This is a genomic window from Stenotrophomonas sp. YAU14A_MKIMI4_1, assembly GCF_003086855.1.
GTDB lineage: Bacteria > Pseudomonadota > Gammaproteobacteria > Xanthomonadales > Xanthomonadaceae > Stenotrophomonas.
This window is the reverse complement of sequence record NZ_CP025998.1, coordinates 2,640,169-2,696,810: the sequence shown is the minus strand read 5'-3', so window position 1 is coordinate 2,696,810 and position 56,642 is coordinate 2,640,169. Positions and strand designations below refer to the sequence as shown.

The window sequence follows — 56,642 nt, the reverse complement described above, 5'->3', positions numbered from 1 at the left end:
ACCAGGTGCTGGATGGCCAGCGCCGCGATGCGCCGTCCGGGGTCATCCAGGCCTACGACGCGATGACCGGCAAGCTGCGCTGGGCCTGGGACATGGACCAGCCCGAGCGCAGCGGCCTGCCGCCGCGCGACCAGACCTACACCCGTGGCACCCCCAACATGTGGACCACGGCCACCGGCGATGAGCAGCTGGGCCTGGTCTACCTGCCGATGGGCAATTCGGCCGGTGACTACTGGAGCGGCTCGCGCACCGAGAACCAGAACCGCTACGCCACCTCGCTGGTGGCCCTGGACGTGACCACCGGCAAGCCCGCCTGGCATTTCCAGGCCGTGCGCAAGGATGTCTGGGATTACGACCTGGGATCGCAGGCCAGCCTGATCGATTACCCGACCGCGGCCGGCAAGGTGCCGGCCATCCTGCTGCCCACCAAGCAGGGCGACCTGTACATCCTGGACCGGCGCAACGGCCAGCTGCTGACGCCCGCCGAAGAGCGCCCGGTGCCGCAGGGCGGGGTGGAGCCCGAACAGCGCTCGCCCACCCAGCTGTTCTCGCTGTACCACACGCTGCGCCGCGACCATGACCTGACCGAGCGTGACATGTGGGGGCTGACCCCCATCGACCAGCTGGTGTGCCGCATCCAGTTCCGCAAGGCGCACTACGAAGGGTTCTACACGCCGCCCACCAGCGACCGCCACTCCATCGAGTACCCCGGCTACAACGGTGGCTCGGATTGGGGCAGCGTGGCCATCGATACGCGGCGCGGCATCATCGTGGCCAACTACAACGACATGCCCAACTACAACCGGTTGGTGCCGCGTGCCGAAGCCGACCGCAAGGGCTGGCTGCCGCGCGAACAGATCCGTGCCGACAACAAGGGTGGTGCCGAAGGTGCGGGCGACCCGCAGGTAGGCACGCCGTACGCCATCGACGTCAATGCCGGTTGGCGCCTGCCGTTCACTGGCCTGCTGTGCAAACAGCCCCCTTATGGCGGCATCCGCGCCATCGACCTGCGCAGCGGCAAGCTGCTGTGGGACCGCCCGTTCGGTAGTGCGCGCGGCAACGGCCCGTTCGGCATCCGTTCCGGCCTGCCGATCGAGATCGGCACGCCCAACAATGGTGGCGCGGTGGTGACCGCCAGCGGACTGATCTTCATCGCCGCCGCCACCGATGATCTGCTGCGCGCCATCGACCTGAAGACCGGCAAGGAACTCTGGCACGCCAAGCTGCCGGCCGGCGGTCAGGCCAATCCGATGGTGTACGCGCAGGGCGGGCGCCAGTATGTCGTGATCGTCGCGGCCGGGCACCACTTCATGGAAACCCCGAAGGGCGATTACGTGATGGCGTACGCGTTGCCGGAATGACCGGGTAGCGTCGACCGTTGGTCGACTGCTTTCCACGATCACCCGACACCCGCACTGCCCGGTAGAGTCGGCCGTTGGTCGACTGCTTTTCGCGACCACCTGACCCCCGCGCTTCGCGGTAGAGTCGACCGTTGGTCGACTGCTTTTCGCGACCACCCGACACCGCGCGCTGCGCGGTAGAGTCGACCGTTGGTCGACTGCTTTTCGCGATCACCTGACACCCGCGCTGCGCGCGATAGTCGACCAACGGTCGACTCTACCCACGCATGGCCACGGCACTCCCTGATCGATGAGACGGCACCTCTCCGATGCCGAAGATTGCAAACAACGGGCACGCTGGTTGACATGCCCAGTCCCCAACTCCTCGTCGGCCGCCGCTCCGTCATCGGCAATGTGTACGCCCTCACGATGATCTGCAGGGATCGCCGTCCCATCTTCGAAGATCCCGACCACGCCCACATCGCAATGCAGGTACTGGACGCATTGGACCATCAAGGCCTGACCACCTCGTTCGCATGGGTGATCATGCCCGACCACCTGCACTGGCTTGTGCAGCAGGAAAGTCACTCGGTTACTGCGTGCAGCGGTTCAAGGGACGCAGCAGTTTCCTGATCAACAGGCTGCTGAAGCGTGAGGGAGCCTTGTGGCACCCTGGCTACTACGACCATGCGATCCGCAGCGAGGCGTCACTGCGAAAACAGGCGCGCTACATCCTGGGCAATCCCGTGCGGGCGGGATTGGCAACCCGGCTGGGCGAATATCCGTATGGATGGTGCCGCTGGATGACAACGAGGCGGGGTAGAGTTGACCGTTGGTCGACTATCGCGCGCAGAGCGCGGGTGTCAGGTAATCTCGAAAATCCAGTCGACCAACGGTCGACTCTACCGCGCAGCGTGTGGGTCAGGTGATCGCGAGAAGCAGTCGACCGTCGTTGCGGATGGCGATCGGCTAGGATGGCCGCACGCCTCGTCTGCGAAGGAATCGCAATGTCCGTGCGCTGTCTTTCTGTCCGGCCAGTGGTGTCGGCACTGTTGATGTTCCTGTACATGGGGCCTGCGCCCGCTGCGCAGCAGGCAGAGCCTCGCAGGCTGCCCAGCGGCGCCGAGCTGCTGGCTGGAGATGCGCGCCATCTGAGTCCGGCGTATGCCCCCTGCATGGCCAGCGCCGATGCGCTTGACGCCCGCCGGCGCTGCGTCGACACCGAGTTCAAGGTGCATGACGATGCGCTCAACGCGGCCTACCTTGCCGCGCGATCGGCGATGTCCAGCAAAGACCAAGGCGTGCTGCGCGCTCTGCAGCGGCAGTGGCTGGCCCAACGTGACAGCCGGTGCCCGGACACAGGCGTTGCCGCCACCCAGCTGGATGCGCAGCAATGCCGCACACACATGACGCTGCTGCGCGCGCGTCAGTTGCAGGGCAGCGGGGCGGTGGCACTGGTTGCCGAGGCTAAGGCAAGCCTGCTCACGCAAGCGCAGGACGCTCCCTTTACCGCCGATGCCGCGCCCGATGAGCACGGCAGGATCACCCTGCAGCCCGGCCAGGGCGTGATGTCACCCGCGTTGCAGGTCGCGTTCAGGGTGGCCGATTGCAGTGGTACGGACAGCGTGACCACCTGCCAGGTACAGGCCATGGACGTGACCCGCGACGGTCGCGCAGTGGCCGTGACCGGCGTGCAGCCGCGGCTGACCCGTGCCGCTGTCGATGCGCGTGCCGCGTCGGCCATACTGTTGACCGTCGCGGATCTCAATGGAGACGGCACGCCGGATCTGCAGGTCTGGCAGGACAACAATGGTGTCTACAACGTCCCCGTCTACGCGTTCTACCTGTTCGATACCCATGGCAATCGCTATGTGCGTGCCAGAGCACTGGAAGCGGCCATTGCTGGGCGGGACATCGACCAGATCGACAATGGCAGGTTTGTTCTGCGCGCCCAGGTCAGCCCATGCGTGCTCGAGGACGAGGTAATCCAGTTGCGCGGAAGCCAGACGCGCACGTTGCTGGAACGCCGCTACGACACCTGCAAGGGCGAGGCGCCCACAGAACGAGATCTGTTGAACCCGGAACTGCCCTGACAAATCAGCACCCGCGCGCTGGCTGCAGAGCAGTCACAGCGCTGGGGTTGCAGCAGCGACGGACCGGCGGGGTCCGTCGCCGGCGCGGGTTACAGCGTCACCACCACCTTGCCGATCTGCTCATTTGATTCAAGGTAACGGTGTGCGTCCTGGATCTGTTCGAACGGGAACACTCTGGCGATCTTTGGCACCAGCGTGCCCTTGTCCAGACCCTCTACGATGAACGCCTTGGCGCGTTCCAGCGCAGCGTCGTCCGCAACGATTTCCGAGTAGAGATAGCCCTTCAGCGTCAGCGACTTGCCCAGCACGTTGAACAACGGGAATGGGGTGGGATCGCTGCTGAGTGCACCGTACTCCAGCAGGATGCCGCCGCGGGCCATCGCCTCGGTCAGCGGCACGAACTGTGGACCGCCGATGGGGTCGAACACCACGCGCGCGCCCGCGCCGTCGGTAATACGCGCCACTTCTGCTGCCAGGTCCTGCGCCTCGGTGGCGATGACATGGGCGGTGCCGGCGTCCAGCAGGGCCTGGCGCTTGCCCGCCCCGCGGGTGACGGCGATCGGCGTTGCGCCCACCGCATTGGCGATCTGGATCGCGGCCAGGCCGACGCTGCTGCTGGCGGCGGTGATGATGACGAAATCGCCGGCGGCCAGGTGCGCCTGCTCCAGCAATGCGCCCCAGGCGGTGACGTACTGCATCCAGACCGCGGAAGCCGCTTCGAAGCCCAGCGCAGGCGGATGCTTGACGACCAGCCGTGCCGGCACGTTGGCCAGCTCGCCGTACGTGCCCCAGCGAGCGATATCCAGCGGCGGCACCACGCTGACCGCATCGCCGGCGCTGAACCCGCTTACCGCGCTCCCCGCCGCTTCGACAACGCCAGCTGCTTCGTAGCCCAGTCGACTGGGAAACTGCGCTTCCTGCAGATAGGCCCCGTTGCGGAACATCACCTCGGCGCGGTTCAGGCCGATGGCCTTCACTCGGATCTGGATCTCGTCGGCGGCGGGGGCGGGAACTTCGATATCGTCGATGCGCAGCACCTCGGCGGTGCCATAGTTGTGAATGCGGACAATCCTGCTCATTGGGGGCTCCAGAAATGGGGGAGGGCGCGCGAGCGCCTGGGAAGGCTGCCCACTGTGCGCGTGGTCGCGACGGCAGAGAAGGGGTAATCTGGGGTTTCATTGAAAAACAATTGTTTGCAATGGACCTTATTGCGCCTCTTCGAACCTTTGCCAAGGTGGCCGAGGCCGGCTCATTCGCCGCAGCGGCCGAAGCGTTGGACCTTTCACCCCAGCTGGTAGGCAAGCACATCCAGGCGCTGGAACAGCATCTGGGCGTTCGCCTGCTCAATCGCACCACACGCAAGCAGAGCCTGACCGACTTTGGCCAGGCCTATCTGACGCGTGCCCGGGTCATCCTGGAGGAGGTGGAGGGCGCCGAGCAGTTGGCCGAGGTGGCGCGCGGACGGCCGATGGGACGCCTGCGCATCAGTGCGCCGGTCACCTTTGGCGTGCACGCGCTCGGTCCAGCAGTGGTGGCCTACATGCAGCAGTACCCGGACGTGCAGGTGGACCTGAACCTGTCCAACAGCCTGGTGGACATCGTCGACGAGGGCTATGACCTGGTGTTCCGTACCGGTGACCTGGTCGACAGCGGGTTGGTGGCGCGCAGACTGGGGCCGTATCCGCTGGTGCTGTGTGCAGCACCCGGTTACCTTGCCTCGCGCCCCGCCATTGTCCATCCGAGCGATCTGAGCCGGCATGAGTGTCTGGGCTTTGCCCATTCGGTCATACGCACGCGCTGGAGCTTCCGTGGCGCTGACGACAACGTGCTGACCGTAGCAGTGTCCAGCCGCCTGCTGGTCAATCAGGCAGAGCCGCTGTTGACCGCCGCGCTGGGCGGTCTGGGGCTGGTCCTGCAGCCCTATGAAATGCTGGCCCCGGCGTTGGCGCGCGGTGCACTGGTGGAGGTGCTGCCCGATTACGTACCGGTGTCGCCGTGGGTGAGCCTGGTGTACCCGCGTGATCGACAGTTGACCCCCAAGCTGCGCAGTTTCCTGGATTTCTGTCTGGCGCGCTTCAGTCCGCAGAGCATGGCACGACCGGGCGGCGCGATAGGCTAGGATGCGCTGACGCTCCGTTCGCGAAGGAATCGCCATGTCTGCGTGCCGTCGTTCCGCCCGCCTGCTGCAGCGGGTGCTGTGGGCTCCACTGCTTCTGGCGCTGGTCGCCGCCAACGCGACCCCACCTGCGCCTGATGCCCGCACAGCCGCCGATGACTGGCTGGCCGCGTTCAATGCCGGCAGCCTGCAGCAGCTGCAGGCCTTTGCCGAGCGCTATGCCAAGACCGAAGGCGGCACCCCGCAGGACTATCTGGAATTCCGCGACTCCACCGGGCCGCTGAAGCTGCTGGAGGTACGGCAGAGCACGCCAATGCAGACCACCCTGCTGGTGCTGGGCGAGCGCAGCGAGCGCGCGCTGCTGGTGCACGCGCAGATGGATCCGGCCCATCCGGCGCAGCTGAAACAGTTCCACCTGGAAGGTACGCCGACGCCGAAGCAATACCAGCCGGCCCGCGTTCCGCTGCCGCAGTTGATGTCCGATGCGCGCACGAAGCTGGATGCGTTGGCGGCCCGCGATGCCCTGTCCGGCAGCGTACTGGTCGCGCAGAACGGGCGCGTGCTGCTGGAATGGACGGGCGGGCTGGCCGACCGTGTCGCGAAGACGCCGGTGGCGGCGCATACCCGCTTCCGGCTGGCTTCATCCAACAAGATGTTCACCGCGGTTGCCATCCTCCAACTGGTGCAGGCCGGCAAGCTTGGTCTGGACGATACGATCGGCAAACACCTGCCGGACTACCCGAACACGACCGTCGCCGAAGCGGTGACCGTGCGGCAGCTGCTGAACCACACCAGCGGCCTGGGCGACTTCTTCGCGGATGATTTCGAACAGTACTCCGCATCATTGAAGACGCTGGACGACTACGTGCAGCGCTTCGCCAAGGATGCGCCGCAGTTCACGCCCGGCAGCCAGGACAGCTACTCGAACTACGGCTTCATCGTGCTCGGGCGCCTGATCGAGGCGGTGTCCGGCCAGTCGTACTACGATTATGTGGATGCGCGCATCCTGCGACCGGCAGGCATGACCGGCACCGGCTTCGAGCCGGAAGCGGTGGACGTTCCACAGCGTGCGGTCGCCTACACTCGGGTGGATGGGCAATGGGCGCGCGAAACGAAGACGCTGCCCTGGCGTGGCATGTCCGCCGGCGGCGGCTACAGCACCGCCGGCGACATGCTGAAGTTCTGCGAAGCGCTGCGCAGCGGCGCACTGGTCGCGCCAGAGCTGCTGCAGCAGGCCACGCGCGCACAGAACCACAAAGGGTGGTATGGCTACGGCTTCGTGGTACAGGGGCAGGGCCGCCAGCGCCAGTACGGGCACGAGGGCGGCGCACCCGGGTCGAACAGTGCCATCGTGGTGCTGCCCGAGCAGGGTTACGTGGTGATCGGGCTGGCCAACGTCGATCCGGACGCGGTGGGCAATGTGGTCAACTACATCGCCCGGCGCCTGCCGCTTTGATCAACGCTTGCCGGGAACCGGCGCATCGGCGGCAATCAGTTTTTCCTGCTTCAGCTCGGCCCAGAAATCGGCGGGAATGGCGATGGCCATCGAGGCCACGTTCGCCTGCACCTGCTCGGCGCTGCGCGCACCGGGAATGATCGAGGAAACCACCTCGGGCGCATCGGCAAACTGCAGGGCGGCAGTGCGCAGGTCGATGCCGTGGCGTTCGCAGATGGCGGCGATGCGTGCACGTTTGGCCGGTGCCCACTCGGGAATCGGACTGCCGTACAGGTAGCGCTCGCGGCCGGTCAGATAGCCGGCCAGCAGGGGTGAGCCGACCATCACCGACACGCCTTTCTCGGCCAGCTTCGGGAAGGTGTCGTGCAGGGTGGCTTCGTGGTCCAGCAGCGAGTACTGGCAGGCCAGCAGCATGATGTCCGGATCGGCTTCTGCCACCGCGCGCAACGCGGGCTGGGGGCGATTCACGCCGAAGCCCCAGGCCTTGATCAGCCCTTCCTCGCGCATGCGCGTCAGCTCCGGCATGGCGCCCTTCAGGGCCTCGGCGAAGCGTTGTTCCCAGGGCATGCCCAGGTCGGTGTTCTCAGGCGAAAGATCATGGATCAGTACGATATCCAGCTGCGCCACGCCCAGCCGGTTCAGGCTGTCTTCCACCGAGCGCCGGGTGCCGGCCGCGGAGTAATCATAGGCGTAGCGGAACGGGGCCGGGTCGTGCCAGTTGGTCTTCTTCAACGGTCCGGCGGTGCCGGTCAGCAGGCGCCCGGTCTTGCTGGACAGCGTGTACTGGTCCAGCGCGTGGGTGTGCAGTTCGCGGCCCATGCGCCGTTCGCTCAGGCCCAGCCCGTACCACGGCGATGTATCAAACGTGCGGATGCCGGCCGCCCACGCGGCGGCCATGGTGGCTTGTGCGGCCGCATCGGTGGTGGGCGCCAGGCTGCCGCCCAGCGGCGCCCCGCCCAGTCCCAGGCGGGTCTGCGGGCGATAGCGACCACCTGCCTGCGGCGGGTTGCGGGCCAATGTGGCCCCAGGGCGCGGGGTGCCGCGGGTCGGCAGTACGCTGCCCGGCGCAGGCGATTGCGCGAACAGCGGTGCGGTGGCCGAAAGAGCGGCCGCAGCGGCGGCCAGGGAAAGGAAGCGGCGTCGTGAGGTCACGTCAGTCTCCTGTGCGGAAGGCGGGCGGGTGTCTCGCAGAGCCGTTTCACTGTACCGCGCAGGTGTGTCGGGCGCGTTCACGCGCGGCGCCCGCTCGCACGCTCAGCGCAGCGGCACCCGCACCATCCTGTTCATCAGGTGTTCCACCACGCCGGCCGGATCGGCGCTGCGGCCCACGTGCGTGCTGGACATCTGCACGATGGAGCTGCGCTTGGCGGTGAGGAAATGGAAACGCGCGCGCGCGGGCAACTGCGCGATCGGGCCCGCGTTGGCGTCGCCGCGGCAGATCGCCACGATTGCATCCAGCCAGGGCTGCAGCGCGTCCTGGTCGAGTGCGGGCGCGAACGCGTGCATGCGCGCCGGGTCGATCTCAATGGCCGCTTCCAGATGGCGAGCGCCAGGGCAGGAGACGATCACCCCGACGTTGATGAATTCTTCGCGTTCCACCCGCGGTACCACGCGGATGACCGCATAGTCATACGTGTGCAGCGTGGGCACGGATGGCCTCCTGCACGAACACGGCACGTACCTTCAGGCGGTGCTTGAGATAGTTGATATAGCCCTGGCGGTAGGCCTGCGGGCTGTCGAAGGCCGGCTCGTTGACCAGCCAGCTGTCCGGTACCAGGCCGACGATGCGCTCGATTTCCGCATCGGGAAGGCGCGCGGCCAGTTCGGCATCCACCTCGGCGATGCGGCTGGCGAAGGACAGCAGCACGTGGTCGCGGATCAGCGTGAAGGGCTTCTCGCAGGCATCGGCGGCGTTGTCCCAGTCGTGATGGAAGTACATCGCCGCACCGTGGTCGATCAGGTACAGCTTGCGATGCCAGACCATCAGGTTGGGGTTGCGCGTGGTGCGGTCCACGTTGCTGGTGAAGGCATCGAACCAGACGATGCGCGAGGCCAGGTCGGCGTCGACCGGCATGGCGGCCGGGTCGTAGTTGATCGCGCCGGGCAGGTAGTCCAGGCCCAGGTTCAGGCCTTCGCTGGCGCGGATCAGGTCCTGGATCTCCGGGTCCGGTTCGGTGCGGGCGAACTCGCTGTCCAGCTCAACGAACAGGAGTTCCGGAATCGGCAGGCCCACGCTGCGGGCCATTTCGCCGGCGATCAGCTCAGCAATCAGGGCCTTGGGCCCCTGGCCGGCGCCGCGGAACTTGAGCACGGCCATGCCGTCGTCGTCGGTCTCGACCACGGCGGGCAGGGAACCCCCTTCGCGGAGAGGGGTGATGTAACGGAGGGCATGGACGGTGCGCATGCGCGCATTCTAGCGTGGCGTGCGCAGGGAGCGCCGGAGGATCTTCCGCTGTGCCGGTGCCCGGCAGCCTCGGAGGGGCTGCCGACCGCCTTCTATTGCACGCTCACCAGGCGAACGCAGTCGTGCACTGCCTGGCCATTGGCTGCAGCGTGTTCCGGGACCGTGTCCACCTTGATGCTCAGCTGCGCGCGCTCAAAGCGGTGGTAGATGGTCCGGCCGTGCTCGCCGCGCACCGTTTCCCGGGCAAATCCCGCCGCATGAAGCGCCGTTGCGAACCGGTTGAAATCCACCTGGCAGATGGCGGTGGCCTGCGCCTTCTGCTGTGGACCGGTGTCGATGAAGTTCAGATCCAGTCGCGCGTCCGGCGTGCCAGCCTGTTTCACTTCCAGGCCGTAGCTCCACTCAGAAGTGAGGGCGCCACCATAACCGAAGTGACCGGGTGCGAAGGTGCGGGCGGGCTCGCGCAATGCGGCGGATACGCGCTCGAGGGTCAGGTCGCTTCCGGAGGTTGTGGTCTGGATCAGTTCGAGCAGACGCAACAGTAGCTGTCCGGCGCCCAGTGGTGTGGTGGGCAGGTTATCCGAGGCCGCTGCGACCGCGGCGCCAGGACGTTGCGCTGTCGGCGCGGTGCTCGCCTTGATGGTCATCCCGCGAATGCAACGCTTGCCTTTGCTTTCCTGGGTGCCTGATGCTCCTATCGTATCAACGGATATATCTATTCCAGGCTTTGCAAATGCTTCAGACACCGGCCTCCCGTGCTCGCCATGGACGGTGGCGTTCGAGAATCCCGACTGGACAAGTTCCGAGGAGGCCTGCTCAAAATCCATTGCGCAGATTGCGTCAGTGCTGGCAGACCTTGAGGGCGTCGAATCAAAGAAATCGAGGTCCAGGCGCTTGCCCGTCCTTACATTTCCGGAAAGCTCCAGTGCGAACGTCCAGTCTGATCCGACTCTGTCGCTGTAGCCAACGCGGCCATCGCCGAGATCTTCCGCGGGCGAGCCGAGCATGGATGCAAGCGTTTCTCTGTCTATTTCATTCGGGGATGAAACGCTGGCAGCAAGTTCTACAACCCTTCTCAACAGCTGATCAGCAGCCAGTGGAGAATGCGCTGTAGGCGCTGTGGCGCTGGCCATCCTTGCTGGGCTCTTGCTTTCGTGCGCCTCTGAATAGCGGCTGCAAAAGCTTGAGAGCATGATCAGAATCACCGCGCAGAGGCGTGCGGGTTGCCGTCTAAAAGTCATGATTCCGGTCTCTCTGAGGGAGCTTTTCTGAGCATCGCGCGTTGCCGTTGAAGAGGCAATGAGCAATCGTTTGCTTCTCTGCATGACGATGGTTGATCGATGCGGTGTGCGCAGTTTACGTTTAAGCCCCCCGTCGCGACGTGCGTACGCGGTTGGCAACGGAATGGAGCAATGCGATGGCGTGGGGTGTTGACGAAATCTATCTGGCTGCGACAGCGCGGGCGATGGCTTGGGCTGCGTCATCGTCGTTCGCGCACCTGGCATACGTGGTGAAGGACCCGGTTGCATCGTGCTGGACGCAGAGCTTGCATCGCCACGAAGTTGGCAAGTCGGGCCTGCTGGTGCTCCGCGGTGTGGGCAGTCCGGAGGGGAGTCAGTCCGGGCGCACGCCGGGTGCGGTGCACTGGACCGGGCTGCTGCCGGACGCAGGCGCGGCGCCGGCCGATGCAACTGTCGGCGCGCAGCTCCAGGCCTATATCACGCAGGTGGACATGCGCGGCCTGGATGCGCCGGATACCTTCCGTATGTGGTTGCGCGATCTGTCGCACCGCCTGCAGCAGCCGGTGATGTTCTACACCGCATCAACGTTCGGTGGGTCATACGACTACGACTATGCGCTGACCTACACGCCGCAGGAGCGTCTGCATGCAACGCGTTTCGACGGCCTGCGTCCCTGCAGCCCAACGGCGCTGCAGTCAGGCCTCGCGTGCCTGTCGATCACGCTGCCAACTACCTTTTTCGCGCTGCACGAGCGGGCTTTCGACTGGCCGTCGCGGGCGTTGCTGCGCTGAGCCAGCAGAGTCGGCTGCTGCTGTCGGAGTGACCACGGCCGTATGAATGCGTGGGGCTTCAGCTGTGCTTCCTGCAGTGGGTGAACTTACCGGAGGTCGCGCAGCATCGGCACCGAACGTAACGGCCGCTGTCTGCCAGTACCCGTGTCCCTGCATTGGACCCGATCTTCACTTCCCCCTGCCGCAGCCGATGGCAGCATCGAGCCGTGGGGAGACTGAACCGGCCAGGATGGCCGTGGTGTACGCAAGCTGCCATCCTTCAAGCGTTTCCACGATGTACTTGCAGGCTTTGGAGGTGCACCGATGAGCGACGAATCCATTCCCATGCTGCCGCCACTGGACAACGCCAAGGCGCGGCAGATGATCGGCAAGGTGGTTCTGGTTGGCATCACCCGTTATGGCGGGGATGGCCAGATGCGCGATCAGCAGCAGTATTCAGGCACCGTGCTGCGCATCAGCGCCGAAGAGGGCGTGGTGCTGGCCGACGAGGACGATGGCCACGAGCATTATCTGCCGCCGATGCTGGACCAGTACCGGCCGGCCGAGCCGGGTGAGTATCAGCTGCGCACCGGGGGCGCCATCGTGGTGGACCCCGATTACCTGACCACCTGGGATCTGCACGCCCAGCAGTAGAACACCGACCCCGTTTCGCCGGGCATGGCCCGGCGCTACCGGAGGTTGCCAACGCCCGTGGTAGCGCCGGGCCATGCCGGGCGTGCATTGCTTCCGGCCCATGGACGGGCGGGGCCGGGGTGCTAGATTCGGTGCATGCCCATAGCACGGGCACCGGATCGAACCCAGGGGTTGAGGATGCTCATTCGTCGTACGTCACTGGCAGCGGCCATCGCCGTTGCTTCCTTCGGCCTGCTGGCCGCCGGCCCGGCACTTGCCGATTACGCAAAGCCGCCAGAACAACTGCTCAAGGTGCTGAAGGCACCGCCGCCGCCGGTTCCCAGCGTGGACCCCAGCGGCCAGCGCCTGTTGCTGACCACCGCACAGACCTATCCGTCCATCGCCCGCGTGGCCCAGCCGTACCTGAAGCTGGCCGGCGTGCGCCTGGAGCCGAAGAACCGCAGCCGCCATGACACTCCCGGTGGTTACGGCATTCCGGCCTGCGTGGCCGACTTCAGCGTGGTGGAAATCGCCAGTGGCAAGACCACCCCGGTGACGCTGCCGCAGGGCTGCGCCGGTGGCGCTCAGTGGTCGGCCGACGGCCGCCATTTCGCGTTCCAGAATGCGGTGGCCGACAGCGTGCAGCTGTGGGTGGGCGACGCCGCCACCGGCCAGGTCAAGCAGGTGCCGGGCGTGCAGCTGAACCCGATCTTCGGCAGCACCGTGCAGTGGCTGGGCGGCAGCAGCAACCTGCTGGTGAAGCTGGTGCCTGCCAATCAGGGCGCCGCGCCGTCCAACGGCGGCGTGCCGACCGGCCCGGATGCACAGGAATCGCTGGGCAGCAGTGGCGAGAGCAGCACCTACGAAGCGCGCGATACGCTCACCAGCGTGCACGATGAAAAGCTGTTCGCGTACTACGGCGCTTCGCAGCTGGCCGTGGTCGACACCGCCAGCGGCCATGTGCGCCCGGTGGGCAGCGCCGCGATCTTCAACGACGTGAGCGCGGCGCCCGATGGCGTGCACGTGCTGACCGAATCGATCAAGCCGCCGTTCTCGCATGCGGTCACCTACCAGCGCTTCGCCAACGATGTGGCGGTGCTGGACATCAGCAGTGGCAAGAGCACCGCCATCGCCAGCCTGCCGCTGGCCGACCGCGTGCCGGTGCACGGCGTGCCCGAAGGCCCGCGCGGTTTTGACTGGCGCTCCACCGATCCGGCCACCCTGGTCTATGCCGAAGCGCTGGACAAGGGCGACTGGAAGGTGACCGTACCGCACCGCGACCGCGTGCTGATGCTGAAGGCGCCGTTCAACGGCAAGCCGGTGGAGATCGCCCGCACCGCGCAGCGGTTCGAAGGCCTGGCCTGGTCGGCCGACCCGGCGGTGTCGTTCCTGTTCGAGAATGATGAGAACCGGCACTGGGTGCAGACCCGCATCGTCGATGTCGACCAGCCGAAGAAGGCAGGTCGCCTGCTGTGGGACATGTCCAGCGATGAGCTGTACGGCGATCCGGGCAACCTGGTGTTCAAGCGCCTGCCCAACGGCGCGGCCGTGGTGCGCCAGGAAGGCAATTTCGTGTTCCTGCGCGGGCAGGGGGCTTCGCCGCAGGGTGACCGCCCGTTCCTGGACCGCCTGGACCTGGGTTCGCTGAAGAGCGAGCGCCTGTTCCGCAGCGATGCCGATGCCTACGAGCAGTTCCTTGGTTTCAGCAACACGCCCGGCCGCTACCTGACCTGGCACCAGTCGGTGATGGACCCGCCGAACGCCTTTGTGCGCCAGCAAGGCGAAGCGGTGGCCGCTGCGAAGGAAGGCGAGGCGCAGTTCGCCTCCACTGCTACCGCACTGACCACGCTGACCGACCCGACCCCGGAAGTGCGGCAGATCAAGAAGCAGCTGGTGACCTACAAGCGCGCCGATGGCGTGGATCTGTCCTTCACCCTGTACACCCCGCCGGGCTACAAGGAAGGCCAGCGCGTGCCGGCCATCCTGTATGCCTATCCGGCGGACTTCGCCAATGCCGCGCAGGCCGGGCAGGTGTCCGGTTCGCAGCAGACCTTCACCCGCCTGCAGCCCTACCGGCTGATGCTGCTGGCCGGTTACGCGATCATCGACAACGCCTCGTTCCCGATCGTCGGCGATCCCAAGACTGCCTATGACACCTACCTGGAGCAGCTGGAAGCCGACGCCAAGGCGGCGGTGGACAAGGCCGTGGACATGGGCGTGGTCGACCGCAACCGCATCGGTGTGACCGGCCACAGCCACGGTGGTCTGATGACGGCCAACCTGATCGCCCACACCAACCTGTTCAAGGCGGGCGTGGCGACCAGCGGCTCGTACAACAAGACCTTCACCCCGTTCGGCTTCCAGAACGAGCGGCGCTCGGTGTGGCAGGCGCAGGACGTGTACCTGAAGGCCTCGCCGTTCTTCTACGCCGACAAGATCAAGCTGCCGCTGCTGCTGGTACACGGCGAGGACGATGCCAACCCGGGCACCGAACCGTTCCAGTCGCGCAAGCTGTACCAGGCGATCCGTGGCAATGGTGGTACCACCCGCCTGGTCATGCTGCCCAACGAGCCGCACTGGTACACCGCGCTGGAATCGAACGAACAGCTGGTATCGGAAATGCTGAACTGGTTCGACACCTACGTGAAGAACGCCCGGTAACGTCGAGCTCGCTCGACTGCCTTTGTAGAGTCGAGCTCGCTCGACTGCTGTAAACAGGGCCGCCCCAGGGCGGCCCTTCTTGCCACGGATACTCATGACAAAGGCTGTGCAGAAAATCTCAGCATGGGGATGGCTGCTGATCGGCCTGTTGTCCAGCGGCACAGCCGCCGTGGGTTGCACCGCGCTGGGCCGGTTTGCGATCCCGCAGTTCGTTGAGCGGTTTGCCGAAGCGGGCCAGCCGCTGCCGCTGATCACCCAGCTGTTTGCCAACAATTACGGGCTGGCCTGGCTGGGTCCAGCGCTGGTGGTTGCCGCCTGGCTGGCAGGACGTGCGCGGCTGTCGGCGTTGATCGGCAGCGTGGCGGTGATGCTGGCAACTCCGCTCGCCCTGTTTGCCGCCTACCTGCCGTTGTTCAAGCTGGGCACGTTGTACTGATCGGCGCGCGGCCCGATGGCCGCGATCGTGACCGGGTACCGCCAACCATGACCTCCGGCCCGTCGCAGGGCGCTCAGCGCGTACTACTCTCAGTGATTCAAGGCGCGTGCGTGCCACCTTCCACTGGAGTTGTCGATGTCCCGTTCGTTGCTGGTCGTCGTTTCCGCAGTGTTGACGCTGTCCCCGCTGCCGCTGCTGGCCGCCAGGGCGCCCGCACAGGACCTGGCCGCCGAGGTCAATCCTTTCATCGGCACCACCAACGCCGGCAACGTCTACCCGGGGCCCACGGTGCCCTTCGGCATGGTGGCCTTCAGCCCGGAAATGACCGCGCTGCCGGGCAAGCGTTTTCCCATTGCCGCCCCCGGTGGCTACGAGTGGCGCAGCAACGGCGTGCGCGGTTTCAGCCTGACCCACGTCAATGGAACCGGCTGTACCGGTGCCAGCGGCGATATTCCGCTCATGCCGGTCACGCTGCCGGTAGAGCTGTCGCCGTCTTCAGCCGATGCCGGCATGCGTTACACCAGCCTGCTGGACCACCGTAAGGAATCGGCCAGCCCCGGCGCCTACACACTCACCCTGGACAACGGGGTGGCGGTCAGCCTGGCGGCCACGGCGCGCACCGCGGTCGGCCAGTTCCAGTTCCCGGCCGACAAGCCGGCAAACCTGCTGTTCCGCACCTCCGACAGCGAAGTGGGCAGCAGCGATTCGACCCTCATCATCGACCCGTCCACGCGCACCGTGCGCGGTTCGGTCACCAGCGGCAACTTCTGCGGCTATCTGGCTGAAGATCGCCGCGAGAGCTACTACACCCTGCATTTCGTGGCCGAGTTCGACCAGCCCTTCGAGGTGGGGGGCACCTGGCGCGATGACACAGTGCAGGCCGGCGCACGCGAGGGCGGCGGCGGCACCACCTATGGCAGCAAGGGCCACCCACCGGCCGGCAAGGGCGCGGGTGGCTGGATCAGTTTCGATGCCACGCGCACGCCGGTGGTGACCGCACGCATCGGCATTTCCTACGTGGATGAAGCCGGCGCGCGGGCCAACCTGCGCCGCGAGAGTCCGCAGGGCACCACGGTGGCCGCCACCCAGGCCGCCACGCGTGCGAAGTGGAATGACCTGCTGGGCCAGGTGCGGGTGCAGGGTGGCACGCCCGATGAGCGGACCGTGTTCTACACCGCGCTGTACCACGCCATGCTGGCGCCCAACCTGCACAGCGATGCCGATGGGCGTTACCGCGGCATGGACGGCAGGGTGCATGCGCTGGCCAAGCGGCAGCAGGCGCAGTACGCCAATTACTCGGGCTGGGATGTCTACCGTTCGCAGCTGCAGCTGCTGACCCTGCTGCAGCCGCAGGTGGGCTCGGACGTGGCGCAGTCGCTGCTCAACCAGGCCGACCAGAACGGCGGGGTGTGGGATCGCTGGACCCACATCACCGGCGCCACCGGCGTGATGAACGGTGATCCATCGCCGCCGTCGGTGGCGGCCATCCATGCGTTCGGCGGGCGCAGTTTCGATCTGCAGCGTGCCTACGCCTCGCTTAAGAAGGCCGCGACCGTTCCGACCGCGCGCGATCTCGACACGCGTGGTTGCCCGGTGTTGTGCGTGGGCCAGCGCCCGGGCCTGGACCAGTGGCTGGCGCTGAACTACATGCCCGAAGGAGCACCGGGGTGGGGGAGCGCGGCCGATACGCTGGAAATGGTCAGCGCCGATTTCGGCCTGTCCGAACTGGCGCTGGCGGCCGGCGATGTGCAGGGGGCGCGCCAGTTCCGTGAGCGCTCCGGTTGGTGGCGCAATCTGTACAACCCGAAGGCCACCGCGCAGCAGGGCTACATCCAGCCGCGCAACGCAGATGGCAGCTGGCCGGCGTTCGACCCGGCCGCCGACGAAGGTTTTGTCGAAGGCAGCGGTGCGCAGTACCTGTGGATGGTGCCGTTCGATCCCGCCGGGCTGTTCGCAGCATTGGGTGGGCGCGAGGCCAGCATCGCGCGGCTCGATGCGTTCTTCCGCAAGCCCGACGGTACATGGGCGGTGACCAAGTCCGGCCCGCTGCACGCCGAACTGGACAACGAACCATCCATCGCCGCGCCGTGGCTGTACAACTTCCTCGGCCAGCCGTGGAAGACCCAGGAAACCGTGCGGCAGGCGATGAGCCAGATCTGGACCAACACGCCCGAGGGCATGCCCGGCAACGATGACCTTGGCCAGATGTCGTCGTGGTACGTGTGGTCGGCGCTGGGCCTGTACCCGGTGTACCCGGGTCGCGCGGACCTGGTGATCGGCAGCCCATTGTTCACCGAAGCGGTGATCACCCGCCCGGGTGCGAAGATCGTGGTGCGTGCACGCGGCGCAGCGATGGATGCGCCGTACGTGCAGTCGCTGCGGGTGGACGGCAGGGCCAGCAACGCAAGCTGGCTGCCGGCCAGTTTCGTACAGCGCGGCGGCACCCTGGACTTCGAGCTGGGTAGCACCAAGAACGAGCAGTGGGGCGCGCAGGATGTTCCGCCCTCCCACGGCCCCCGCTGATCCAGAGTCTTCAGGAACAACAATGATCCACTTTCTACTCACCCGATGCTGCGCCACCGCAGTGGCCCTCGCAATGAGCGCCACCTGCGCACAGGCGCAGCCGCCCGTGGCGATCAATCCTTTGCTGGTGAAGCCCGTGGACCAGCTCCGCCCGGATGAGGTGCGCTACATGCAGCAGCGCCTTTCCGACTGGGCCGATCTGGGCCGCTACCGTGAAGCCAATGCGCGCGTGCCCGCCAAGCAGGCCGGCGTGCCGCGCGTGCTGTTCTTCGGCGATTCCATTACCCAGGGGTGGGGCGAAAAGGATCCTGCGGCGTTCTTCCCCGGCAAGGGCTATCTCAACCGCGGTATCAGCGGGCAGACCACGCCGCAGATGCTGCTGCGCTTCGGCCAGGATGTCATCGCGCTGCAGCCGGACGTGGTGGTCATCCTTGCCGGTACCAACGATATCGCCGGCAACACCGGTGCCAGCACGCAGGCGATGATCGAAGACAACCTGCACGCGATGGTCGAGCTGGCGCGCGTGCACGGCATACGCGTGGTGATGGCGTCGGTACTGCCGGTGAGCGAGTACCCGTGGATGCCGGGCATCGAACCTGCGCCGAAGGTGCGCGCCCTGAATGCCGCGCTCAAGCAGTACGCCCACGCACAGGGGCTGGTGTATCTGGACTATTACGCGCTCATGGCCAACGCCGCCGGTGGCCTCGATCCCGCGTTGGCCGCCGATGGCGTGCACCCCACCGCGAAGGGTTATGCGCTGATGGCGCCGTTGGCCGAGGCCGCTATTGCGCGCGCATTGGCACAGAAGCCGCGCCGCTAGAGCGCGCGCTGCTCAGGCAGCGTGGCCATCGCGGTCGGCCAGCGCAGCGCACAGCCACTGGCAGAAACCTTGTACCAGAGGGTCTTCCGCGCTGTCGTCGTGGACCAGCCAACTCCACTGCGGGCCACGTACCCGCGCTGTGGCGAGCGGATGCAGCAGGCCGCGTTCGCGGGCGGTGGCCGACAGCAGCTCGCTGACCAGGGCAATGCCCAGGCCCTGGCAGGCGGCATCCAGCAACTGCCCGGGCTCGGAAAAATTCATGCCTTCGCTGCGCTGGCCAACGTCGGCGCCACCCTGTACCTGCCATTGGCTCCAGTCCATTTCGCGCTCGCCGTGCAGGGTCAAGCGCTGTGCGCTGGGGCGTGACAGCAGATCCGGATGGCAGGCGGGATACAGCTGGTCCTGCAGCAGCACGCGGAACTGGCACTCGGCCTGTGCCTGCAGATCGTCGCGCACCGCGATGTCCACGGTCTGGGTGGTCATGTCCGGCGGGTCTTCGCTGGTCAGCAGCCACAGGTCGGCTTCGGGAAAGCGATCGGCGAAGGCCGACAGCCTGGGGACCAGCCAATGGCGGGCAAAGGCGGGCGTGGTGTTCACGATCAACTGGTTGGGCTTGCGGTACTGATCGAGCCGCCGGATGCCACTGGCCAATTGACGCAGCAGGGCCTGGGTGGTTTCCAGCAGATCAACGCCGGCATCGGTGAGCGTCACGCTGCGCCCCTGGCGGAAGAACAGCGGTTGCTGCAGGGACTCTTCCAGGCCCCGGATCTGCTGGCTGATGGCCGATTGGCTCAGGTGCAGCGCTTCAGCAGCACGATGGAAACTGCCCAGCCGGGCAGCCGCCTCGAAGCCACGCAGGGCCGTGAGTGAGGGCCAGTGCTTGAGCATTTCAGATAAGCAGAAGTGATCAGTAGTTGGGCAAATTTATCGTTTGTGCTTAACAGTGGGCAAGCGCAGCATGCAATTCATCCCTTGCGCCCCTGTCGGAGCCCGCCATGAACACCCGTCGCCACTTCCTGAACCAACTGGCCGCTGCTGCCGGTCTGGGCGCCGTCGCGGCGCTGGGCCTGGGCGGCACGGTCACGCGTGTGCAGGCATCGACTGCGCCTGGCTGGCGCATGCCCGACGAGCACGGCCCGCAGGAACGGGTGTTCCTGGCCTTCGCGGCGCAGCCGCGGGTCTGGGGGGCGCAGGCCGGTGCCGTGAACGAGGCCATTGCCCGCCTGGCACGCACCATCGCGCGGTACCAGCCGGTCAGCGTGCTGTGCCGGCCGGCCGATCTGCCGTTGGCGCAGGCGCGTTGCGGCCGCGACAACATCGAATTCCTGGACGTTGCGCTGGATGACATCTGGGTGCGCGACTACGGCGGCTGCTTCGTTACCGACCACCGCGGTGGGCTGGGCCTGGTCGACTTCAACTTCAATGGCTGGGGTGGCAAGCAATTCGCGCGCAACGATGGCGCCGTGGCGCGCTGGTTGGCACAGGCCACCGGTGCCACCCTGCTGGAAAGCGATCTGGTGGGCGAGGGCGGTGGCATCGAGGTCGATGGGCATGGCACGGCCATCCTCACCGAAAGCTGTTGGGTGAACCGCAACCGCAATCCGGGCTGGTCGCGTGCCGATATCGAAGCCGAACTGAAACACCATCTCGGCCTGCGCAAGGTCATCTGGCTGCCGGGCATTGCCGGTGAAGACATCACCGATGCACACGTGGATTTCTACGCGCGCTTCGTGCGCCCAGGCGTGGTGATCGCCAACCTGGACAACGATCCGGAATCCTACGATTACGACCTGACCCGCGAGCATCTGGGTATCCTGCGCGCAGCGACCGATGCCGACGGTCGCAGGCTGCAGGTGCATACGCTGCCGCCGCCGCTGGGTGGGCGCGACAACGTGCATACCCGTGACAATGATGATCTGGCCCGGGGCTACATCAATTACCTGCCGATCAATGGTGCGGTGATCGCACCGCAGTTTGGCGATGCGAAGGCCGATGGCTACTGCCGTGAACTGCTGCAGGACCTGTATCCCGGTCGCACCATCGAGCAGGTGGATATCGATGCGATTGCTGGCGGTGGCGGCGGCATCCACTGCGTCACCAAGAACATGCCGCAGGTCTGAGCGGCGCTGCTCAGCCGTCGTCGCGCTTCAACGCCGCATCTGCCGCCAGCAGCGCTTCGGCCGCTGCACTCAGTGGCGGCGAGGGCGGCGTAGTGCTGCCAATGGCCTCCATCATCCGTTCCATGCCGACGAAGGCACGCGCGCGCCGGTCGTAGATGCCGGTGACCAGCAACGCCCGCGTGGCGATTTTCTGTTCCGGCCCGATCAGTACGCGTTGTTCCATGATCACCCGCGTGCCCACCCAGCCGGCAAGTCGGGTTTCCAGGGTGTAGCGCTGGAACGGGCGCAGTTCGCGGCGGAACTGGATGGTGCCGGCGCCGACGATGGGCGCCCATTTCTCGCGCAGCGCCACCTTGCCCAAGCCCATGCGCAGGATCAGGTCCAGCCGGCCCAGATCGAAGATGTTCCAGTAGCGGCCGTTGGTCATGTGCAGGTTGCTGTCCAGGTCGTTGGGCAGCACGCGGAACTGCAGGCGTGACACCCCGAACGGGGCATCCAGGCGCGGGCGGAAGAGGCTGCACAGCAGCAGGTGGAGCAGGCGGAACCAGAGATTCATGGCTATGACGACTGTTATAGAACGGGCGTTACGCTAATCTATGACGACTGTCCTAGCAAGGAGCCCAGCATGAGCCCACGCGCGAGCGATGCCCCCCAGCGTGTCATCGATGCGGCGGCCCAGATGCTGGCGCGGGTGGGCCTCAATGCCACCAGCATCCGCGAGGTCACCAAGCTGGCCGAAGCCCCGCTGGGGTCGACCTACCACCACTTCCCCGGCGGCAAGCAGGAACTGCTGGCCAAGGCCACGACGCTGGCCGGCGACAAGGTGGAAGCCCTGCTACTGGAACTGCTGCGCGATGGCGCCGTGCCTGGTCTGGAACGATTCCTGGCGATGTGGCGCGAGCGCCTGCTGCGCTCGCAGTTCCGGGCCGGCTGCCCGGTACTTGCCGCGGCCGTGGAAGAGCCCGTGGAGGCGGATGCCAGCCAGCCGCGCGCGGCGGCGGCCGAGGTGTTCGCGCGCTGGCAGGGGCACCTGGCCCAGGCCTTCATCAGCGATGGTCATGCGCCGGAACAGGCCGCGGCTCTGGCCAGCCTGGTCATTGCCAGCGTGGAAGGCGCGGTGGCGATGAGCCGCGCGCTGCAGGACATCGCCCCGTTCGACCAGGTAGCCGCGCAACTGCTGAAGGCGGCGCGCGTGGGTTGAGCGGTCGGCGGGTTGAGCAGCGTGCTATTTGAACAGCATGTAGAGCCAGCCGAGCAACACCGGAACCACCACCGAAACGATCGATGCCGCCAGCCAGCACAGGTAACCGACCTGCGCCGGCAAGCCCTGCCGCTTCAACGCCCAGGCATGCAGTGGCAGCACCAGCAGGGCCTGTACGACCAGGGCAGCCAATGCAGCCATCCAGAGCAGGATGACCCCCAGGCAGCCGTCGCTGAAGCAGTAGGTGGCGGCCCACGATCCCCAGCCGGCCAGGCCGATCATCGGCACGAAAAGAAGGAGCGCAAGGGGGCGGGTGAACTGGCGGGCCTGCATGGCGTGCAACGTCCTGTGTCAGGCCAGCCACGATAGCGGCCCCGCTGCAGCAGCGCCATGCCGCAGTCACGTTCATTCGCGGTTAGAATCGGCCATCACCACCACCGCGTGCCCGGCAAGGATGTCCGCATGCTGCACCACCTCTCCCTGGGTGTCCGTGATCTGGATACCGCCGCGCGTTTCTACGATGCCGCCCTGGCAGCGCTCGGTTTCCGCCGCGTGTTTGAGGACGACGAGGCGATCGGCTACGGCCTGATCGACGATGAAGACATCCTGTGCCTGAAACAGCGTGACGATGCGCTGGCGCCCGGGCCGGGCTTCCATCTTGCGTTTGCCGCACGGTCGCGCGAGGCGGTGGATGCATTCCATGCCGCGGCGCTGGCCACGGGCGGGCGTGACAACGGTGCCCCCGGGCTGCGCACCGATTACGGCGACCATTACTACGCCACCTTTGTTGTCGACCCGGATGGTCATCGCATCGAGGCTGTCTACAAGGGAGCAACGCCTTGACCGCACTGGGTTGGCTGGCGCAGACGCTGGCGCCCGATGTGGTCACGCCGATCCAAGTGGCGCGCGCGCCGTAGCGTGGCGCCAAGGTTGCAGGACGAAGCAGGGAGGATCATGCACGTACGCATCACCTGGAGGCGCATCTTGTGGTTGGTCGCGGCCTTTGTGGCGCTGGCGCTGCTGGTGGAGCGCGCGTGGCAGGCGCCACCGGTCCGCATCGGTCCAAGGCCCGTGGTGCTGGGCACTGCGCAGATGCAGGCCGAGGTGATGGCGCTGGCGATCCGGCAGGTGCGGCCGCCTTGGCCGCCGATGCCGCCGCCGCTGGTGGTCAGGGCGTTCCCGGTGGAACAGGCCGCAGCCCTGCCGCCTCCGTCCTCGCCGCACACAGGTACAGCGGTTCCGGCTGCAAGGGCGGACATGACCACGCCCGCCGACACCGCGCCTGCGGTGAAGAATGTCGGGCGCTGGCGACCACCGCGACAGCCCACGCTGGATACCCCGGCGCCTTCGTGGGCCAGGGTGATGGAGTGGACGTTGCCTTTCTGCAGGCAGCGGCCCGCCATGACCGATTGCCAGAATGATGCTCCGCTGGCCCGTTTCCCCGATGACGAAGGTGAGGCGCTGTTCCGGCTGCGGCAGGAACTGGAGGCTGCACAGCGCGCCGCCAATGCGCGGCGTTCGCGTGTGCCCGAGCAGGCGCTGGCGGGTGCGCAGCGCATGACCCTTCAACAGTTGCAGAGGACGAAGGCGGAGGGCGGGCCGGGCTGCGACGGGAACGTGACCCAACGGCAGCTGCAGATCGTTTCGCTGTCACGCCCGGTGTTCAGTGTCGACGGGCAGTGGGCGATGATTTCGGTGGTCAGTGGCAGCTGCTTCAGCGGCCATGGTCAGCAGGAAAAGTTCCTGCTGCACCGAGAGGATGGCCGTTGGGTATTTGAGCGGGAGGACTGGGCGGCGGAGTACGCAGCCGCCGTGGGGCGTGCCCCGATACGGGGCGAACAGATCAACTGACAGGAAGGAGACGCGAAATGGATATCGCAATGCGCAGCAACAGCATCTGGTTTCGATGGGCGTTGGGGGTGGTTCTGGCGCTGCTGCTGCCGCTCACCGGCCTGGCACAGTCGTCGCCTCCCGCCGCGGTGCCGGCTACCGAAGCGGCGACCGCCAGCGAAGAGGCGAAATGCCGTGCCTGCCGCTACGAACGCGTCGGGCGCGAGGTGGATATCGCCCTGGTGGTGTTGATCGCCGTGTCGCTGGTCAGCGTGCTGGTCGCGCTGTCGCGCGAATGGGGTACGACCTCGCAGCGCTGGACGTGCCGCAGCCTGGCGTTGTTCATGCTGGCCGTGGGGGCGGTGCTGCTGTGGCGCGCGGGCACTGTGCTGTACCTGGGCTACAACCCCTGGCAGGAAGATGCGGCAGCCGTTGATGCGGGGTGGGCCACTGCACTGCTCAGCACATCGCCGAAGTGGCTGATGGCGGTGCTGCTGATCGGCGCTGCACCGACGCTGTGGAAGCGCAGCGAGCGACTGCCGCGCTGGCGTATTTCCTGATCCTCATCGTCCGGGCTTGAATCACTTCTGCGCTGGCGGGCGCCGGGATGTTCCCGGCGCCAATCGCCGTGCTCAGTCGAAGCGCCAGCGCATCCCTGCATAGACGCCACGGCCTTCGCCCGGTGTCGAACGGGCCACGTCCTTGCCGGCGTCGTCATAGCCGGGCGTGACCGTTGCCGCGTAATGGCGGTCGCCGATGTTGCGCACTTCGGCCCAGGCCTGCCAGCGGCCACCCGGTGCGTCGTAACCGATGCGGCTGCCGAAGATCACGTGGCTGTCGGCCCAGTAGCTGTTGGCGTAATCCACGGCAATGCGCGAGGCATATTCGGTGTTCAGCGCCGCGTACAGGCCCGAGACGTGATCGAAACGCAGTTCGGCCTGGTAGCTGTGCTGCGGCAGGCCGGGCAGGCGGTTGCTGCCGAAGCGCGCATCGTGGCGATAGCGGAAATCGCTGAAGGTGTACGCCTGGCGCAGTGACAGGCGGCCCGGCACGCCCTGCCACAGGGTGCTGTCCAGGCCGGCTTCAATGCCACGGTGCACGGTAGGGCTGGCGTTGTTTTCGGCGATGAACAGGTTCGGCACCGGTTGCAGTTCCACCGTCAGCAGCTCGTGGTTCACGTGCGCGTAGTAGCCGGTCAGCTCCCAGCGGCCGAGCGCCGCGTCACCGCGCGCACCCAGTTCCAGCGTGGTGGCGGTCTGGTTCTGCATCGGCACCGGGCTGCGCTGGCGGCCGGTGGACGGCCCGTTGCCCGCAGCGAAGTATTGGTTCGAACCCCAGATCATCGACCACGGATGCGGCGCTTCCACCGAACGGCTCAGGTTGCCGAACCACTGCGTCTGCGCGCTGTGCTGCCAGGTGAAGCCCAGGCGCGGCGCATAGTCCCAGTCGTGCTCGCGCAGGCGGCCACTACTGCTGGGCCAGGTCACCTGCACGTCGCGCTGGGTGTTGATCAGGGCCAAGCCGGTCTGCACGCGCAGGCGCTCGTTCAAGGCCAGGCTGTTGCTGATGTGCAGGGTGCTGTCGGTGCCGTGGTGGCGGAAATCACGCGTGCGGGTACCGGCGGCGTAGCCATTGCTGGCAAAGCGCAGCGACTCGCGCACGTTCGCCTGCAGGTCGTGGGTTACGCGCAGGCCGACGGTGGTTTCGCTGTCCCGCCCGAACAGCAGATGGCGACGGTGGTAGTCCAGCGTGGCATTCAGATTGGCGTAATCCAGCTGCTGGCGGTACAGGCTCTCGTTCAAGTCCATCGGGTACTTGTGATAGACCAGCCCGGCCTGCAGCGAGGAATCCTCGTCGATCTGCAGCGTGGTCATGTTGCCGATCCAGGTGCTGCCCGGCTGCGGGCGGCGCGCGTCGATGGCCAGGTTGGCGGCGTTGGCCGCGCGTGGGTCGTTGCGGATCTGCGCGCGGGTCAGGCGTCCGGGCGTTTCGTGATTGGTCTCGCGGTAGCGCACGAAGAAGCGGGTCTGCAGGTCCGGGGTGATCTGCCAGCCGATGTTGGCCATCGCGCCCTTGCCATCGCCACGCGCGTGGTCCTGGTAGCCGTCAAACTCGGTATCGGTATAGGCGAGGAAGTAGTCGACATCGCCGCTGACGCCGCCCCAGCTGATGCCGCGCTTCTGGTAGCCACGGCTGCCGGCTTGGTAATGCAACTGCACACCGGCCGAATCACGGCCGCTGCGGCTGACGTAGTCGATCGCGCCGCCAAGTGCCAGCGCACCGCGCTCGAAGCCGTTGGCGCCGCGCAGCACCTCCACCCGCGACAGCCACAGCGGTTCCAGCAGTTCGTAGGGCGTGCCGCCCGCGCCGGTCAACGGCAGGCCATCGAGGGAAACGGCGATGCCCGAGGCATGCGCGCCGGGTCCACGGTTGATGCCTGAGCCGCGGATCGACACCTTGGTGCCCTCGTTGCCCGGCGACTGCGCACTGATGCCCGGCTGGTAGGCCAGCACATCGGCGCTGCTGGACAACCGGCTGTCGGCCTTGGCCACATCGATGACATTGCTGGCGCCCGGCACGCGCTTCAGCGCCTCACGTGCCTGCGCGCTGGCATCGGCAGCGGTCACCTGCACGGCATCGAGGGTGGTGGCCTGCGGGGCGGCGTTGGCCGGGGCAGCAAGGCTGAAGGACACGGCCAGGAACAGCAGCGACGGGGTGGGGCGGTACGACGGAAGCGACATGCGGACAGGCTGTAAACCACGAAAGTGGCGCGCAAGTTAACAGGTCGCGCGCGCCACGTCACCCACCGGCAGCGTATGGGCCGCCCGCGCTCTTGTAGAGTCGAGCTGGCTCGACTGGCCTTTCCCGGGACGGCGAGAAGAGCAGTCGAGCAAGCTCGACTCTACAGGAGCATCCCGGTTGCGCCGGGCCATGCCCGGCGACTCTCGATCAGCGCAGAATCCCCGGCAGATCCAATCCCTTCTCCTTCGCGCATTCCACCGCGATCTCATATCCGGCATCGGCATGGCGCATCACGCCGGTGGCCGGGTCGTTCCACAGCACGCGGCCAATCCGCTTGGCGGCCGCTTCGGTGCCGTCGCAGACGATCACCATGCCGGCATGCTGCGAGAAGCCCATGCCCACGCCGCCGCCATGGTGCAGCGACACCCAGGTGGCGCCGCTGGCGGTGTTCAACAGGGCATTGAGCAGCGGCCAGTCGGACACTGCATCGGAGCCGTCGGCCATCGCTTCGGTTTCGCGGTTCGGCGAGGCCACGCTGCCGCTGTCCAGATGGTCGCGGCCGATCACTACCGGCGCCTTCAGTTCACCGTTGGCCACCATCTCGTTGAACGCCAGGCCCAGGCGATCACGGTCGCCCAGACCGACCCAGCAGATGCGTGCCGGCAGGCCCTGGAACTTGATCTTCTCGGCGGCCATGTCCAGCCAGCGGTGCAGGTGCGGGTTGTCCGGAATCAGTTCCTTCACCTTGGCATCGGTCTTGGCGATGTCTTCCGGATCGCCGCTCAGTGCGGCCCAGCGGAACGGGCCGATGCCGCGGCAGAACAGCGGGCGGATATAGGCCGGCACGAAACCGGGGAAATCGAAGGCATCTTCCACGCCTTCTTCCAGCGCCATCTGCCGCAGGTTGTTGCCGTAATCCACGGTGGGCACGCCCAGCGCATGGAAGCCGAGCATGGCGCGGATGTGGTTGGCCATCGATTCGCGCGCGGCCTTTTCCACGACCTTCGGCGCGGAAACGCGCTTCTGGTCCCATTCCTCCACCGTCCAGCCCTGCGGCAGGTAGCCGTTCACCGGGTCGTGCGCCGAGGTCTGGTCGGTCAGCAGGTCCGGCTTCACGCCGCGGATCAGCAGTTCGTCCAGCACGTCGGCCACATTGCCCAGCAGGCCCACCGACAGCGGCTTCTTGGCCGTGCACGATTCCTCGATCAGGCGCAGCGCCTCGTCCAGGTTGTCGGTCCAGGTGTCCAGGTAACCGGTGCGCAGGCGCATGTCGATGCTGCTCTTGCGGCATTCCACGGCCAGGCACGATGCACCGGCCATCACCGCGGCCAGCGGCTGTGCGCCGCCCATGCCGCCCAGGCCACCGGTGAACAGCCACTTGCCGGCCAGGTTGCCGTTGTAGTGCTGGCGGCCCATTTCCACGAAGGTTTCGTAGGTGCCCTGCACGATGCCCTGCGCGCCGATGTAGATCCAGCTGCCGGCGGTCATCTGGCCGTACATGGCCAGGCCCTTCTTATCCAGCTCGTTGAAGTGGTCCCAGTTGGCCCAGCGCGGCACCAGGTTGGAATTGGCGATCAGCACGCGCGGCGCATCGGCATGGGTGCGGAACACGCCCACCGGCTTGCCTGACTGCACCAGCAGGGTCTGGTCATCGTCCAGCCGCTTCAGCGTTTCCACGATGGCATCGAAGCTTTCCCAGTCGCGCGCGGCGCGGCCGATGCCGCCGTACACCACCAGTTCCTGCGGGCGCTCGGCCACGTCCGGGTGCAGGTTGTTCATCAGCATGCGCAGCGGCGCCTCGGTCAGCCAGCTTTTGGCATTCAGCGTGGTACCGGTCGGCGCGGTGATGGTGCGGCTGGGGTCGTTGCGGGTCATGCGGCGCTCCGGTTGGTAGCGAATTCAAGGCAGGCGTTGAGCACCTGCGCCAGCGTGTGGCGCAGCGGTGCGGCGTGATCGGGGTCCAGCGGGGTGGGCCAGCTGTGCTCGTCCACCTGGTCGGGCAGCGGCTCGTGCATGTAGCCGCGGCAGGCCAGTTCCATCTGCAGCGAATGCACGCCGCCGGGGATGTCGCTGTAGTGCCGGGTGATCCAGCCGCCCTTGAAGCGGCCGTTGCGCACCTGGCTCATGCCGCTGATCTTCAGCAGGTTTTCCACCACATCGCTGAGCGCGTTGTCGCAGGACGTATCCGGTGCGCCAGACGGACCGGCGGTGCCCAGGTTGAACTGCGGCAGTTCGCCATCGAACAGATGCGGAATGTGCGAACGGATCGAATGCGCGTCGTACACCACCACCGTACCGTGCTGCGCGCGCAGACGCGCGATCTGTGCGGCCAGTTCATCGTGGTAGGGCGCGAAATACGTGTCGCGGCGGCGCGCGATTTCCGTTTCGTCCGGTTCGCGACCTGCGTGGTGCAGCGGCTGGTTGTCGAAGGTGGTCAGCGGGCACAGGCCGGTGGTGTTCTGGCCCGGATACAGCGAAACACCACTCGGGTCGCGGTTGAGGTCGATCACCGAACGCGAGATGGCCGAACGCACGGTGGTCGCGCCCATGCCGCGCGCGAAGTCGTACAGCTCGTGCACCCACCAGTCGGCATCGCGCCGCGCCAGCCACGGCGAGTGGTAGTCGCCCATCAGTTCGTGCGGCAGTTCGCTGCCGGTATGCGGGAAGCTGACGATCAGCGGGGCATCGCCCTCGTGCACGGTCAGCCAGTCGGGGCGGGCATTCATGCCTGCGGCTCCACGGTGGGCAGCAGGTCACCCAGGCCCTGTGCCAGCGCACCGCTGCGCACCAGATCGGTGGCGGCCACCATGTCCGGGTGGAAGTAGCGGTCTTCTTCCAGCGTCGGCACCTGCGCGCGCAGGGTGGCGCGCACGGTTTCCAGTGCGGCGCTGGAGCGCAGGGGCGCGTGGAAATCGCAGCCCTGGGCCGCGGCCAGCAGCTCGATGCCGATCACGTTGGCCGCGTTCTCGGCCATCTGCATCAGGCGGCGCGCGCCGTGTGCAGCCATCGATACGTGGTCTTCCTGGTTGGCCGAGGTCGGGATCGAATCGACACTGGCCGGGTAGGCGCGCTGCTTGTTTTCCGAAACCAGCGCTGCAGCGGTCACCTGCGGAATCATGAAGCCGGAATTCAAACCGGGGCGCGGGGTCAGGAACGCCGGCAGGCCGGACAGCGCCGGGTCCACCAGCATGGCCAGGCGGCGCTCGCTGATCGACCCGATCTCGCACACCGCCATCGCCAGCATGTCGGCGGCGAAGGCCACCGGCTCGGCGTGGAAGTTGCCACCGGACAACGCTTCGCCGGTATCGGTGAACACCAGCGGATTATCGGACACGCCGTTGGCTTCGATTTCCAGCGTGGTCGCCGCCTGGCGCAGGATGTCCAGTGCCGCGCCCATCACCTGCGGCTGGCAGCGCAGGCAGTACGGGTCCTGCACGCGTACGTCGTTGTCGCGGTGCGATTCGCGGATGTCCGAGCCCTGCATCAGCGAACGCAGGGTGGCGGCGGTGGCGATCTGCCCGCGTTGGCCACGGATGGCATGGATGCGCGGATCAAACGGCGTGTCCGAGCCCTTGGCCGCTTCCACGGAAAGTGCGCCGGTCACCAGCGCGGCCTGGAACACGGTCTCGATCTCGAACAGCCCGGCCAGCGCGTACGCGGTGGAGAACTGGGTGCCGTTGAGCAGGGCCAGGCCTTCCTTCGCGCCCAGTTCCACCGGCTGCAGGCCCGCGCGTGCCAAGGCTTCCACGGCCGGCAGGCGCTCCTGGCCAACGAAGGCCTCGCCCACGCCCAGCATCACGCTGGCCAGGTGCGAGAGCGGTGCCAGATCGCCGGACGCACCGACCGAGCCCTGTGCCGGCACTACCGGCAGCACGCCCTTCACCAGCATCGCTTCCAGCAGCAGCAGGGTCTCTTCGCGCACGCCTGAAGCACCCTGGGCCAGGCTGACCAGCTTCAGCGCCATCATCAGCCGCACCACGCTGGCCGGCATCGGTTCGCCCACGCCAGCGGCATGCGACAGCACGATGTTCCGCTGCAGGGTGGCCAGGTCTTCGCGCTCGATGCGCACGCTGGCCAGCTTGCCGAAGCCGGTGTTGATGCCATACACCGGCGCGCCCTTGGCGACGATGGCGGCCACGGCGGCGGCACTGGCGCGCACCACCGGCAGCGCGGCCGGGTCCAGTGCAAGCGGCGCGCCGCGGTAGACCTGCCGCCACTGGGCAAGGGTGACATGGCCGGGGCGAAGAACCAGGGTGTTGCTCATGTGTTGCTCCAGGAAGCAGGCAGGTCGGGCTGCCCGCGCACCACGCGCGCGTGCAGCGGGTTGAATCCCATGCGATAGACCAGGTCGGCCGGCGCGTCGATGTCCCAGATCGCCAGGTCGCAGTCCATGCCCACGGCCAGGCGGCCGATGCGTTCGCCGCGGCCCAGCGCGCGCGCCGCTTCACGGGTGAAGCCGGCAATGCATTCGTCCACGGTCAGGCGGAACAGGGTGGCGCCCATGTTCATGGCCAGCAGCGGGCTGGTCAGCGGCGAGGTGCCGGGGTTGCTGTCGGTGGCCAGGGCCAGCGGCACGCCGGCCGCACGCAGCGCGGCAATCGGGGGCAGGGTGGTATCGCGGGTGAAATAGAAGGCGCCGGGCAGCAGTACGGCCACGGTGCCGGCGGCGGCCATGGCGGCGATGCCGGCCGCATCCAGATGTTCGATATGGTCGGCCGACAGCGCACCGAAGCCGGCGGCCAGTTCGGCGCCATGCTGGTTGCTCATCTGTTCGGCGTGGATCTTCACCGCCAGGCCGCTCGCACGGGCCGCCTCGAACACCTGCCGCGCCTGTGCGGGCGAGAACGCGATGTTCTCGCAGAACACGTCCACCGCTTCGGCCAGGCCTTCGGCGGCGATGGCCGGAATCATCACTTTGCACACCTCGTCGGTGTACTCCTGCGCCTGTCGGCCCGGCGGCACCGCGTGCGCGCCCAGGAAGGTGGTGGCCACGTTCACCTGGCATTGCTCGCCCAGCGCGCGCGCGACCTGCAACTGCTTGCGTTCGTCGGCCAGGGTCAGGCCATAGCCGGATTTGATCTCGACCGTGGTCACGCCTTCGGCACGCATCGCCAGCAGGCGTGGGCGGCTTTCTGCGGCCAACTGCTCCGCACTGGCGGCACGGGTGGCGCGTACGGTGGAGACGATGCCGCCGCCGGCGCGGGCGATATCGGCATAGCTGACGCCCTGCAGGCGCTGCTCGAATTCGTTGGCGCGGTTGCCGGCGTAGACCAGGTGCGTGTGGCAGTCGACCAGCCCGGGCGAGATCCAGCGGCCCTCGCCATCGAAACGCGTGGTCGGGCGCAGGTGGGTATCGCTGCCGGCCGGGCCGACGTGCACGATGCGGCCGTCGGCGCAGGCCAGCACGCCGTCGCGGATGATTCCCAGGCCCTCGCCATCAAGGGTCATCAGGTGGACATTGGACCAGAGGGTGTCGACGTGCATGGCATCCACTACGCGGCTGTGCTTATATGTCTATACAATATAAGCGTCCCTTTCGGGTTGTCCAGCCATGTCTGATTCGCGTTCCCCTGCCGCTTTCCACGCCGCCCATGCCTTGCTGGCCGACGGCTGGGCCCGTGACGTGCGCCTGCAGGTGCAGCACGGTCGCATCACCGCGATCAGCACGGGGCAGGCTGCCGAAGCAGGGGATACCCGCTTCGGCATCGCGGTGCCGGGCCTGCCGAATCTGCACAGCCACGCCTTCCAGCGCGGCATGGCGGGGCTGACCGAGATCGGCGGCGGCGACGGCGACAGCTTCTGGAGCTGGCGCGAGCTGATGTACCGCTTCCTGGCGCACCTGCGTCCCGATGCCGTGCAGGCCATTGCCGCGCAGGCGTACATGGAAATGCTGGAAAGCGGCTTCACCCGGGTGGGCGAATTCCACTACCTGCACCACGACGCCGATGGCCAGCGGTACGCGAACCGCGCCGAGATGAGCGCGCGCATTGCCGCCGCTGCGGCGCAGACCGGCATCGGCCTGACTCTGCTGCCGGTGTTCTATGCGCACGCCGATTTCGGCGGCGCGCCGCCCAATCCCGCGCAGCGCCGCTTGATCCACGACGTGGAAGGTTTCGCGCAGCTGCTGGATGCGGCCAAGCCGGCCCTGGCCGCCCTGCCCGATGCGGTGCTGGGCATCGCGCCGCACAGCCTGCGGGCAGTGACCGGTGAAGAACTGAGCGCGCTGCTGCCGTTGACCGAAGGCCCCGTGCACATTCATATCGCCGAGCAGGTGCGCGAAGTCGACGCCTGCCTGGCCTGGAGCGGCCAGCGCCCGGTGCAGTGGCTGTACAACCATGCGCCGGTGGATGCGCGCTGGTGCCTGGTGCATGCCACCCACATCACCGACGACGAGCGCGCCGCGATCGTGGCCAGCCAGGCGGTGGCCGGGATGTGCCCGATCACCGAGGCCAACCTGGGCGACGGCCTGTTCCCGATGCAGGCGTTCGCGCGCGAAGGCGGGCGCTTCGGCGTCGGCTCCGATTCGAACGTGCTGATCGACGCGGCCGAAGAGCTGCGCCTGCTGGAATATGGCCAGCGTCTGAGCCTGCGCGGCCGCAACGTGCTGGCCCCGGACGCCCGCCGCAGCAGTGGCCGCTTCCTGTTCGAAGGCGCCCTGCACGGCGGTGCGCAGGCGCTGGGCGTGGCCGCCGGCCTGCAGGTTGGCGCCAGTGCCGATCTGCTGGAACTGGACGCCGCGCACCCGGCGCTGCAGGCGCGACAGAATGACGCATGGCTTGACAGCTGGGTCTTCGCTGCACGTAATGGCGCGCTGCGTTCGGTCTGGCGCCATGGCCGCCAGGTCGTGGCCGACGGCCGCCATCTGCAGCGCGAGGCCATCACCACCGCCTTTGCCGCTGCCCTGCGTGGCGTGCTGGGCTGATCGCCTCCCTGTTTGTCGAGATCCTCATCGAGACCCCCACCCCCGTGAAGGCCCGCAAGTCCGCCACGCTCAACCAGCGTATCCGCAGCGATCTGGAAAGCCGCATCCTAAGTGGAGAGTGGGCGCCGGGTTTCCGCATTCCGTACGAACACGAGCTGATGGAACAGTACGGCTGTTCGCGGATGACGGTTAACAAGGTGCTGACCGCGCTGGCCGAGAGCGGCATGATCGAGCGTCGGCGCCGGGCCGGTTCGTTCGTGGCCCGGCAGCCGCCGCACCTGGAACAGGTGGCGCTGGAAATTCCCGATATCGCGATGGAAGTCGGCTCGCGTGGCCATCAGTACAGCTACCGCCTGCTGCAGCGCGAGCTGCGCGGGGCCAGCGCGGGTAATGCCGGCGAAGAAGAGCTGGCCGGTGCGGGCTCGCTGTTGGCGATGCGCTGCCTGCATCTGGCCGATGACCGGCCGCTGGCGCTGGAACATCGCCTGATCAGCCCGGTGGGCGTGCCCGAAGTGCTGGCGGTGGATTTCAGCACCACCGCGCCCGGCAGCTGGCTGCTGCAGAACGTGTCCTGGACCCGCGCCCAGCACCGCATCAGTGCCTGGGGCGCCGACGCCGCCGCGGCCAAGCTGCTGCAGGTGGCGCCGGGCACCGCCTGCCTGGTGATCGAGCGCCTGACCTGGCGCGGCGATCAGCCGATCACCCGGGTGCGGCAGGTGTTCCTGGGCGATGCCTGGGACCTGGTGGCGCGCTTCGCGCCGGGCGGGCGCTGAGGCTGCCGATCCACGCATGGCGTGGATCTACCGGCATGGCGCGGATCAACCGCGCGTGGTTGCTACCTGTAGATCCACGCCATGCGTGGATGGCGTTCCTTCAACGGGTAGATCTGTCGCCTTGAACTCTGTCGGGGCGTGTGTACGATGTGTATCGTCTCCGACATGAAGAGCGGGGACCTTATCCGGGAGCTGCGCGAGGCGGGTTGGACCTGTTGTCGAATCCGTGGCTCCCATCATGTATTTGTGCATCCGCATTGCCCGCACATCGTTACCGTGCCCCATCCCAACAAGGATCTGGGAACTGGCCTGGTCAAGGCAATCCGGAAGCTCGCTGGACTGAAGTAGAGGCTCCCATGCGATATCCAGTCTTGATCGAAGCCGGTGATGAACACACTGCTTGGGGCGTGGTGGTGCCGGATCTACCGGGCTGCTTCTCTGCCGCGGACACGCTCGATGACGCCCTGCGTTCGGCGGAAGAGGCTGCGCTTGCCTGGATTGACGCCGCACTGGATGCCGGGCACTCGATTCCAACACCGTCTGCACCACAGAAACTGGTCGCCGACGCGGCAGGTGGAACGCAATGGATTCTTGCCTATATCAGCATTGATCCAGCACTGCTGGATGACACCATCGAGCGGGTGAACATCAGCCTGCCGCGACGGATCCTGTCCAGGTTGGATGCGCAGGCCAAGGCGGCCGGGGAAACACGTTCCAGCTACATCGCCCACCTTGCCGCGTTGGCTTGACGGCGGCGGGCGGCGCAACCATCCACGCCATGCGTGGATGGCGCACCACTCAATACGTGGCGCACTGCCGCCAGCGCACCGGCTCGTCCACGCCCGGGCGGGCGTTGAGCTGCACGCGCACGGTGCGCAGGGCAGGGTAGCGCAGCACTTCCTGGCAGACGCGCGGCCAGACCTGCTCCAGTTCGCCGGTGCGGTTGATGGCCAGGGTCTGCCGGGTCAGCCAGACGCCGCTGGCAATGCCGCTCTGGCCGGCCAGGGCGCGGGCCAGTTCGGCCTGGTAGCGCTCCAGCGTGGCCGCATCGGGGTTGGGGTTGCTGCGGCTGTCGTCGCCGGCCTTGGCGGCCGGCACCACGGGCGCGCTGGCCGGGGCCGCATCCGCCGCAGGTGACGGCGCTGCCACGGGGGCGGCTGGTGCAAGCGCTGCGCTGGAAGCGGCCACGGGCGTAGGCTCTGGGGCGGCAACCGGTGCATCGGCGTGCAGCCCCTGCAGGCTGACCCCGACCAGCAGGCCCACGGTCACCGCACCCAATGCGGAAATGGCGATGCGGCGCACGGCCTCGTGGCGGGCGCTGGCACGCACGCGGCTTTCGATGTCGCCGGGCAGGTAAGGCTGCAGCAGCGGCCACAGGCGCGGGCCGTCCAGCACTTCCACCGCCTGCTTCTCGGCGGCAGCCAGGCCATCACGCTCCACCCGCCCTTCGGTGATCAACAGGCCACCCTTGGCGCCGCCCAGGCGCGTGGCCGCGCCCAGCTCGTTCACCGCTGCCGTACCAATGCGGTAGGCCAGGCCGTGCTTGCACCAGACCATCCAGGTGTTGGGGCCGTCGGTCAGCACGAAATCGCTGCGCGGCTCGCGCGCATCCTCTTCCGCGTCATGCGCCTCGCGCAGCCCGCGCTGCTCGCTCAGCATGCGCTTGATCAGCGTGGAAAACTCACGCCAATGCATACCGGCCAGGGCCTGCAGGCCCAGTCGCATTTCCGTTTGCCGCCGCTTCACCCACCACAGGTAGACAACAGCCAGGGTGCAGATGAGCAGGGCCGACAGCAGGGCCAGAATCCAAGGGAGCATGCAGGTGCGAACGGAAGGAAAAATTCAGAAGCCGACAGTGTAAAGGCCACACTGGGCGATTGCGTCAGGGTGTTCCCGACAAGAAGCGTGATGCAGCGCGCAGATCAGCGCTGTGCAGACACGAAAAAACCCGCCAATCCTGAAGCCGTGAGGGGAGGGAACAAACGGCAGGCGAAGCGATTGGCGGGTTCTCGCGATTGTCAGACAAATTTTATTGCATTGCAACAATCTGCCGGTCAGGCGGCGCCCGGCCCCTGGTGGCTGCCGGGGGCGGGGGCATCAGTGCCCGATGCGGCACGGTTTTCCAGCTTGGCCAGGCGCGCATGCAGCGCATCCAAGCGAGCTTCCAGTGCGGCCACATCCTGCGCGGTGGGCACATGCATGCGTTTCAGCACGCCCTGCACCTGTTCGTCGAAGGCCTTCTCCACCTTCGTCCAGGTGCCCGATGCCTTTTCGCGGGCCTCATCCAGCGACTGTTCCACATTGTCGCGCCAGCCTGGGCCCTGTTCGCCGCTGCGCTCGCGGCGGCGCGCTTCCCACGCTTCGCCTTCCTTCACCAGGCCATCGAAAAAGCGGTTGCCTTCGGCCTGTGCCCGGCCCAGTGCGCCCAGCCCGGCCAGCCAGACCTGTTGTGCCGAATCGCTCAACTTGCGCGAAAAGCGCCCCGCCTGCTCGCCGAAGCTGGCGTCATCATCGCGGCGGTCGTCGTTGTCGTAAGTGTTCATCGCACTCCCGGGGAGGTTGGGCCTGCCCCGAGAGTAGCGCGGCGTTGCGTTGCTGGGCCGTGATGGCCCGGCGCCGGGGTTCAGCCCAGCTTTTCCTTCAGCACGCGCTGGATCTCGCTTTCCACCATGCCCTTCATGGCCGACAGCAGGAAACCGAGCTTGGCGGTCACGCGCACCGCGCCCGGCTGCAGTTCGATGGCACCGTCCACGCCGCTGCCGCTGAAGTTCAGTACGTCGGCGGCCCAGCTCGACTTCAGGCCGAAGCGCTCGGACAGCTTGGCGGCCACCTGTTCGATGGCCTCGCGCGCCTGCGCGTCGGGCAGGGAGTGGGCGTGGCGGACGTCGATGCTGGACATGCAGGCTCCTGGCGCAGGGCCGGGTTGTAGTAAGAGGGCGGTCATTGTGCGCATCGGCGGGCGCGGCGCCAAGCACTCACGCGGGGTTCTTCTGCGTTGGCGGTCAACCTGCTAGTCTGCGCCGCGTGCAGAACCTGCTTGTTCACTTCAGTCAACACCAACAGCCCGACCAGCCGCTGCGGCCCGGGGTGCAGCGCATCGTGCGCCAGGCCAATGGCAGCGTGCGGCTGGGCGATGCCGGCAACGGCGCCCTGCTGCTGGCCCAGTTCTGCCTGGATGATCGCGGTCTGTGGCTGCAGGTCGGCAACGGTATCCGTGGCATCCACGTGAATGGTCGCCCGGTGCGGCGCATGGCCCTGCTGCGTGCGGGTGATGCGGTGTACGTGGACGGCGTGGAAATGGTCCTGCAGGGCGAGGTGGAAACCCTGCTGCAGGCACCGGCGCCGACGGCGCAGGCTGATCCGGGCATCGACGAACAGCGCGTGTTGCGCGGCGTGGGCGGCCTGCACCATGGCCGCGGTTTCACCCTGGCACGGCCGCGGGTGATCGGTCGCGGTGACGATGCCGACATCGCTATTGATGAGCCGGCCTTCGCCGACCAGCACGCTCGGGTCGAACTGCATGGCGAGCGGGTACTGCTGCGTGACCTGGGCAGTGCCGAAGGCAGCCGGGTGAACGGCGTGGCCGTGCGCCACTGCTGGCTGCAGGCCGGTGACCAGCTGGTGTTCGACGGCCAGCATCGCTTCGTGCTGGAAGTGCCGCACGACCCGCGCCGGCGCCCGGCGCCCAGCCCGGACGACGAGGCGGCAGACAGCGAGCAGGCGCCGGTGGCCCCGGCGGCGCCGCGTCACGTGCGCCGCTGGCCGTGGCTGCTGGTCAGCGCCCTCCTGCTGGCTGGCGTGCTCAGCCTGCTGCTCTGGTTCGGCGCGCGCTGAACCCGTCCCGCCGGGCATGGCCCGGCGCTACCGCCCGGCTTACCCCGCTTCGGTAGGTGCCAACCTTGGTTGGCACGATGTCCCGGCCGCATGACCCCTGACGGCGTACGCCGACCAAGGTCGGCGGCTACCAAAGCAGGGCACGCCCCCGCTTCGGTAGGTGCCAACCTTGGTTGGCACATTGCCCCCGGGCGGAAATTGGATACGAATGCAACCAAATTTCCCTTGCGCGACAAGGCCGCAAGGCTGGTGCGCTGCGGCATACTAGGGGTCTTGCCCCACAGGTGTGACATGACGCGCGCGTTCAACTTCAGTGCCGGCCCTGCAACCTTGCCGGAATCGGTCCTGCGCCAGGCGCAGGCGGAAATGCTGGACTGGCACGGTGCCGGCGCCTCGATCGTGGAAATGAGCCATCGCGGCCCGGAATTCATGTCCGTGGCTGCCGAGGCCGAGGCCGACCTGCGCCGCCTGCTCGATATCCCCGACGACTACGCGGTGCTGTTCCTGCCCGGGGGGGCCACCACCCAGCAGGCGCTCATCCCGCTCAACTTCGCCAAGCCCGGCCAGCGCGCCGACTATGTCGTAAGTGGCCATTGGGGAAAGACGGCGGTCAAGCAGGCCGGCCCCTATGTGGATGTGAACATTGCCGCCAGCAGCGAAGCCAACGGCTATCGCGAACTGCCCGCGCGCGAGGGCTGGCAGCTCTCGGCCGATGCCGCCTACGTGCACATCACCGCCAACGAGACCATCCACGGCGTCGAATTCCGTGATGTGCCCGATACCGGCACTGTGCCGCTGGTGGCCGATTTCAGCTCGTCCATCGCCAGCGAACCGCTGGATGTGCGCCGCTACGGCATCATCTATGCCGGCGCGCAGAAGAACCTGGGCCCGGTCGGCATTGCGGTGATGATCATCCGCCGCGACCTGCTGGAGCGCGCCGGCCAGCCGCGCGCGGACATCTTCGATTACCGCTCGCACGTCGCGCGCGATTCCATGCTCAACACCCCGCCCACCTGGAACTGGTACCTGGCCGGCCTGGTGTTCAAGTGGATGCTGGCCGAAGGTGGCGTGGTCGAATTCGCCAAGCGCAATGCCGCCAAGGCCGCGCTGGTGTACGGCGCCATCGATGCTTCCGGCGGCTTCTATCGCAATGAAGTGGCGCCCTCGGCGCGTTCGCGGATGAACATCCCGTTCTTCCTGCCCAGCACCGACCTGGATGCGCGCTTCGTGGCCGAGGCCAAGGCCGCCGGTCTGCTGGCGCTGAAGGGCCACAAGGTGGTGGGCGGCATCCGCGCTTCGCTGTACAACGCCATGCCGCTGGCCGGGGCCGAGGCGCTGGTCGCCTTCATGGCCGATTTCCAGCAGCGTCACGGTTGAGCACTGAACGGCGCGCACCGTCAGGTGCGTGCCCTGCAACAAGGAATTCCAATGGCAAGCAAACCCGCCAAGAAGGCGCCCGCCAAGGCTGAAACGGCCAAGGGCAGCGCGGCCCCCAAGGGCAAGAAGACCGCCACCGCGGCCCCCACGCTGGCACCGCTGGCGCTGGCCGACGTGCGCGCCAAGATCGACCAGATCGACCGTGACATCCAGGGCCTGATCGCCGAACGCGCTCAGTTCGCGCACCAGGTGGGCAAGGCCAAGGGCAAGCTGGCCGCCGCCGTCGATTACTACCGCCCCGAGCGCGAAGCCCAGGTGCTGCGCATGGTGGTGGACCGCAACGAAGGCCCGCTCAGCGACGAACTGCTGGTGCACGTGTTCCGCGAAATCATGTCGGCCTGTCTGGCCCAGCAGGAACCGCTGAAGATCGGTTACCTCGGCCCGGAAGGCACCTTCAGCCAGCAGGCTGTGCTCAAGCACTTCGGCCGCTCGGCACTGGGCCTGCCGATGGCCAGCATCGAAGAAGTGTTCCAGGAAGTGGAAGCGGGCAACGCCGATTTCGGCGTGGTGCCGGTGGAAAATTCGGGGCAGGGCACCATCCAGATCACTCTGGACATGTTCCTGACCTCCAACCTGAAGATCTGCGGCGAAGTGGAACTGCGTGTGCATCAGTACCTGATGTCACGCAGCGGGCGCATCGAAGATATCGAGCGCATCTACGGCCACCCGCAGTCCTTCATGCAGACCTCGGCCTGGATGCGTGCCAACCTGCCGAAGGCTGAGAAGATCCCCGTGTCCAGCAACGCCGAAGGCGCGCGCCGTGCGCGTAACGCCGACGATGCCGCGGCCATCGGTGGTGAAAGCGCCGGCCACGTGTACGGCCTGAAGAAGGTCGTGACCAAGCCGATCCAGAACGATGCCGACAACACCACCCGTTTCCTGGTGGTGGGCCGCAACATCTTCCCGACCTCCGGCCACGACCGCACCTCGGTGCTGGTGTTCATCCATGACAAGCCCGGCGCGCTGTTCGATGTGCTCAGCCCGTTCGCCCGCCACGGCATCAGCATGAACCGCATCGAATCGCGCCCGTCGCACCACGGCAAGTGGGAATACGGCTTCTTCATCGATCTGGCCGGCCATATCGACGATGCCCCCATGCAGGCCGCGCTGGCCGAACTGGAAGCGCACTCGGCGCAGATCAAGGTGCTGGGTTCCTACCCGGTGGCCGTGCCCTGATTGCTGTGGCGGCCATGTGCCGCGCCCCTTGAAGCACCGCCGGCCCGCCGGCGTTTACGGAACGATCGAACGATGAGCAACGCGCAACACTGGATTGCCCGCAAGGGCCAGCCCCTGCAGGGCAGCCTGACCATTCCCGGCGACAAGTCGGTGTCGCACCGCTCGGTGATGTTCGCCGCGCTGGCCGACGGCACCTCGCAGATCGACGGCTTCCTGGAAGGCGAAGACACCCGCGCCACCGCGCGCATCTTCAGCCAGCTGGGCGTGCGCATCGAAACCCCCAGCGCCTCGCAGCGCATCGTGCATGGCGTTGGCATCGACGGTCTGCAGGCGCCCAGCGCGCCGCTGGACTGCGGCAACGCCGGCACCGGCATGCGCCTGCTGGCCGGTCTGCTGGCCGGCCAGGCGTTCGACTGCACGCTGGTGGGTGATGAATCGCTGTCGGGCCGACCGATGCGCCGGGTGACCGGTCCGCTGTCGCAGATGGGCGCGAAGATCGACACGCAGGACGATGGCACCCCGCCGCTACACGTGCACGGTGGCCAGGCGCTGCACGGCATCGACTTCGCCTCGCCGGTGGCCAGCGCGCAGGTCAAGTCGGCGGTCCTGCTGGCCGGCCTGTATGCGCAGGGCGAAACCAGCGTGGTCGAACCGCACCCGACCCGCGACTACACCGAACGCATGCTGTCGGCGTTCGGCGTGGACATTGAATTTTCGCCGGGCAAGGCCCGCCTGCGCGGCGGCCAGCGCCTGCGCGCCACCGACATCGTGGTGCCGGCTGATTTCTCCTCTGCCGCGTTCTTCCTGGTCGCCGCCAGCATCATTCCCGGTTCGCACATCCGTTTGAAGCAGGTGGGCTTGAACCCGCGCCGCACCGGTCTGCTGCACGCGCTGCGCCTGATGGGCGCGGACATCACCGAAGAAAATCCGGCCGAGCAGGGCGGGGAAGCGGTGGCCGACCTGGTCGTGCGCCATGCCCCGCTGAAGGGCGCGCGCATTCCCGAGGAACTGGTGCCGGACATGATTGATGAGTTCCCGGCGCTGTTCGTTGCCGCCGCGGCGGCCGAAGGCCAGACCGTGGTGACCGGCGCGGCCGAACTGCGGGTGAAGGAGTCGGACCGTCTGGCGGCCATGGCCACCGGCCTGCGCGCGCTGGGCATGCAGGTGGACGAAACCGAAGACGGCGCAACCCTGCACGGCGGCGTGACCCTGGGCAGCGGCACCATCGAAAGCCACGGCGACCATCGCATTGCCATGGCGTTTGCCATTGCCGGGCAGATCAGCAGCGGCGAGGTGCGCATCAACGACATCGCCAACGTCGCCACGTCGTTCCCCGATTTCGACGGCCTGGCCCGCAGCGCAGGCTTCAACCTGGCCTGACCTCGGCGCGATACCGCTGCGCTCGCCGGGCATGGCCCGGCGCTACCACCGACCGCATCCGGTAGCGCCGGGCCATGCCCGGCGGAACGCATCACCGACCGCACCCCGGTAGCGCCGGGCCATGCCCGGCGAACAGGCAATCCCGGACAAAAAAAGGCGGAGGCCGAAGCCTCCGCCACATCACGAACCCCTCGTCCGCGATCAACGCTGTTCGGTACGGAAATCCACCGGCACGCGCACCACACTGGCTACGGCACGCCCCTCATGCACGGCTGGCTGGAACTTCCAGCCCTGCACGGCATTGATCACGGCGCGGTCCAGGTCGCGGCTGCGCTCGCCGCTGCGCGACACGATGCTGGCCTGGGTGACGTTGCCGCGCGTATCCACGTTCAGACTGGCCACCACGCTGCCCTGCACGCCACTGCGCAGCGCGGCAGCGGGGTAGGTGGGCTTGGCATTGCTGGCCAGCGGGCGCGCCTCACGGTTGCTCACGGCCGGAGCGCTGCGTCGGGTGCTGTTGGCCGGTGCCGCGTTGCGGACCGCCGGCGCCGTGGTGGCAACCGGGGTCTCGGTGGCGGGCAGCATGCGCTCGCCCACCGGAGCCGGCGCCACGTCTTCCTGGTTGGCGAAGCGCAGCCAGACGAAAGCGGCCGCAAACATCGCCACAATCAGCGCCATCCACAGCCACGGCGATGTCGGCCGGTGCGGCACGTCCTGCTGCAGCTGGGGCGAATGAAGGTTTTCGTGGGTAGTAGCCGTCATTGCTTGCTCCTCGCGTCTGTAACGACGCCCCGAGTCTGGACCGGGCAGCAGTGGCAATGTGTCAGCGTTGCGTCAACGCAACCGGCAGGGTTCAGGTTGCCTGCCGGGCAGCGTTCAGTTACTGCGGCTTGAAGTCGAACGGCACTTCAATGCTGCCCGGCACGGCCTGGCCGTTGCTCTGCGCGGGGGTGAAACGCCAGCGGCGCACGGCGTCGGTGGCCGCACGGTCCAAGTCACGCGAACCGCTGCGCTGGATCACCGTTACGTTGTTCGGGTAGCCGGTGGCATCCACGTCCACGCGTACCACCACGCTGCCGGCCTCGCCACGGCGCAGGGCGGCGGGCGGGTAGCTGGGCGCGGGCGACTGCTCGGCAATCGGCATCGGCTGCGAGGTGGCTGCAGCCGGTGCCGCCGTACCCGGGGCCGGGGCGGCCGGGTCCACCGTGGCCGGCGGTGGCGGGGCGGTTTCCACCAGCTTCGGTGCCTCGTCCTCGGGCAGCGGCGCCGGTTTGGCATCGGGCATATCGCTGGAGCCCGCCGCGGCCGGCAACGGCTCGGGCAGCGGCTCGATCTGCGCCGTTTCCTGCGGGGTGGCCGTGGCCGGGTCGGCGCGGAAGAATTCCTTGTCGCGGCCGGTCAGCCAGACCACCACGAACAGCGCGATGCCCACGCCGAAGGCGATGCCGGCGATCTTCAGGGCGTTGCGCGGAATGTGCACAGTGAACGACTTGGCAGAGGACGAGCGGGGTGCAGACATGGACCAGACCAGCGTGAAGTACCCCGATTCTGCCACGCCCGGAATGAACCGGGCGGCAGAAATCCGTATAACAGGCGATAATCCCGTCCCTGTTACCCACCACGACACCTGCCATGCTTGATCCAGCCCTGCTCCGCCACCAGCCCGCCGACCTCGCCGAACGCCTGCGCACCAGCCGCGGCTTCGAGCTCGACGTGTCTGCCCTGGAGTCCCTGGAGGCTGATCGCAAGCGTATCCAGGTGCGTACCCAGGAACTGCAGAGCCTGCGCAACAGCCGTTCCAAGGCCATCGGCCAGGCCAAGGCCAAGGGCGAAGACGTGTCGGCCATCATGGCTGAAGTGGCCGCGTTCGCCGACGAGCTGAAGGCCTCGGAAGTGGCCCTGGACGAGCTGCGCGAGAAGATCGACACCATCGCCGCCGGCATTCCGAACCTGCCGGCCGACGATGTGCCGGCCGGTGCCGACGAGAACGACAACGTCGAGCAGGCGCGCTGGGGCACCCCGCGCAGCTTCGATTTCCCGGTGCTGGACCACGTTGAACTGGGCGCGCGCAATGCCGGCCTGGACGCGGAAACCGCGGCCAAGCTGTCCGGCTCGCGTTTCACCGTGCTGCGCGGCCAGGTGGCCCGCCTGCACCGTGCCCTGGCCCAGTTCATGCTGGACCTGCACGCCGGTGAGCACGGCTACGAAGAAACCAACGTGCCGCTGCTGGTCAACGCCGATTCGCTGCGCGGCACCGGCCAGCTGCCGAAGTTCGAGGACGACCTGTTCAAGACCGCCGTGGGTGATTCCACGCGCTACCTGATCCCGACCTCGGAAGTGCCGCTGACCAACCTGGTGCGCGACGAGATTGTCGACGCCGAGCGCCTGCCGCTGCGCGTGACCGCCCATTCCATGTGCTTCCGCGCCGAAGCCGGCAGCGGTGGCCGCGACGTGCGCGGCATGATCCGCCAGCACCAGTTCGAGAAGGTGGAACTGGTCTCGATCTGCCGCCCGGAAGACAGCGACGCCGAGCACCAGCGCATGACCCGTTGCGCCGAAGTGGTGCTGGAAAAGCTGGGCCTGCCGTACCGCAAGGTGCTGCTGTGCACCGGCGACATGGGCTTCTCGGCCATCAAGACCTACGATCTGGAAGTCTGGCTGCCGTCGCAGAACACCTACCGCGAAATCAGCTCGTGCTCGAACACGGGCGATTTCCAGGCGCGCCGCATGCAGGCCCGCTGGCGCAACCCGGCCACCGGCAAGCCGGAGCTGGTGCACACCCTGAACGGCTCGGGCGTGGCCGTGGGCCGCGCCATGATCGCGGTGATGGAGAACTACCAGAACGCCGACGGCACCATCACCGTGCCTGACGTGCTGCGCCCGTACATGGGCGGTATCGAAACCATCGGCTGAGCCCGGTAGCGCCGGGCCATGCCCGGCGCTTTTGGGTGGGGCATCCACGCATGGCGTGGATCTACCGCGTCCACGCTATGCGTGGATGAACCCCCGCGATCACCCCACCACCCGCACCTTCTCCAACGGCACCCAACCGGGCTCGCCGTGCTCTGGCACACACCACGCCCATCCATTCAGCGTGCGCAGCCCGCGCAATCGTTGGCCCGGGTCCACATCCAGCTCCCGCGCGCAGTAATCCTGCGTGGCAAATGCGCCACCGTGCGCATCGCGCCCGATCACCGGCGCCGGCACGAAGCCCGGTTCCTGCCCCTCGGCCTGGCATAGAAACCAGTCTTCCCAGCCCTCAGGGCCTTCATAACGTTCACCCACCATCAGCGCCTGCCCGCGGCGCAGGGTGATCGGCTGCGGAAATTCGCTGCGGTGCGCAGTGGTCACGATGTAATCCATGCCCCCAGCCTACCGGCCGCACGCAACAAAAAACGGCCCCGCAATGCGGAGCCGTCAGGGTGGGCCGGGATGGGGGAGGGACTCCCGGCCCGCAATCAGCGCCCCCGACGAGGAGGGGGGAGGGCGCCGATCGCTGGAACGCGGTACTTACGCAGCCACTTCTTCGGCAGCGTGCGACGGCAGGGCCGACAGCGCGCCGGCAATGGCGTCTTCGCGGTGCTTGGGCGAATAGGCAATGCCCTCGGCGCGCACGAATTCCACGTTGTCGATGCCCATGAAGGCGAACACCTGGCGCAGGAAGGGCTCCTGGAAGTCGGCCGGCGAATCGGTGTAGATGCCGCCGCGGGCGCTCACCACGATCACGCGCTTGCCACCGGCCAGGCCCACCGGGCCGTTCTCGGTGTACTTGAAGGTGCGGCCGGCCACGGCCACGCGGTCAATCCAGGCCTTCAGCGTGGACGGAATGCTGAAGTTGTACATCGGCGCGCCGATGACAAGGATGTCGGCGGCCAGGAACTGCTGCATCACCTGTTCAGCATCGGCCGCCTCGGCGGCATCGGCGCCGGCCAGCGAACCGCTGCGCAGATGGGGTACCGGGTTGGCGTCCAGATCGCGATAATCGACCTGCAGGCCGTCGATCTGGTCCTTGAACTGGGCGACCACCGCCGCAGTCAGCTGACGCGAGACGGAGTTGTCGCCAAGCACGCTGGCGTCGAGATGCAGAAGCTTCATGGCAGTCACCTATGTTCGGGAAGGAGGGGGCGGGTTCGCCGCCGACGGAGAGAACGATAGGTTGTTGCATGGGCGGGATAAAGGTGGTTCAATGCCACGAATTGTTCTAGATATGGAACTCGGGTATGCATGACCTGAATGACCTGTACTACTTCGCCATGGTCGTGGACCACGGCGGTTTCGCCGCCGCCGAGCGCGCCCTGGGTATCCCCAAATCGCGCCTGAGCCGCCGTATCAGCCAGCTGGAAACCGACCTGGGCGTGCGCCTGCTGCAGCGTTCCACGCGCCGCTTCGCCGTCACCGACGTCGGTACCAGCGTGCACCGCCACGCGCAGACCATGCTGGCCGAGGCCCAGGCCGCGCGCGAAGTGGTCGACCGCCTGAGCGCCGAGCCGCGCGGCGTCGTGCGCGCCAGCGTGCCGGTGTCGCTGGCGCAGATGCAGCTGCCCAAGCTGCTGCCCAAGTTCCTGGAGCAGTACCCGAAGGTGCGCCTGCAGCTGAACATCAGCAACCGCCGCGTGGACATCATCAATGAAGGCTACGACGTGGCCCTGCGCGTGCGTTCGCGCCTGGACGACGACGGCAGCCTGGTCATGCGCAGCTTCGGCCAGGTGCAGGAACTGCTGGTGGCCAGCCCGAAGTACCTGGACCGCGCCGGCCGCCCGAAGGACCCCGAGGAGCTGACCCAGCACGTCACCCTCAGCATCAGCGAAGACGAGGCGCGCCAGCGCTGGGAACTGCATGGCCCGGAAGGCGAAGTGCGCCGGGTGGACCTGCAGCCGCGCGTGGCCGGCTTCGATTTCCCGCTGCTGCAGAGCATGGTGAAGGACGGCTTCGGCATCACCATGCTGCCGGAAACTGTGTGCGCCGAAGCCGTGCGCAACGGTGAGCTGGAAGTGGTGCTGCCGGACTGGTCGCTGCCGCAGGGCGTGTGCCATGCCGTGTTCGCCTCGCGCCGTGGCCTGCTGCCGGCGGTGCGCGTGTTCATCGACTTCCTGGCCGAACACCTGCCGCCGCAGCTGGAGGCTTCGCGCCTGGACTGCGGCGGCGCGTGCGAGAAGGCCAAGGAGAAGATCAAGGCCAGCGCCCTGGGAGCCTTGGCCGTGGATGCGGGCTGAAGCCTGCCGATAGCGCCGGGTCACGCCCGGCGTTACGCCGGTCTTGGGCAAATCGCCCGGCCGTGCGAGAATGCGTGCCCGGCCAGCAGGCTGGGCCGATACGGAGAGATGGCCGAGCGGTTTAAGGCACCGGTCTTGAAAACCGGCGAAGGGTTAAACCTTCCGTGGGTTCGAATCCCACTCTCTCCGCCACCGTTTCGTGCAAGTCATTGATTTTGAAAGATAAAAGCAATCGACTCTGAATTTGGTATGCCAGCTGGTATGCCACCGCCTCTTGGGTACACCTGGACAGGTCTGGACGCTCCCTCTGGCTGACAGAGGCTGCGTTCGTTCGACGCTTCGGGGGAATTCCAAGAGTTGCATCGCTCAGTCAGGGGCGACTTCGTGACGTCTGCGATGGCCCCTCGCGGTCGGCAATCAGGGAGTCCTGATTTCTGCCTATGGCGCGGGGGAGGCTCAGCGGCGAGGGAAGTTGTGGGCGCAGCTGCCGACTTCCTGGCTATGCTTACTCAAGATCGTCGGAGGCGTTGGTGAGGCGGACGCAGCTTCATCATTGCGTGTCGCGAAGTATGCAAAGCCGTCAGCTGACGGCGCTTCTTAGGCAAAGTGGCCCCATAGTACTTCCGGCTATCTCCCGGCGAAACTTGGGCGGGTGATCGCACGAGCCTGGAGCAGACAAAGCATTGCATCTGGATCATCTGCTGTCGCAAATAGCTTGCTTAGCCCAGAAGTCTCCTGAGCGGGACTTTGATTGTTTGGGCTTTAGGTCGCAACGTTCTTCGCCGCGTTCGATCATGCCGATGAACGTCCTGTGGGCCCAAGACGCTTCCGCGAAACCTTCGTACGAGAGTCCAAGGGCCCTTCCGAATTCCCTTACTTTGAACAAGTAGCTGTCACCGCGGGCGAAAGCCTCGCGCCGGGATTGTAGTGGCTCCATCGAGAGGGCCAAAGAGCGGATCACGGCCAGCGCGCTGTGCACATGAGCCGTGGATGCGGGCTTCCGTGGGCGACGTGCGTCGATATCTTCTAGAGGATGGTCTCAAGCTCACCTGCTTTGAGCCGATAGCGCTCTGTGGTAATACATTTCTGGATTGCCTCTATCTGCCACGCCGCGTCGTATGTCATTTGGAATGGAGCTCTTGGGAATGGATAAGCTCAACTTTGGCGTCAACTCTCGTATTGCCGCCTTGCTTAGCAATGAGTACTCATCAACGGAGAGGGCGTTGATTGAGCTGATCGATAACGCCTGGGACGCTGATGCCACGAGGGTACTTGTGGATATCCCAGAGCCTCTCTCCGGTAATCCCATTGTTGTATCGGACAATGGGAACGGAATGACCGTTGACCAGATCCGTTCCCATTATTTGCAGATCGCAGCGGACAGAAGGCGGCGCTCCGGCGACAGATCCATTCGGTTCAAGCGCAAGGTCAAGGGCAGCAAGGGCATCGGCAAGTTTTCTGGTCTGATGGCCGCCGCCGAGATGCACGTTGATACCGCAGTGGACGGGCGGCGGGTGAGGCTGAGCTTCACCCTTGAGCAGCTTAAGGATGTTGATGGCATCGATGAACTGGAGATTCCCTACACGGTGTCTGTAGAGGATGAGCATGTACAGGGCACAACCATCACGCTCTCTCAGCTCAGGCAAGGGGGAGCTTATCCAGACGCCGTTGAACTGAGGCACTTGCTAGTCCAGTCCTACGGGCGGCGTCAAGACATGGCTATCGAGATCAACGGCAAACCATTGGACGTCGACGATGTTCAGGGCCATTTTGAGGAGAAGGCAATCAGTGTTCCAGGCGCCGCGGACCTGACCGTTCGATTCGCCCTGAGCGAGCGAAAGACCGCCATGAAGAGTCCGGGAATTCAGATCCGTGTGGGCTCGCGCATTGTGGGGCGGCCCTCACTCTTTGGGCTGGACCAGCGTGGAGATATCTCGCCGAAGTTGCTGAAGAAGCTCTATGGCGAAATTGACCTAGAAGGTGTGGTGGACGCCAATGTTGCTAGCTGGGAGACTCTTGTTGCCGGTGACCCGACATGGGCTCTCGTGCAGGATCGTGTCAGGGATGCTCTCTATGAGAGCTATCAGGCTCGCTTCAAGAGGGACATGAGTTTGGCCCGGGCTCGGCTCCAGCAGCAGTTCAACAAGCGGATGGCCGAGCTCCCCGAGTACAAGCGTGAGTTTGCTGATAAGGCGATCATGAAGGTGCTCAATCGATACTCCGACGAGCCTCATGAGAGGGTTGCTCCCATGGTCGCGGTTCTGCTTGATGCTCTGGAGAGCAGCGACTACCGGCTTCTGCTCGAGCACATTGCAGGGGCTTCAAGCGCCGATGTCTCAAAGGTCGCAGACTCACTCAACGACTTTGGGCTGGCTGATATGGCCCATCTGGTTGATCAAGCTCGAGCTCGGACGGCTGTTCTTGATGCGCTTGAAGACTTGTCCCGGGACAAGAGTACGCTAGAAGCCACGATGCATAGGGCGCTGGAGAGCAATCTTTGGGTGTTTGGTCCGGAGTTCGCCCTGTTTTCGTCCAACAAGACGCTGCGTCGAATGGTGGAGGAATACCTAGACCAGAAGTACACCGGCACCAACGCTACCGATCGGCCAGATTTGATGCTGAAGCAGAACTTTGCGGGAGAGTACCTGCTCATTGAATTCAAGCGCCCCGCGCATGCGTTGACTGTCTCTGACTACCAGCAAGCAATTGGTTACAGGCATCACTTTGGTCCCTTCACACCCAGGCGTATCCGTGTCTTCGTGGTTGGAGGAGATCGGGGCGCCTTTCCAACGAGTAACTTGGAACCGGACGTCGTAGGCACTTCATTTTTTGACGTCATCTCAATGGCGCGAACTCAGCTTGACTGGCAGCTCAAGTAGATCTTCAAAGTCCCTGATACGTGATGGCGAACAGTAGGCCAATCCATGAGGAGCAGTGCCCTGTCTGCAAGGTCGGCGTTTTCGTAGACCGAGTGGGGCGCAATGGGCGCTTCAGGAGCTTTTTGAGCTATCGGGACTGCAAGAAAAAACGGAGAAAGCGGCGCTGAAGGCGTGGGTTCACTTGCAGTCCTTTCGTCGTCGTTTGACGCAGCTGTCCGAGAGGACAGCTGCGTCTGTGGGCGAGTCCCGCTTACTGGCTCTTAAAGTTCGCTCAACTAGGGGGCTTGTGCGTCGCGCCAGCCGGTCAGAGTCGGCTTTTCTGGCCAGACAGCCTGTGTATCTCTAACACGTCGGTGCTTCTCAAATGCTTGCAATCTGCCAACCTCGAGTCGAGACAACAGCTCCTGGGGACAGTCGCGGCGGGAGAGGGCATATTTCAGGTCTGACCATGTTCGATGTAGCCGCGGTTTGCATTCTTCTATCGCCGCTACGAACGGTTCAAATATGCTCTGGCGTAGCATGTCCGCCGCCCCGATCTGCTCAGCAGCCAATTCTTCTCTCTTGGCCTCAATGGCGCTGAGCGCCACGTCCAAAGTATCAATCAACTTAATCGACTTGTAATCGTTCTCAACCAACTTCCGTATTGACCCGGCAAGTGGACAGTCTTTGAGCCATAGACGAATCTGAAAGACGCGCTCTATGACGCCTTCGATAACCGGATCAGCTGCCGCCGCGAGCTCACCAAGACCTTTGTCCTTAAGGAGACGGTCGATCATGATCTCCCAGGCATCGGGCAACCAGTTTGCATTCGTGCCAGCCTGGAACCGGAGCAGAGTTAGATATGTGTCAAACAGCGACTCTTGAGGGAGGGTGCTCAGTAGTTCAGAAACTGCGCCCTCCTGATGGCTTAGCACTTCAATCAATGCGAGAGGATGAAGTTCATGATCCGGCCTGGCGGCAATGTCAAACACGAGATCCGCCCACTTGTCGCTTCGATGGTGTGTGCCGTACCACCACAGCGGTTGGGGCCAGCCACAATGGACATAGATGCATGCAGTGAATAGTTCTCTTCCAAGCAACTGTTCTACTTCGGTCGCATTAAGAGGAAGAATGGAGCTTTGGTCAGTGCACCACCTGACCACTGAAGCTGGAATGCTACGAGTGGTCAATGCGACAGCCTTGAGCCACAGTGCGTCCTGCTCATTCGAGCGCAATGAGGACAGCACGAGGACGGCCTCACGGATGGGCAGCTCAGTCCAGCTTTCTATCAGTCTGGAGATGGTGACAAGGCGCAGCCCCGTATCTCCAACAGCCAATAGGGCAGATATTAATCGGTATCGGCGTTCATCGGCCGCCAGTTTAAGCAGCGGCTCCGTAACGCTGAGCTCGTATTCGTCGAGCGTGAAGGCATCAACCCTTCGAATGATTCTGTTGATCCAAGCCTCCAGCGCATCGCCCATTGCAGATGTTGGAAGCTGCTTCATTGCGTCGTCTACCGCCGCGTTGAGGCGGCCGTCACGAAGCGCGATGGTATGGGGCATGCAATCTAGTGCTCTTGGAAGCAGTCTGGCGAAGATCTCCCATGGTGGTGACTTGCCGAATTCTTCCACTCGATTGAAGAGAACAAGGCGGGTGTAGAGGACGCTGGCGCAGCTCGGAACCCTGATCTGATCTTCAATGATTGAACAAATTCTCTCGCGGCGAGAATGATCAAGTGAGGCCCATGATTGAGCAAGGGCCTTCAGTAGGCGGACACTCATTGCTGGAGTGCGGTCGCGGGCGATCAGTTCCAGAATTCCTTCATCGTCTTGGCGGTTTGTCGATATCCAGCAATTGGCAGTGAATGCTCGAATAGTCGATTCGTCCGCTCGAAGCAGTCGTTCAGCTGCTTTCGACGTCAATCGCTGAGGCTCTTTTGCCAGTGCCTGAAGGATCCTTTTGGATAACGCTAGGTCGAGAGCAATGGGGCGACCATCCTCGATCGCATCGAGGTAGGGCTGGACGGATTCCAGAGTGGGTGACGTTTCAAAGAAATTGTAATTACTCGAAATGAATCCGACGCCGGAATCTACATTGATCTGCTCCAGGCTGATGATCATGTCCTCTGCGATCCAGGGCAGATCGTCTCGCAGCTCTTGGGGAAGCTCATCCACGAACTGAACAAGGAACGCAAAGCAGCTGTCTCGTGTTGCCGGAAACTTTGACCTTGTACCGAGCTTCGCCAGCTCAAAGAGGCCCTTGCCATGGTGACCTTGGAAGGCCGACCGCATCCAGCGGAGGTTCTGCGCTGCTGCAAGTGATGTGATTGGGGAGGCGCAAGCCAGTCCTCTCTGAAGTTGCTCAAGGAGGGGAGCTCGGTCCTGTGGAATATCCGGTACAGCTAGTGCCTGGGCCCCAGCACGGAGATAGGGATGCGTAAAATTGAAATCACTCTCCTCGGCCCGGAGAACGCGGCGCCTTTGGAGTGCGGTAAGTGCTGCCCGCGCCTCTTGTGTTAGTTCGCAGGGGGCTTCGTAGGCGGGAGGAGGGGAGGAGGTCCAATCTGCCCCTAAAGTAATCGACGCAAACTCTTCCACGAAGCCAGGGCGCTCCTCGCTTGAGCTGATCATGTACGCAAGATCTGGCTCGCCGATCGGTCGATGGATCTCAGTTCCCATGGCGGCTGCGATCAGTACGCTTCTCGCACCGATAAGCTTTTCAGATAGAGATCGCGCAAAGTCAATTGCATCTCGGCGTGACTGTGCCAGTATCTCGGCATCGGTTGGCGCGTTTGGAAGCTCGCTCCAAGTCTGTGCCAGGTATGCAAGCGCGCCCGGTTCGCAAAGCTGGTCGTTCCGCTCGATGATCTTGTCCACAGCGGCAATCGTTGCTTCTGAAAGTCCTTGTGCTTCAGCAGAGGATCTCCAAACTTCTGTTGCCACCGACGCGGGTAGGCGCGCAAGTGAGGTCCAAGATTGCGAGCCTATGCGGCAACTTGCCAGCTCGTTTGTGCCGCGTACTTGGAGAAGAACATTCTCTGTCTGTGCGACGATCAGATAGCGTCCAGCTCGGAGGCGAGCAGACAATCGTGCTAGATTTGCCATCACGGCACTTGGGTTCTCGATAGGTTCTCGAGAGCCGAGGGGGTCGTCAAGGATGTATCCTCGATGCCCATCCACGGGGTCTGTGAGGTAGCGCTCGGCCTCATCAACGTGGCTTCCGGTTCTGACCGCGACACCATCGGCTTGGAGCGCTGATCCGATTGTGAGCGACGTCCAGGTCTTCCCTGCGCGGGGAGGGCCTGCCAGCAGCAAGCATTGCTGATCCCTCAGAGCTTGCAGTAGCGCATCCTCGGTCCCGCGAACAATATAGTTTGCAGGCTGGAGCTGGGCTGGGGCATGTACTCTCAGCAGCTCTAGGAAGTCGGGCACTACGTCCTTCTGGCTTCTTTTCGCCTGAGCGATGGTGTCTGTGAGCCTGGCGATGAACCCACGGATAGAGGGCGCGTCGAATCGTTCTTCCTGCAGGACTCTGTGCAATCTGATCTCTACAGACTCTGCGGTCTCCCGCTCGACCAGAATTATCTTCCCTAGCGCTTGACGGAAGCAGTCCTCGCTCCGGAGCGCAGCATCGGCTTGTTCGTTGGCTCGCTTGATATCCAGCGCAGATACCTTTTCCTTCGGATCTGTAGCTTTCTGCAGAGTTGAAGTGGACTGATCGACAACCGCTTGACGAACGACCTTAGCTAGTCGTTGGCTTGGGTACCTGGCCTGTGGCCTGTCCAATCGATTCTGACGCGTCAGAAGCTCCTCCAGGTCGTCACAGACTCTGGAGCTCAGTACGAACGCGGCGTATGTCTCGCTCTCATCCATCAGCCGCCGTAACAGGGATGGGGTGTCTTTTCTAGCAGGGTAGTGAGCCAAGTGCTCTACAAGCTTGGACACTGAGAGCGCCTCAGAGCCTCCCTTCACCTGCACCTCAAGGGTGCAGGGCGTGGCGTCTTGCCAAACAATACGGGCGTCCTCGCCGGCCTCGGGCTCAGGCACCAGTGAGCAACTTCCGCTCCGGCCCAGGGCCAACGCTGCTTCAACGCAGATCATGTCCTGAAGCATGAATTTCTCAGGGCCGGTGATCGCAATGTTCATTCGCTACCTCTAGATGACGCTTTCTGGATCATTCCTTGATGCTTCCCGTTGTTTGGGCCCACGCGAGCGAGCCTGCATGTCGCTTAAGGCCAGCGGGATGTTAAGCCTCGGCAGCGCACAGCAACAAGCCGCGCGTCCAAGTGCTTGAGATTTGGGGGGAGGGCGCTCGCTTCCGCCTTGGGCAGTTGATGCATTCACGTGAATGTCGGTAGGTTTCTAGATCCATCTAATTTCAATCGAGGTGCGCATGGCCGACGATCAGATCATGCCCGTTCTGGGATTCGACCTGGGAGGCGTTACTAGTAAGGGGCGGCTGGTCGCAGTGGCCATCAAGTTCGGCGTTGCAGGCGGAAATGAGCTGATGACTGTATGGGATCAGCCACAGCTAGAGTCATTGCTGAGTGTCGCATTCGAACAAGCTCGGCAATACTTTGATGATCGAGTTTCCGAGATCCATGAGATTGCTAGGCGCGTTGAGCGATCAGTTGTTTTGTCGCGCCCGGACCTACTTCGGAGCGAATTGACTGATCCGTCAGGTAGTGCGCGAGTCTGCACGATCGATGTGAAGTTTGGACCAGAGCTGTTGTTGATGGGCCTCACGTTCCCTTGTGGTATGAAGCGTTCTGTAACGATGAGTGGGGCACATTGCTTACTCCTGTATGTGTACGCCACCAAGGTCGTCACCGAGCATGCCTTGGGGATTCCGACTCATGTGTTAGTCACTCACTGAAGGGAGCGTACTTTCGCGTGCAGTTATTCGCCGTTGTCCCCTAAGGAAGGGCGGTGCTCGGCCTTGCCAAAGCTGTCCGTGCGTTGCCCCCCCCCGGCGATCAAAGCAGGCGGCTGAAGCTCGAGTTCCTTGAGCACTGGGAGTACCTGGCAAGGTATTGCCGTGTTCAAGCTCCCAAAGTTGGCGACGTGGGGCGAGACGCCTATCCCGTAAGGTAAGTCCGGAGCGCCGCGACGGATCTGATGTGATGTGTGGCAGATTCAGGGCGGGCGCTATTGGTGCCATTCGCTTTGGCTGATTCCTACCAGAGCGCTTGCCAGTGCCCGCCCTGGCATCTGTTGGTCAGCCTATAGACCAGCTCCGAAGCATGATTGCCATCCGCTTCGCGGCGCCGGCGGGCTGATTGTCGCAATTGGCTTTATCGTGCCGGCAGATATACGCTTGAGCCCCTTTCCCTGGAGTAGGCCTGTGGCTCTGACCACCCTGAAATCACTCGATGCTGAGATCAAGCAGCTCGAAGCACAGAAGAAGCTCGTGGAGAAGCGTGACGGAGAGGTGCCACAGGCGCTGGCCGTTCTCCAGAAGTACGCCAAGGTCTTGTCCCCTGCTCAGCGTCGTCAGATCGCCAAGATTGTCGGAGGCGTGGCGGACCCTGACTTGGCTGCACCGGTTGGCGTTGTGAAGCGAGCAAAGTCATCAGCCAAGGGGCGTACTCTAGGCAAGGTCGCCCCTAAGTACCGGCTGCCTACTGGTGAGACATGGACTGGTCGGGGTCTGGCGCCGAAAGTGTTCGTGGCTTGGCACAAGTCCGCTGAAGGAAAGGCATGGCGTGCCGCGAACCAGGGTGAGAAGTACCCGCCTGCAGATTCGACCAAGTCATCCGCTAAGGTCGGGAAGGTAGCGATTAAGAAGCCGCACAAGGTCAGCACCAAGACTAAGGCTGTGAAGAGGCCTGCTAAGAAGGCTGTCAAAAAGATTGCCCGCAAGCCTGTGCGTGGCGCAAAGCAAGGCTGAGGAATTAGCCGTCACGTGCAAGCATCTGGTCCTTATCTTCTGGTGCGGCTAGGCTGATCTATGTGGTTCTCAGTGCTGCGTTGGGGTTGAGCAGCTGCGAGCCTCGGATCCGGCACCACAGCATGTCTTATTATGCCAATGAGTGGCCCTTGGATATTACAAGGGCCACTTCTGTTATCACGGGTAGGCTGATTGATGCAGCTAACTAATTGCTGAGAAGTGGTTCGTCGGTGCCGTGTTGAGTTCTGATGCTCGGAGTCCTTGTCCCTGGTTGGGGCGGGCGCTGTTGGTCCATGGAGATGGCTGGTATGCCCAATGCAACGGAGTAGACCGAACCTCTTCAGCAGGAGATGACTTCATTGACCGTTTCAGGGACTCAAAAGTTGCTTCATCAGCAGCATCACGATGCCGCCATCAAGTTCAGCTATTTCCTTCTCACCGCTACAGGCGCATCGATCGGCTTCGCGGTACAGAAGCTGGATGGACAGAGCTTCACTTTTGCTGGGATCACGCTGCTAGCTGGAACAGGTGCTTGGCTTCTTTCATTCCTCTGCGGGCTGCTTGCTTTGGAGGCCAATAACGTGACCAAAGGCTTCAATTTGCAGCGACAAATGTTTGAGGGCGGGAATCACACGCTGTCCAAACGATTCAAAAGCGAGACAGAAGAGCTACGGGACGTGGTGATGGAGTGGGTCGCCAACTACCGGAGGCGAGCCCGACTACTGACCATCGTACAGTCGGTTTTTTTGGGAATAAGAGCTACTTGCGTCGTGG

The 56,642-nt window shown here is 65.4% G+C and carries 50 protein-coding genes and 1 tRNA gene (2 of these 51 only partly in view); 30 read left to right on the top strand and 21 right to left on the bottom strand.

The features are described from left to right. Together C1931_RS12385 and C1931_RS12375 are read left to right on the top strand one after the other, a co-directional pair. Positions 1-1,361, top strand: partial view of a membrane-bound PQQ-dependent dehydrogenase, glucose/quinate/shikimate family gene (locus tag C1931_RS12385; RefSeq protein WP_108756577.1) — the 3' portion only. The gene continues 1,168 nt to the left of window position 1, outside the view; the window shows 1,361 of its 2,529 coding nt (coding positions 1,169-2,529); its start codon lies off the left edge, out of view; it ends in the stop codon at positions 1,359-1,361. A 953-nt stretch (positions 1,362-2,314) separates the two neighbouring features. Continuing rightward, complete coding sequence (locus C1931_RS12375; protein ID WP_234412816.1) at positions 2,315-3,433, top strand: lysozyme inhibitor LprI family protein; 1,119 nt, start codon at positions 2,315-2,317, stop codon at positions 3,431-3,433. Between the two features lie 89 nt (positions 3,434-3,522). Here the strand turns inward: C1931_RS12375 and C1931_RS12370 are convergent, their stop codons facing one another. Further along, complete coding sequence (locus C1931_RS12370; RefSeq protein ID WP_108756575.1) at positions 3,523-4,512, bottom strand: zinc-dependent alcohol dehydrogenase family protein; 990 nt, start codon at positions 4,510-4,512, stop codon at positions 3,523-3,525. Positions 4,513-4,631: 119 nt separating this feature from the next. Here C1931_RS12370 and C1931_RS12365 point away from each other — a divergent pair, with 119 nt between their 5' ends. Both C1931_RS12365 and C1931_RS12360 read left to right on the top strand, forming a co-directional pair. Then, complete coding sequence (locus tag C1931_RS12365; protein ID WP_108756574.1) at positions 4,632-5,552, top strand: LysR substrate-binding domain-containing protein; 921 nt, start codon at positions 4,632-4,634, stop codon at positions 5,550-5,552. 34 nt (positions 5,553-5,586) lie between these two features. Then, positions 5,587-7,005, top strand: a complete 1,419-nt coding sequence (locus C1931_RS12360; RefSeq protein WP_108756573.1) for a serine hydrolase domain-containing protein — start codon at positions 5,587-5,589, stop codon at positions 7,003-7,005. On the opposite strand, the gene C1931_RS12355 is transcribed toward C1931_RS12360, so the two are convergent. The 4 genes from C1931_RS12355 to C1931_RS20540 form a co-directional block, all read right to left on the bottom strand. Next, a complete protein-coding gene (locus C1931_RS12355) occupies positions 7,006-8,157 on the bottom strand; it encodes an aldo/keto reductase (protein WP_108756572.1) in 1,152 nt (383 codons plus the stop codon). A 102-nt stretch (positions 8,158-8,259) separates the two neighbouring features. Next, positions 8,260-8,655, bottom strand: a complete 396-nt coding sequence (locus C1931_RS12350; RefSeq protein WP_108756571.1) for a DUF3037 domain-containing protein — start codon at positions 8,653-8,655, stop codon at positions 8,260-8,262. Further along, positions 8,633-9,409: a HipA family kinase gene (locus C1931_RS12345; protein ID WP_108756570.1), complete on the bottom strand. Its 777-nt coding sequence runs from the start codon at positions 9,407-9,409 to the stop codon at positions 8,633-8,635. The genes C1931_RS12350 and C1931_RS12345 overlap by 23 nt, the downstream gene beginning before the upstream one ends. A 92-nt stretch (positions 9,410-9,501) precedes the next feature. Continuing rightward, complete coding sequence (locus C1931_RS20540) at positions 9,502-10,542, bottom strand: hypothetical protein (protein ID WP_234412657.1); 1,041 nt, start codon at positions 10,540-10,542, stop codon at positions 9,502-9,504. A gap of 284 nt (positions 10,543-10,826) precedes the next feature. On the opposite strand from C1931_RS20540, the gene C1931_RS12335 reads away from it, so the two are divergent. The 6 genes from C1931_RS12335 to C1931_RS12310 all read left to right on the top strand — a co-directional run bounded on the left by C1931_RS12335 (position 10,827) and on the right by C1931_RS12310 (position 18,493). Next, positions 10,827-11,441, top strand: a complete 615-nt coding sequence (locus tag C1931_RS12335; protein ID WP_108771871.1) for a hypothetical protein — start codon at positions 10,827-10,829, stop codon at positions 11,439-11,441. Positions 11,442-11,744: 303 nt separating this feature from the next. Beyond that, entirely contained in the window at positions 11,745-12,074 is a 330-nt protein-coding gene (locus C1931_RS12330) for a hypothetical protein (RefSeq protein WP_108753511.1), read from the top strand. A gap of 177 nt (positions 12,075-12,251) precedes the next feature. Then, positions 12,252-14,714: a prolyl oligopeptidase family serine peptidase gene (locus tag C1931_RS12325; RefSeq protein WP_108756567.1), complete on the top strand. Its 2,463-nt coding sequence runs from the start codon at positions 12,252-12,254 to the stop codon at positions 14,712-14,714. A 106-nt stretch (positions 14,715-14,820) separates the two neighbouring features. After that, positions 14,821-15,150, top strand: a complete 330-nt coding sequence (locus C1931_RS12320; RefSeq protein WP_159095496.1) for a hypothetical protein — start codon at positions 14,821-14,823, stop codon at positions 15,148-15,150. Between the two features lie 135 nt (positions 15,151-15,285). After that, positions 15,286-17,673, top strand: coding sequence for a GH92 family glycosyl hydrolase (locus C1931_RS12315; protein WP_108756565.1), 2,388 nt, complete (start codon positions 15,286-15,288; stop codon positions 17,671-17,673). Positions 17,674-17,746: 73 nt separating this feature from the next. Continuing rightward, positions 17,747-18,493, top strand: coding sequence for an SGNH/GDSL hydrolase family protein (locus C1931_RS12310; RefSeq protein WP_234412815.1), 747 nt, complete (start codon positions 17,747-17,749; stop codon positions 18,491-18,493). 12 nt (positions 18,494-18,505) lie between these two features. On the opposite strand, the gene C1931_RS12305 is transcribed toward C1931_RS12310, so the two are convergent. Then, complete coding sequence (locus C1931_RS12305; protein WP_108756563.1) at positions 18,506-19,381, bottom strand: LysR family transcriptional regulator; 876 nt, start codon at positions 19,379-19,381, stop codon at positions 18,506-18,508. A gap of 107 nt (positions 19,382-19,488) precedes the next feature. On the opposite strand from C1931_RS12305, the gene C1931_RS12300 reads away from it, so the two are divergent. Continuing rightward, a complete protein-coding gene (locus tag C1931_RS12300) occupies positions 19,489-20,613 on the top strand; it encodes an agmatine deiminase family protein (protein ID WP_108756562.1) in 1,125 nt (374 codons plus the stop codon). 10 nt (positions 20,614-20,623) lie between these two features. Here the strand turns inward: C1931_RS12300 and C1931_RS12295 are convergent, their stop codons facing one another. Then, positions 20,624-21,169, bottom strand: coding sequence for a thioesterase family protein (locus tag C1931_RS12295; RefSeq protein WP_108756561.1), 546 nt, complete (start codon positions 21,167-21,169; stop codon positions 20,624-20,626). A 69-nt stretch (positions 21,170-21,238) separates the two neighbouring features. Here C1931_RS12295 and C1931_RS12290 point away from each other — a divergent pair, with 69 nt between their 5' ends. Then, entirely contained in the window at positions 21,239-21,814 is a 576-nt protein-coding gene (locus tag C1931_RS12290; RefSeq protein ID WP_108756560.1) for a TetR/AcrR family transcriptional regulator, read from the top strand. Positions 21,815-21,838: 24 nt separating this feature from the next. Here the strand turns inward: C1931_RS12290 and C1931_RS12285 are convergent, their stop codons facing one another. Further along, positions 21,839-22,147 (bottom strand): hypothetical protein, encoded by a 309-nt coding sequence (locus C1931_RS12285; protein WP_108756559.1) that lies wholly within the window; start codon positions 22,145-22,147, stop codon positions 21,839-21,841. A gap of 129 nt (positions 22,148-22,276) precedes the next feature. Between C1931_RS12285 and C1931_RS12280 the strand changes: the two genes are divergently transcribed. From C1931_RS12280 to C1931_RS12270, 3 genes are all read left to right on the top strand, one after another. Continuing rightward, the gene (locus C1931_RS12280) at positions 22,277-22,657 is read left to right on the top strand and encodes a VOC family protein (RefSeq protein ID WP_108757752.1); all 381 of its coding nucleotides are present in this window, start codon (positions 22,277-22,279) and stop codon (positions 22,655-22,657) included. 111 nt (positions 22,658-22,768) lie between these two features. After that, positions 22,769-23,665: a hypothetical protein gene (locus C1931_RS12275; protein ID WP_108756558.1), complete on the top strand. Its 897-nt coding sequence runs from the start codon at positions 22,769-22,771 to the stop codon at positions 23,663-23,665. A gap of 17 nt (positions 23,666-23,682) precedes the next feature. Next, positions 23,683-24,204 carry a hypothetical protein gene (locus C1931_RS12270; protein WP_108756557.1) on the top strand — a complete coding sequence of 174 codons (522 nt, stop codon included), beginning with the start codon at positions 23,683-23,685 and terminating at the stop codon, positions 24,202-24,204. A gap of 72 nt (positions 24,205-24,276) precedes the next feature. Here C1931_RS12270 and C1931_RS12265 read toward each other — a convergent pair whose 3' ends face one another. The 5 genes from C1931_RS12265 to hutI all read right to left on the bottom strand — a co-directional run bounded on the left by C1931_RS12265 (position 24,277) and on the right by hutI (position 31,870). After that, positions 24,277-26,385: a TonB-dependent receptor gene (locus tag C1931_RS12265; RefSeq protein WP_108756556.1), complete on the bottom strand. Its 2,109-nt coding sequence runs from the start codon at positions 26,383-26,385 to the stop codon at positions 24,277-24,279. 208 nt (positions 26,386-26,593) lie between these two features. Further along, positions 26,594-28,261 (bottom strand): urocanate hydratase, encoded by a 1,668-nt coding sequence (gene hutU / locus C1931_RS12260; protein WP_108756555.1) that lies wholly within the window; start codon positions 28,259-28,261, stop codon positions 26,594-26,596. Then, positions 28,258-29,112, bottom strand: coding sequence for an N-formylglutamate deformylase (hutG, locus tag C1931_RS12255; protein WP_108756554.1), 855 nt, complete (start codon positions 29,110-29,112; stop codon positions 28,258-28,260). The genes hutU and hutG overlap by 4 nt, the downstream gene beginning before the upstream one ends. Beyond that, positions 29,109-30,650 (bottom strand): histidine ammonia-lyase, encoded by a 1,542-nt coding sequence (hutH, locus tag C1931_RS12250; protein WP_108756553.1) that lies wholly within the window; start codon positions 30,648-30,650, stop codon positions 29,109-29,111. Before hutH ends, hutG begins: the two co-directional genes overlap by 4 nt. Then, a complete protein-coding gene (hutI, locus tag C1931_RS12245) occupies positions 30,647-31,870 on the bottom strand; it encodes an imidazolonepropionase (protein WP_108756552.1) in 1,224 nt (407 codons plus the stop codon). Before hutI ends, hutH begins: the two co-directional genes overlap by 4 nt. 67 nt (positions 31,871-31,937) lie before the next feature. Between hutI and C1931_RS12240 the strand changes: the two genes are divergently transcribed. The 4 genes from C1931_RS12240 (at position 31,938) to C1931_RS12225 (ending at position 34,830) form a co-directional block, all read left to right on the top strand. Next, a complete protein-coding gene (locus tag C1931_RS12240; protein ID WP_108756551.1) occupies positions 31,938-33,308 on the top strand; it encodes a formimidoylglutamate deiminase in 1,371 nt (456 codons plus the stop codon). A gap of 44 nt (positions 33,309-33,352) precedes the next feature. Then, positions 33,353-34,081 (top strand): histidine utilization repressor, encoded by a 729-nt coding sequence (hutC, locus tag C1931_RS12235; RefSeq protein ID WP_108756550.1) that lies wholly within the window; start codon positions 33,353-33,355, stop codon positions 34,079-34,081. A 147-nt stretch (positions 34,082-34,228) separates the two neighbouring features. After that, positions 34,229-34,429 carry a type II toxin-antitoxin system HicA family toxin gene (locus C1931_RS12230; RefSeq protein WP_325051584.1) on the top strand — a complete coding sequence of 67 codons (201 nt, stop codon included), beginning with the start codon at positions 34,229-34,231 and terminating at the stop codon, positions 34,427-34,429. Between the two features lie 8 nt (positions 34,430-34,437). After that, on the top strand, positions 34,438-34,830 hold the full coding sequence (locus C1931_RS12225; RefSeq protein WP_108756549.1) for a type II toxin-antitoxin system HicB family antitoxin: 393 nt from the start codon (positions 34,438-34,440) through the stop codon (positions 34,828-34,830). 49 nt (positions 34,831-34,879) lie between these two features. Here C1931_RS12225 and C1931_RS12220 read toward each other — a convergent pair whose 3' ends face one another. The 3 genes from C1931_RS12220 to C1931_RS12210 all read right to left on the bottom strand — a co-directional run bounded on the left by C1931_RS12220 (position 34,880) and on the right by C1931_RS12210 (position 36,980). After that, entirely contained in the window at positions 34,880-35,899 is a 1,020-nt protein-coding gene (locus C1931_RS12220) for a restriction endonuclease (protein WP_108756548.1), read from the bottom strand. Between the two features lie 236 nt (positions 35,900-36,135). Continuing rightward, positions 36,136-36,624 (bottom strand): phasin family protein, encoded by a 489-nt coding sequence (locus tag C1931_RS12215; RefSeq protein ID WP_108749972.1) that lies wholly within the window; start codon positions 36,622-36,624, stop codon positions 36,136-36,138. Between the two features lie 80 nt (positions 36,625-36,704). Beyond that, positions 36,705-36,980, bottom strand: a complete 276-nt coding sequence (locus C1931_RS12210) for a polyhydroxyalkanoic acid system family protein (protein WP_108749971.1) — start codon at positions 36,978-36,980, stop codon at positions 36,705-36,707. Positions 36,981-37,105: 125 nt separating this feature from the next. Here C1931_RS12210 and C1931_RS12205 point away from each other — a divergent pair, with 125 nt between their 5' ends. From C1931_RS12205 to aroA, 4 genes are all read left to right on the top strand, one after another. After that, on the top strand, positions 37,106-37,915 hold the full coding sequence (locus tag C1931_RS12205) for an FHA domain-containing protein (protein ID WP_108756547.1): 810 nt from the start codon (positions 37,106-37,108) through the stop codon (positions 37,913-37,915). A 291-nt stretch (positions 37,916-38,206) separates the two neighbouring features. Next, a complete protein-coding gene (gene serC / locus C1931_RS12200) occupies positions 38,207-39,292 on the top strand; it encodes a 3-phosphoserine/phosphohydroxythreonine transaminase (protein ID WP_108756546.1) in 1,086 nt (361 codons plus the stop codon). Positions 39,293-39,343: 51 nt separating this feature from the next. Then, entirely contained in the window at positions 39,344-40,528 is a 1,185-nt protein-coding gene (gene pheA / locus C1931_RS12195) for a prephenate dehydratase (RefSeq protein ID WP_108756545.1), read from the top strand. A gap of 72 nt (positions 40,529-40,600) precedes the next feature. Continuing rightward, a complete protein-coding gene (gene aroA, locus C1931_RS12190) occupies positions 40,601-41,908 on the top strand; it encodes a 3-phosphoshikimate 1-carboxyvinyltransferase (protein WP_108749967.1) in 1,308 nt (435 codons plus the stop codon). Between the two features lie 201 nt (positions 41,909-42,109). Here aroA and C1931_RS12185 read toward each other — a convergent pair whose 3' ends face one another. Together C1931_RS12185 and C1931_RS12180 are read right to left on the bottom strand one after the other, a co-directional pair. Then, positions 42,110-42,670, bottom strand: coding sequence for an energy transducer TonB (locus C1931_RS12185; RefSeq protein ID WP_108756544.1), 561 nt, complete (start codon positions 42,668-42,670; stop codon positions 42,110-42,112). A gap of 118 nt (positions 42,671-42,788) precedes the next feature. Further along, complete coding sequence (locus tag C1931_RS12180; protein ID WP_108753485.1) at positions 42,789-43,427, bottom strand: energy transducer TonB; 639 nt, start codon at positions 43,425-43,427, stop codon at positions 42,789-42,791. A 113-nt stretch (positions 43,428-43,540) separates the two neighbouring features. On the opposite strand from C1931_RS12180, the gene serS reads away from it, so the two are divergent. Then, complete coding sequence (serS, locus tag C1931_RS12175; RefSeq protein ID WP_108753484.1) at positions 43,541-44,821, top strand: serine--tRNA ligase; 1,281 nt, start codon at positions 43,541-43,543, stop codon at positions 44,819-44,821. Between the two features lie 99 nt (positions 44,822-44,920). Here serS and C1931_RS12170 read toward each other — a convergent pair whose 3' ends face one another. Continuing rightward, the gene (locus tag C1931_RS12170; RefSeq protein ID WP_108756543.1) at positions 44,921-45,271 is read right to left on the bottom strand and encodes a ligand-binding protein SH3; all 351 of its coding nucleotides are present in this window, start codon (positions 45,269-45,271) and stop codon (positions 44,921-44,923) included. Between the two features lie 147 nt (positions 45,272-45,418). Next, complete coding sequence (locus C1931_RS12165; protein ID WP_108753482.1) at positions 45,419-46,003, bottom strand: NAD(P)H-dependent oxidoreductase; 585 nt, start codon at positions 46,001-46,003, stop codon at positions 45,419-45,421. 125 nt (positions 46,004-46,128) lie between these two features. Between C1931_RS12165 and C1931_RS12160 the strand changes: the two genes are divergently transcribed. The 3 genes from C1931_RS12160 to C1931_RS12150 all read left to right on the top strand — a co-directional run bounded on the left by C1931_RS12160 (position 46,129) and on the right by C1931_RS12150 (position 50,000). Next, complete coding sequence (locus tag C1931_RS12160; RefSeq protein WP_079222336.1) at positions 46,129-47,121, top strand: LysR family transcriptional regulator; 993 nt, start codon at positions 46,129-46,131, stop codon at positions 47,119-47,121. Between the two features lie 102 nt (positions 47,122-47,223). After that, positions 47,224-47,313 (top strand) — tRNA-Ser (locus tag C1931_RS12155). 953 nt (positions 47,314-48,266) lie between these two features. Beyond that, on the top strand, positions 48,267-50,000 hold the full coding sequence (locus C1931_RS12150) for an ATP-binding protein (RefSeq protein WP_108757750.1): 1,734 nt from the start codon (positions 48,267-48,269) through the stop codon (positions 49,998-50,000). Positions 50,001-50,275: 275 nt separating this feature from the next. On the opposite strand, the gene C1931_RS20315 is transcribed toward C1931_RS12150, so the two are convergent. Beyond that, positions 50,276-54,124 carry a hypothetical protein gene (locus tag C1931_RS20315; RefSeq protein WP_159095495.1) on the bottom strand — a complete coding sequence of 1,283 codons (3,849 nt, stop codon included), beginning with the start codon at positions 54,122-54,124 and terminating at the stop codon, positions 50,276-50,278. Positions 54,125-54,371: 247 nt separating this feature from the next. Between C1931_RS20315 and C1931_RS12140 the strand changes: the two genes are divergently transcribed. The 3 genes from C1931_RS12140 to C1931_RS12130 form a co-directional block, all read left to right on the top strand. Further along, the gene (locus tag C1931_RS12140; protein WP_108756541.1) at positions 54,372-54,854 is read left to right on the top strand and encodes a hypothetical protein; all 483 of its coding nucleotides are present in this window, start codon (positions 54,372-54,374) and stop codon (positions 54,852-54,854) included. A gap of 468 nt (positions 54,855-55,322) precedes the next feature. After that, positions 55,323-55,868, top strand: a complete 546-nt coding sequence (locus C1931_RS12135; RefSeq protein ID WP_108756540.1) for an H-NS family nucleoid-associated regulatory protein — start codon at positions 55,323-55,325, stop codon at positions 55,866-55,868. Between the two features lie 350 nt (positions 55,869-56,218). Continuing rightward, a protein-coding gene (locus tag C1931_RS12130) for a hypothetical protein (RefSeq protein WP_159095494.1) crosses the window boundary here: on the top strand, positions 56,219-56,642 show its 5' portion. The gene runs 35 nt beyond the window's last position; 424 of the gene's 459 nt are visible here — the first part of the coding sequence; the start codon lies at positions 56,219-56,221; its stop codon lies off the right edge, out of view.

What these genes read in the sequence shown, in the direction of transcription:
- C1931_RS20540 (WP_234412657.1), bottom strand. Translation starts at nt 10,542, where the DNA reads ATGGCCAGCGCCACAGCGCCTACAGCGCATTCTCCACTGGCTGCTGAT.
- C1931_RS12240 (WP_108756551.1), top strand. Translation starts at nt 31,938, where the DNA reads ATGTCTGATTCGCGTTCCCCTGCCGCTTTCCACGCCGCCCATGCCTTG.
- C1931_RS12270 (WP_108756557.1), top strand. Translation starts at nt 23,683, where the DNA reads ATGGATATCGCAATGCGCAGCAACAGCATCTGGTTTCGATGGGCGTTG.
- C1931_RS12360 (WP_108756573.1), top strand. Translation starts at nt 5,587, where the DNA reads ATGTCTGCGTGCCGTCGTTCCGCCCGCCTGCTGCAGCGGGTGCTGTGG.
- C1931_RS12295 (WP_108756561.1), bottom strand. Translation starts at nt 21,169, where the DNA reads ATGAATCTCTGGTTCCGCCTGCTCCACCTGCTGCTGTGCAGCCTCTTC.
- C1931_RS12300 (WP_108756562.1), top strand. Translation starts at nt 19,489, where the DNA reads ATGAACACCCGTCGCCACTTCCTGAACCAACTGGCCGCTGCTGCCGGT.
- hutU (WP_108756555.1), bottom strand. Translation starts at nt 28,261, where the DNA reads ATGACCCGCAACGACCCCAGCCGCACCATCACCGCGCCGACCGGTACC.
- C1931_RS12305 (WP_108756563.1), bottom strand. Translation starts at nt 19,381, where the DNA reads ATGCTCAAGCACTGGCCCTCACTCACGGCCCTGCGTGGCTTCGAGGCG.
- C1931_RS12345 (WP_108756570.1), bottom strand. Translation starts at nt 9,409, where the DNA reads ATGCGCACCGTCCATGCCCTCCGTTACATCACCCCTCTCCGCGAAGGG.
- C1931_RS12185 (WP_108756544.1), bottom strand. Translation starts at nt 42,670, where the DNA reads ATGACGGCTACTACCCACGAAAACCTTCATTCGCCCCAGCTGCAGCAG.
- C1931_RS12375 (WP_234412816.1), top strand. Translation starts at nt 2,315, where the DNA reads ATGGCCGCACGCCTCGTCTGCGAAGGAATCGCAATGTCCGTGCGCTGT.
- C1931_RS12150 (WP_108757750.1), top strand. Translation starts at nt 48,267, where the DNA reads ATGGATAAGCTCAACTTTGGCGTCAACTCTCGTATTGCCGCCTTGCTT.
- C1931_RS12220 (WP_108756548.1), bottom strand. Translation starts at nt 35,899, where the DNA reads ATGCTCCCTTGGATTCTGGCCCTGCTGTCGGCCCTGCTCATCTGCACC.
- C1931_RS12210 (WP_108749971.1), bottom strand. Translation starts at nt 36,980, where the DNA reads ATGTCCAGCATCGACGTCCGCCACGCCCACTCCCTGCCCGACGCGCAG.
- C1931_RS12280 (WP_108757752.1), top strand. Translation starts at nt 22,277, where the DNA reads ATGCTGCACCACCTCTCCCTGGGTGTCCGTGATCTGGATACCGCCGCG.
- pheA (WP_108756545.1), top strand. Translation starts at nt 39,344, where the DNA reads ATGGCAAGCAAACCCGCCAAGAAGGCGCCCGCCAAGGCTGAAACGGCC.
- C1931_RS12285 (WP_108756559.1), bottom strand. Translation starts at nt 22,147, where the DNA reads ATGCAGGCCCGCCAGTTCACCCGCCCCCTTGCGCTCCTTCTTTTCGTG.
- C1931_RS12275 (WP_108756558.1), top strand. Translation starts at nt 22,769, where the DNA reads ATGCACGTACGCATCACCTGGAGGCGCATCTTGTGGTTGGTCGCGGCC.
- serS (WP_108753484.1), top strand. Translation starts at nt 43,541, where the DNA reads ATGCTTGATCCAGCCCTGCTCCGCCACCAGCCCGCCGACCTCGCCGAA.
- C1931_RS12215 (WP_108749972.1), bottom strand. Translation starts at nt 36,624, where the DNA reads ATGAACACTTACGACAACGACGACCGCCGCGATGATGACGCCAGCTTC.
- C1931_RS12265 (WP_108756556.1), bottom strand. Translation starts at nt 26,385, where the DNA reads ATGTCGCTTCCGTCGTACCGCCCCACCCCGTCGCTGCTGTTCCTGGCC.
- C1931_RS12325 (WP_108756567.1), top strand. Translation starts at nt 12,252, where the DNA reads ATGCTCATTCGTCGTACGTCACTGGCAGCGGCCATCGCCGTTGCTTCC.
- C1931_RS20315 (WP_159095495.1), bottom strand. Translation starts at nt 54,124, where the DNA reads ATGAACATTGCGATCACCGGCCCTGAGAAATTCATGCTTCAGGACATG.
- serC (WP_108756546.1), top strand. Translation starts at nt 38,207, where the DNA reads ATGACGCGCGCGTTCAACTTCAGTGCCGGCCCTGCAACCTTGCCGGAA.
- C1931_RS12165 (WP_108753482.1), bottom strand. Translation starts at nt 46,003, where the DNA reads ATGAAGCTTCTGCATCTCGACGCCAGCGTGCTTGGCGACAACTCCGTC.
- hutG (WP_108756554.1), bottom strand. Translation starts at nt 29,112, where the DNA reads ATGAATGCCCGCCCCGACTGGCTGACCGTGCACGAGGGCGATGCCCCG.
- C1931_RS12170 (WP_108756543.1), bottom strand. Translation starts at nt 45,271, where the DNA reads ATGGATTACATCGTGACCACTGCGCACCGCAGCGAATTTCCGCAGCCG.
- C1931_RS12180 (WP_108753485.1), bottom strand. Translation starts at nt 43,427, where the DNA reads ATGTCTGCACCCCGCTCGTCCTCTGCCAAGTCGTTCACTGTGCACATT.
- C1931_RS12335 (WP_108771871.1), top strand. Translation starts at nt 10,827, where the DNA reads ATGGCGTGGGGTGTTGACGAAATCTATCTGGCTGCGACAGCGCGGGCG.
- C1931_RS12365 (WP_108756574.1), top strand. Translation starts at nt 4,632, where the DNA reads ATGGACCTTATTGCGCCTCTTCGAACCTTTGCCAAGGTGGCCGAGGCC.
- C1931_RS12310 (WP_234412815.1), top strand. Translation starts at nt 17,747, where the DNA reads ATGAGCGCCACCTGCGCACAGGCGCAGCCGCCCGTGGCGATCAATCCT.
- C1931_RS12230 (WP_325051584.1), top strand. Translation starts at nt 34,229, where the DNA reads ATGTGTATCGTCTCCGACATGAAGAGCGGGGACCTTATCCGGGAGCTG.
- aroA (WP_108749967.1), top strand. Translation starts at nt 40,601, where the DNA reads ATGAGCAACGCGCAACACTGGATTGCCCGCAAGGGCCAGCCCCTGCAG.
- C1931_RS12140 (WP_108756541.1), top strand. Translation starts at nt 54,372, where the DNA reads ATGGCCGACGATCAGATCATGCCCGTTCTGGGATTCGACCTGGGAGGC.
- hutH (WP_108756553.1), bottom strand. Translation starts at nt 30,650, where the DNA reads ATGAGCAACACCCTGGTTCTTCGCCCCGGCCATGTCACCCTTGCCCAG.
- C1931_RS12330 (WP_108753511.1), top strand. Translation starts at nt 11,745, where the DNA reads ATGAGCGACGAATCCATTCCCATGCTGCCGCCACTGGACAACGCCAAG.
- C1931_RS12290 (WP_108756560.1), top strand. Translation starts at nt 21,239, where the DNA reads ATGAGCCCACGCGCGAGCGATGCCCCCCAGCGTGTCATCGATGCGGCG.
- C1931_RS12160 (WP_079222336.1), top strand. Translation starts at nt 46,129, where the DNA reads ATGCATGACCTGAATGACCTGTACTACTTCGCCATGGTCGTGGACCAC.
- hutI (WP_108756552.1), bottom strand. Translation starts at nt 31,870, where the DNA reads ATGCACGTCGACACCCTCTGGTCCAATGTCCACCTGATGACCCTTGAT.
- C1931_RS12370 (WP_108756575.1), bottom strand. Translation starts at nt 4,512, where the DNA reads ATGAGCAGGATTGTCCGCATTCACAACTATGGCACCGCCGAGGTGCTG.
- C1931_RS12315 (WP_108756565.1), top strand. Translation starts at nt 15,286, where the DNA reads ATGTCCCGTTCGTTGCTGGTCGTCGTTTCCGCAGTGTTGACGCTGTCC.
- C1931_RS12225 (WP_108756549.1), top strand. Translation starts at nt 34,438, where the DNA reads ATGCGATATCCAGTCTTGATCGAAGCCGGTGATGAACACACTGCTTGG.